Below are 56,178 nucleotides of genomic sequence, written 5' to 3'. Positions count from 1 at the left end.
GCCAGCCGCGCCGCATATCGCTGGCGCTCAAGCCCCACACCGGTGGGCTGGTCGGCGCCCCAGGCCAGGTCACCACGCTCGCGACCGGCCCCCAACACCACGATGGCATCGGCACGCTGGGCCAAGCCTGCCCATTCACTGCGCGCCAGCGGCGGCTCACGCTCCAGCGCCTTGGCGCTCCATTGCACCACCACCGGCAGGCTCATCAACCAGAACCCGCCCAGCCCCACGCCAAAACACAGGCGAGCCAGGCGCGGCCGGGAATGGCGCCACCACCAGGCAAGCGCCAGCAGCAGCAAAAGAATGCCGGGCGGTAATAAAAGTTGTTTGATGAAATAGCGAAACGGCATCGGGCATCTCCACAGATGCCCGAAGCCTAAGTGGGTTGGCGCAAAGCGACAACAAATTCGAAAACAACTCGATTCGAAAACAGCGACACGCGTGGACCCGGCCTTACTTGAATTGCAACGACCGGCGCTTGGCCGCTTTCTTATCGGATATCCGCTCGTTGAGCCAGACCACCTTGGCCGAACGGGGCGTATCGAGACGCTCGAGTATCGGGGCCCCGCTTGTGCGGGCTCGATGCCCGACCTGCTCAAGGTAAGCCTTGACCAGTTCGAACTCTGCGGGGCTCAAGCCGCGCAGTTCCAGCTCTGCCGGACGCTCATCACGCAAACGACCGGCGGTTCTTGCGGCGTCCAAGGCCATCCCGAGGCGATCGATCAGTTTTTCATACAACTCCGGTGTAGCGACTTTTCGTTGTGATTCAACCATCCCTCACCTCATTGAAGATAAGACTCACTCCCCATTGAGAAGCTTAGCTTCGCTGGGCAAACCGGCAGCTCGCCGCGACCAACGGCCCTGAACGCCGCCCGTCGGCAGATGTCGAGGATGACCACGACGCAATCAGGGTTTCCCTCGGTAGAGCGCGGTCATGTATGCTACGGCGCTTCCTGTAACTCCAATTCCAGCCTGGCTGGGCATCGAAAACGCCACGATCGGCGTCGTCTGCGTCCAACAGGGCCACGAAGAGGATTGGGCCACCCCATTCAGTACAAAAGTAGCCATGCACGAACACTACCAGCCCCGTGAAATCGAAGCCGCCGCCCAGTCGTTCTGGGACGAGCAAAAGTCCTTTGAAGTCAGCGAACAGCCAGGCAAGGAGACTTACTACTGCCTGTCGATGTTCCCTTACCCCAGCGGCAAGCTACACATGGGGCATGTGCGTAACTACACCATCGGCGACGTGATCTCCCGCTACCAGCGCATGCAAGGCAAGAACGTCCTGCAACCCATGGGTTGGGACGCCTTCGGCATGCCGGCGGAAAACGCCGCGATGAAGAACAACGTAGCGCCCGCCAAGTGGACCTACGAAAACATCGCCTACATGAAAAGCCAGCTGCGCAGCCTGGGCCTGGCGGTGGACTGGTCCCGCGAAGTGACCACCTGCAAGCCCGACTACTACCGCTGGGAACAGTGGCTGTTCACCCGCCTGTTCGAAAAAGGCGTGATCTACCGCAAGAACGGCACCGTGAACTGGGACCCGGTGGACCAGACCGTACTGGCCAACGAGCAGGTGATCGACGGTCGCGGCTGGCGCTCCGGCGCGCTGATCGAAAAGCGCGAGATCCCGATGTACTACTTCAAGATCACCGCCTACGCGGATGAACTGTTGGAGAGCCTCGACGAGCTGACCGGCTGGCCCGAGCAGGTCAAGACCATGCAGCGCAACTGGATCGGCAAGTCCCGGGGCATGGAAGTGCAGTTCCCCTACGACGTCGCCTCGATTGGCGAAGCCGGCGCCCTGAAGGTCTTCACCACCCGTCCGGACACGCTGATGGGGGCCACCTACGTGGCCGTGGCGGCCGAACACCCGCTGGCGACCCTGGCGGCCCGCGACAATCCGCAACTGCAAGCTTTCATCGCCGAATGCAAGGGCGGTAGCGTCGCCGAAGCCGATGTCGCCACGCAGGAAAAGAAAGGCCTGCCAACCTCGCTGTTCGTCGAACACCCGCTCACCGGCGAAAAACTCCCGGTCTGGGTCGCCAACTATGTGCTGATGCACTACGGCGACGGCGCGGTCATGGCCGTGCCAGCCCACGATGAACGCGATTTCGAGTTCGCTCACAAGTACAACCTGCCAGTCAAGACCGTGGTGCGCACCAGCGCCGGCGATCAGAATCCAGCGCCGTGGCAGGACGCCTACGGCGAACACGGCGAGCTGATCAACTCCGGCGAGTTCGACGGCCTGGACTTCGCTGGTGCATTCGATGCCATCGAAGTCGCCCTGATCAAGAAGAACCTCGGCGCCTCGCGCACCCAGTTCCGCCTGCGCGACTGGGGCATCAGCCGCCAGCGCTACTGGGGCTGCCCGATCCCGATCATCCATTGCGCTAACTGCGGCGACGTACCGGTGCCGGAAGACCAGTTGCCCGTGGTCCTGCCGGAAGACGTCGTACCCGACGGCGCCGGCTCGCCCCTGGCGCGCATGCCGGAATTCTACGAGTGCAACTGCCCGAAATGCGGTGCACCGGCCAAGCGTGAAACCGACACCATGGACACCTTCGTCGAGTCCTCGTGGTACTACGCCCGCTACGCCTCGCCCCGCTATGAAGGCGGCCTGGTGGAAAAATCCGCGGCCGACCACTGGTTGCCGGTGGATCAGTACATCGGCGGCATCGAACACGCCATTCTCCACCTGCTCTACGCGCGCTTCTTCCACAAGCTGATGCGCGACGAAGGCCTGGTGAGCTCCAACGAACCGTTCAAGAACCTGCTGACCCAAGGCATGGTGATCGCCGAAACGTACTATCGTCGCGAAGCCAACGGCGCCTACACCTGGTTCAACCCGAGCGACGTCGAACTCGAACGCGACAGCAAGGCCAAGGTCATCAGCGCCAAGCTGATCGCCGATGGCCTGCCGGTGGAAATCGGCGGCACCGAGAAGATGGCCAAGTCGAAGAACAACGGCGTCGACCCACAGTCGATGATCGACCAGTTCGGCGCGGACACCTGCCGCCTGTTCATGATGTTCGCCTCGCCACCCGACATGAGCGCGGAGTGGTCGGACTCGGGCGTCGAGGGCTCGCACCGCTTCCTCAAGCGCGTCTGGCGCCTGGCGCAAGCCCACGTCACCCAGGGCCTGCCGGGCAAACTGGACATCACCAGCCTGAGCGACGAGCAGAAAACCATTCGCCGCGCGATCCACCTGGCCATCAAGCAGGCCAGCCATGACGTCGGCCAGAACCACAAATTCAACACCGCCATCGCCCAAGTGATGACGCTGATGAACGTGCTGGAAAAAGCCGCGCAAGCCACCGAGCAGGATCGCGCACTGGTCCATGAAGGCCTGGAAGCCGTGACGCTGCTGTTGGCACCGATCACGCCGCACATCAGCCACGAGTTGTGGAACCGACTGGGTCACGCTGATCCGGTGATCGACGCCAGCTGGCCGGTGGTGGACGAAGCCGCACTGGTACAGGACAGCCTGACCCTGGTCATCCAGGTCAACGGCAAGCTGCGCGGCCAGATCGAAATGCCAGCCGCCGCCACACGCGAAGAAATCGAAGTCGCTGCGCGGGCCAATGAAAACGTACTGCGCTTCGTCGATGGCCTGACGATTCGCAAAGTGATCGTCGTGCCGGGCAAACTGGTCAACATCGTCGCAAGCTAATTGGACCGGGCGCCTGGCCAAGGGCCGGGCGCCGAATCTAATCTGTGGGGTCGCATGATCGACCCATGGGTTTCAAGGGGAGCAACAAGATGATCAAACGTAATCTGCTGGTAGTGGGCCTGGCGGTCCTGTTGAGCGCCTGCGGCTTCCAGTTGCGCGGCACCGGCACCACCGAGCTGGCCATCACCGAGCTGGACCTCAGCGCACGGGACGCCTACGGCGATACCGTGAAAATGCTGCGCGACACCTTGGAAAACAGCGGTGTGAAAGTCTACAGCGGTGCACCGTACAAGCTGGTATTGACCCGTGAACAGCAAACCCAGCGCAGCCTGAGCTATGCCGGTGCCGGTCGTTCGGCCGAGTACGAACTGAACAACGTGCTGAGCTATGAAATCCGCGGCCAGAACAACCTGGTGCTGCTGGACGACAAATTGCAGGTGCAGAAGGTCTACCTGCATGACGGCAACAACATTACCGGCTCCGACCAGGAGTCGACCGAAGTACGCGGCGAAATGCGTCGTGACCTTGTCCAGCGCATGATGCTGCGCCTGCAACAGCTGAGCCCGGCCCAGCTGGAACAGCTGCAACAGACCGCCGACGCCCGCGCCAAGGCCGAAGCCGATGCACTGGAAGCGGCACGCAAGGCTGAAGCGGAAACCCCGCAACAGTCGCCGATGCAGATCCCGGCTGAATAAGCCTTGCGGGGCGCTCCGGCGCCCCGCTCGCCTTCTCTTATGAAGCTTGCTCCCGCCCAACTCGGCAAACACCTGCAAGGTGCCCTCGCGCCGGTCTACATAGTCAGCGGCGATGACCCGTTGCTGTGCCAGGAAGCCGCCGACGCCATCCGTGCCGCCGCTCGCCAGCAAGGTTTCGACGAACGCCAGGTGTTCGCCGCCGACGCCAATTTCGATTGGGGCACGCTGCTGCAGGCCGGCGCGAGCATGTCATTGTTCGCCGAGAAGCGCCTGCTGGAGCTGCGTTTACCGTCCGGCAAGCCCGGCGACAAAGGCGCCGCCGCGTTGATCGAGTATTGCTCACGGCCAGCCGAAGACACGGTGCTGCTCATCAGCCTGCCGAAACTCGATGGCAGTGCGCAGAAAACCAAATGGGGCAAGGCCCTGGTCGACGGCCAACAGACCCAGTTCGTGCAGATCTGGCCGGTCGAAGTCAGCCAGTTGCCGAGCTGGATCCGCCAGCGCCTGTCCCAGGCCGGCCTATCGGCCAGCCAGGACGCGGTGGAGCTGATTGCCGCGCGGGTCGAAGGCAACCTGCTGGCCGCAGCCCAGGAAATCGAAAAGCTCAAGCTGATGGCCGAGGGTGGCCAAGTGACCGTGGAAACGGTCCAGGCCGCCGTGGCCGATAGCGCCCGCTTCGATGTCTTCGGGCTGACCGACGCAATCCTCAACGGCGAAGCCGCCCACGCCCTGCGCATGCTCGAAGGCCTGCGGGGCGAAGGCGTCGAACCGCCGGTGATCCTCTGGGCCCTGGCCCGGGAGCTGCGCCTGCTGGCCAACCTCTCGCTGCAATACAGCCAGGGTGTACCACTGGACAAAGCCTTCAGCCAGGCCCGTCCGCCGATCTGGGACAAGCGCAAGCCGCTGATGAGCAAGGCCCTGCAACGCTACTCGGCATCGCGCTGGGCACAACTGCTGCTCGAAGCCCAGCGCATCGATGCGCAGATCAAGGGCCAGGCCGCCGGCTCACCGTGGATGAGCCTGAGTCGATTGTCGCTGTTGATGGCCGGGCAGCGGTTGAGCTTGCCGGCTGAATAACCCATGTCTCTTCCCTCGCCACAAGAGCTCGCTGGTCGCAAACTCTGTACACATTCCACCGGCCTGCCGGGACTGGACAGCCCCCCAACTCTGCCCCATGATTCGCCCCGCAACCCCCACCGCTGGAGATACTCCACCATGAGCAAAAAGCCATCCAAACATGGCCCCAACAAAGCCAAGTCCATCATCGCCCAGCCCCTGTTCCGCAGCCGCCAGGAACGACCCACCAAGGGCAAGGGCAGCTACCGCCGCGAAGCCTTCCAGTCTGACAACTGGGAGGCTTCTTGCTTTCTGGCAGCCTGAAACACTCGGACAAGCCCTACGGCCCTTTCGCATGTTAAGGTCAGCACCTGATTTGTTTTTCTGGATCCGTGCATGCCCTTTTGTCTTTCCCGTCGTTGGCCCATGCGCCAATTGATTGCTGCCACAAGCGTCGCCCTGCTTGTCGCCTGCGCCGAAAAGCCTACCGCCGCCGACGCCCAACCGCTCCAGACCGTTCCAGCCCTGACCGCTCCGGCCACCGTGCCACCCGTGGTGCCAACCGGTGAGAACCTGGACATCGCACCGACCCAGACCTTCGCCGAATGGCAGGCTGGCTTTCGCAAGGAAGCCCTGGCCGCCGGGATCCGTGCCGACCTGTTCGACCGCGCCTTTATCGGCGTCAGCCCGGACATGAGCGTGATCAAGGCCGATCGCAGCCAGCCCGAATTCACCCGGCCCGTCTGGGAATACCTCGACGGCGCGCTGTCGCCCCTGCGGGTCAACAAAGGCAAGAGCCTGATCCAACAGAATGCCCAAGTCCTGCAAAGCATCGAACAGCGTTATGGCGTCGACCGCCAGGCCCTGGTGGCGGTGTGGGGCATGGAGAGCAACTTCGGCCAGTTCCAGGGCACCAAGTCGGTGATCAACTCGCTGGCGACCCTGGCCTATGAAGGACGGCGCCCGGGTTTCGCCCACGCGCAACTGATCGCCGCGCTGCAAATCCTGCAACAAGGCGACATCTCGCCGGAAAAAATGCTCGGTTCCTGGGCTGGCGCCATGGGCCAGACCCAGTTCATCCCCACCACGTACAACACCCACGCGGTGGATTTCGACGGCGACGGACGCCGTGACATCTGGGGCAGTTCCACCGATGCCCTGGCCTCGACCGCCCACTACCTGCAAAGCTCCGGCTGGCAACGCGGCCAGCCATGGGGATTCGAGGTGGAGCTCGCCGAGGGGTTCGATTACGCCCTGGCCGACGGCACGATCCGCAAACCCGTCTCCGAATGGATGAAACTGGGAGTTTCCACTTACGCCGGCATGCCGATTGCCCCGGGTGATCGACAGTTGTCCGCGGCCCTGTTGCTACCGGCCGGCTACCGTGGCCCGGCGTTCCTGGTGTTCGACAACTTCCGCGCCATCCTCAAGTACAACAACTCCTCGTCCTACGCCTTGGCGGTCGGGCTGTTGTCGGGACGCTTCGCGGGAGAAGGTCTGGTTTATGGCCAGTGGCCCAAGGACGACCTGCCGCTGAGCCGCAGCGAACGCATCGAATTGCAGACACTGCTCGGCCAGCACAACTACGACGCCGGCACCCCCGATGGCATCATCGGCGCCAACACCCGCAAGGCAATCCGCAGCGCCCAGCAGTCGTTCGGCTGGCCCGCGGACGGGTATCCGACGCACAAATTGCTGGAAGGTTTGCGTAACCGCTGATTCGTCCTATGACGGTTACCGCCATCGCGAGCAAGCTCGCGATGGCTGACTCACAAGTCCCTAGACCACCACATCCTGCTCCAGCGTCAAAGTCTGAGCCTCCGCATCCAGCCTGACCAACGCCCCCATCGGCAACGTCAGGTTCGGATCACAATGCCCGCTGCGCCAGCCAGACATCACCGGAATCCGCAGCGCCTCGAAGGTCTGCCTGAGCAACCGGTTCAAGGCCTCGACGTCCACCCCGGCAACATCGCCCACCAGTACACCCCGTAACTTCGCCAGGATGCCGGCCAGTCGTAGCTGGGTCAGCAGGCGATCGATGCGGTACAGCGGCTCGTTGATGTCTTCGATGAACAGGACCACGCCGTCGGCGTCGATCTGATAAGGCGTGCCCAGGGTCGCGGCAATCATCGACAGATTGCCCCCCAGCAGGCGCCCGTGGGCGATACCCGGCTCAACGGTGGTCAAGGGATACGTCGCAGGATGGCTCAGCACACTGCCGGCCTTCGACTGACCCTGCAACAGGCTGAAAAACGAGGTGACGGTTGGGGGTTGCTTGTCGCCCAAGAGATCGGCGTTGAGCAATGGTCCGTGGAACGTCACGAAGCCTGCGTAACGGCTGATGGCCAGGTGCAGGGCGGTGATGTCGCTGTAGCCTACGAAGGGCTTTGGATTGCGTCGTAGCAGGTCGTAATCGATGCGGTCCAGCAAGCGCGGCGTTCCGTAGCCGCCGCGCAGGCAGATGATCGCTTTGACTTCTGGGTCGGCGAAGGCGGCGTGCAGGTCGTTGAGGCGTACTTCGTCGCTGCCGGCCAGGTAGCCGTTTTTTTCGTAGACGCCGGGGAATATCCGTAGGCTGTGACCCCTTGCGTGCATCCATTGGATGGCTTTTTCGGTGTCCAGGGGGGCGGGGCCGGCGGGGGCGATCAGGGCGATCAGGCCTTTTGGGGGGAGGGCTGGGACGGGGGGATGAGGGTTTAGCGGGTGGACGTTCATCCGTGGAGCTCCCGGTTTTTTGGCTGATATGCGTGTGTATATCCGTTTCTGCGGTCACGGCCACTTATGGTTCCGCCCTTACGGCGGGTTACTTTTTTCAAACGCCAAAAAAGTAACCAAAAACGCTGTGCCCCACCACTCGGCACCTCGCCAAGGCGAGGTGTTCCCTCACTCCGGCATTGCTCCGTGGGCCCGCCGCGAAGGGCCATCCATGGCCCAGCGCGGCTAACCCGGCATCCATGCCGGGTTGCCCACTACGCAATGCCTGCGTTCGGCCAGCGTGGTTGATGGGGCGTTTAGATCAAAGTCAAAAGCAGAGCAAAGCAAAGCAAGGGCACGCTCAGCGTGTGTGTAGCTGATCCACCGCCATCGCGAGCAAGCTTTGCTCCCACAGCAGGCCACAGCGCTGTAAGGATGTAGAACCGCTCAAAACAGCGGCCACCAAGCCGCTCCGCTTTTGATCTTGATCTTGATCTTGATCTTGATCTTGCGCCCCATCAACCACGATGGCTGAACGAAGGTATTGCGCAGTGGGCACCTCGGCATGGATGCCGAGGTAGCCGCGCTGGGCCATGGATGGCCCTTCGCGGCGGGCCCGCGGAGCAATGCCTTCGTTCAGGCATGCCGAGCCTAGGCGAGGCACCGAGTGGTGGGGCGAAGACCTTTTGGTTACTTTTGGGGCGTTTGCCAAAAGTAACCCGCCGTAAGGGCGGAACCCTAGGTAGCCGTTACACAAAAAACGGATATACCCACCACCCCAAGAACCAACGCAAAAAAATCAGGCCCCAAGCAGCTCAGCCTTAACCAACTTCGCCTGCTCATCCGCATGATACGAAGACCGCACCAACGGCCCCGAAGCCACGTTCTTGAACCCCATCTTGTACCCCTCCTCGGCAAACCAGGCAAAGGTATCCGGGTGCACAAAACGCTGGACCGGCAGGTGGTTACGCGAAGGTTGCAAGTACTGCCCCAGGGTCAGCATGTCGATGTCATGCTCACGCATGCGCTGCATGACCTCGATCACTTCCTCATCGGTTTCACCCAGGCCCAGCATCAAACCGGACTTGGTCGGAATGTGCGGCATCATCTGCTTGAAACGCTGCAGCAAGGTCAGCGACCACTGGTAGTCCGAACCCGGGCGCGCGGCCTTGTACAGGCGTGGCACGGTTTCCAGGTTGTGGTTGAACACATCCGGCGGCTCGGCGGCGGTGATTTCCAGGGCGATGTCCATGCGACCACGGTAGTCCGGCACCAGGGTTTCGAGTTGCACGTTCGGCGACAGCTTGCGGATCTCGCGGATGCAATCGGCAAAGTGCTGGGCACCGCCGTCGCGCAGGTCGTCGCGGTCCACCGAAGTGATGACCACGTAGCGCAGCTTGAGGTCGGCGATGGCGACGGCCAGGTTTTCCGGCTCGCTGGTGTCCAGGGGCTTCGGACGGCCATGGCCGACGTCGCAGAACGGGCAGCGACGGGTGCAGATGTCACCCATGATCATGAAGGTGGCGGTGCCACCGGAGAAGCACTCGCCCAGGTTTGGGCAGGAGGCCTCTTCGCAGACGCTGTGCAGCTTGTGCTTGCGCAGCAGCGCCTTGATACGGTCGACTTCCGGGGAAACCGGGATGCGCACGCGGATCCAGTCAGGTTTCTTCGGCAGCTCGGTGGTCGGGATGATCTTGACCGGGATGCGTGCGACCTTTTCGGCGCCGCGAAGCTTCACGCCCGCCTCGACCTTGGTGCGCGGGGCCGGACGCTCGGTACCATCTTGCGTCGGAGTTACGGTTTGCACTGCATCATTAGTCATATCAATCGATTCCGCCCGTAAGGGTCGTCTGCTCAGCGTAGTCGAGGTGTTTGACGAGCTGCGCGCGCAGCCTGGCACTTACCTCGGCAAATTCAATCGTTCCTGCGTGATCGCGCAGCTGGGTCATCGCGAGCCCCGCGTAGCCACAGGGATTAATCCGTCGAAACGGGGCAAGGTCCATGTCCACGTTCAACGCCAGGCCATGAAACGAACAGCCGTGGCGGATCCGCAGACCCAGGGAGGCGATCTTCGCCCCGTCGACATAGACGCCTGGCGCGTCCGGCTTGGCCTGCGCACTGATGCCATAGCTGGCCAGCAGCTCGATCAGGCAGGTCTCCATGCGGGTCACCAGCTCGCGCACGCCGAAACCCAGCTTGCGCACGTCCAGCAACAGGTAGGCGACCAATTGGCCGGGGCCATGGTAAGTCACCTGCCCGCCCCGGTCGACCTTGACCACCGGGATATCTCCGGGCAACAACAGGTGCTCGGCCTTGCCGGCCTGGCCCTGGGTGAAGACCGGCGGGTGCTCCACCAGCCAGACCTCATCGTCGGCGGTGTTGCCGCGTTCATTGGTGAAGCGTTGCATGGCGTGCCAGACCGGTTCGTAAGCCATCCGGCCCAGCTCGCGAAAGCCCAGCGTACCCGGCATCACAACACCATGTGCACGAAACCGGTCGCCCGCAGCTCACTGTTGATGTCGTAAAGCTGTTCCTGGCCGGTGGCAATGATGTGCACCTGGATCGTGGTGTACTTGCCGTTGGTGCTCTGGCGCTCGGCCAGGGTCTTGAAGTCGATGGTGGCGTGCTTCTCGACAATGGCGACGATCTTGTCCTTGAAGCCCACCCCGGTGTCGCCAATTATCTTGATGGGATAATCCGCGCACGGAAATTCGATTTTCGGCGCCTTTACTTCGGAATCTGTCATGTCGTAGCGGCCTCGTAAGCCTTGGTAAACGAACATGGCCCCGGACCGGATAGGAACGGGGCCATGCAGCTCAACACTCGAATCAGTTGAACAAGCCGTAGAAGAATAGACGGATGCTATCCCACATGCGGCGCAAGATGCCACCTTCCTCGACGGTGTCCAACGCGATCAGGTCGGCGCTGTGGACCACCTTGTCTTCCAGCTTGACTTCGACTTTACCGATCACGTCGCCCTTGGCGATGGGGGCGGTCAGTTGCGGGTTCATGGTCATGCTGGCAGCGAGCTTCTTGAGCTGGCCCTTGGGCAGGGTCATGGTCAGGTCCTGGGCCAGGCCGGCCTTGACCTGGTTGCTGGTGCCCTTCCAGACCTGGGCCTGGGCCAGTTCGGTGCCCTTCTGGTAGAAGGTCTGGGTTTCGAAGAAGCGGAAGCCGTAGGTCAGCAGTTTTTGCGTCTCGGCGGCGCGGGCCACTTCGCTGCTGGTGCCGAACACCACGGCGATCAGGCGCATGCCATCACGCACGGCCGAGGACACCATGCAGTAGCCCGCTTCGTCGGTGTGGCCGGTCTTCAGGCCGTCGACAGTCTTGTCGCGCCACAGCAGCAGGTTGCGGTTAGGCTGCTTGATGCCGTTCCAGAAGAATTCCTTCTGGGAGTAGATGGCGTAGTGCGCCGGGTCCTCATGAATGATCGCCCGGGCCAGCAGCGCCATGTCGTGGGCCGAGGAATAGTGCTCGGGGTTCGGCAGGCCGGTCGGGTTCATGAAGTGGCTATTGGTCATGCCCAGGTCGCCGACGGTCTTGTTCATCATGTCGGCGAAGGCGTCTTCGCTGCCGGCGATGTGTTCGGCCAGGGCCACGCTGGCGTCGTTGCCGGACTGGATGATGATGCCGTGCAGCAGGTCGCTGACGGTCACTTGCGAACCGACCTTGATGAACATCCGCGAACCGCCGGTACGCCAGGCGTTTTCGCTGACGGTCACCGGATCGTTCTCGCCGATCTGGCCGCGACGGATTTCCAGGGTCGCGATGTAGGCGGTCATCAGCTTGGTCAGGCTGGCCGGTGGCAGACGCTGGTCACCGTTGTTCTCGACCAGCACGTTGCCGCTGCTGGCATCCATGAGTACATAGGCCTTGGCCGCCAGTTGTGGAGGCGAAGGCATCATCTCGACCGCGAACGCGGCAGGTGAGAGCAGCAGCGGGACTAGCAGGCAAAGGCGTTTGGCAAAGGTGGTGATGTTCATCCGTCTCTCGAAAATCGCTAATGGGACTGCCCGGAGGCAAAACTAACAGGCAACCTTCTAACGGGCTGCCGCGTATTAAGTTGCTCACTCACATCCCTTGCCGGGCTTTTTATTATGCGTGGAGCCAACAACCTGACCCGCTCGAACCACAAGCGGGTTTTTCAATCAAATCACTCGGCGGTGACCAGGCTCGGCGAACCGAGGTTGGCCAGGCGCACGCTGTTCTGCACTTGCTGGACCTCACCCGGCGAACCGATCGGCCCCAGGCGCACCCGATGCAGTGTCTGCTGGTTGCGCACGATCGAGCTGATGAACACCGGGGCGCTCACCATCGAGCTGAGCTTCGACCTCAGCAGTTCGGCAGCGTCCGGGTTGGCGAACGCGCCCACTTGCAGAAACTGGCCAGACGCTGTTGCAGAAGCGTTTTTTTTTGCATCGATCTGCACCGGCACGACGGCCGCGGCATGTTGCTGCGGCGGCGGGGTCCATTGCTCGACCGTACCGGTGGATGCCGTCACGGCCGGCGCGGCATTTTGCGCCACTTTCGGCTCGTTGAGCATTAAAGGCGCCGGACGGCCGCGCTGGGCCCACCACTCCTGCGGGTCGATGCCTTCGACCTTGACCCGCGCGGTGCCGATTTCAGCATAACCGAGTTTTTTTGCCGCCGCATACGACAGGTCGATGATGCGGTCGGAGTAGAACGGCCCACGGTCATTGACCCGCAGGATCACGCTCTTGTTGTTGTCCAGGTTGGTCACCCGCACATAGCTGGGCAGCGGCAAGGTCTTGTGCGCCGCGCTCATGCCATACAGGTCGTACACCTCGCCGTTGGCGGTGTTCTGGCCGTGGAACTTGGTGCCATACCAGGACGCCGTGCCCGACGCGACATAGGTCTTGGAGTCGGCCATCGGGAAATAGGTCTTGCCCAGCACCGTGTACGGGTTGGCCTTGTAGGGCCCGGTGTGCAGGGTCGGGGTTGCATCGGGAATCCGCGAAACGTCCACGTCCCACCACGGTGCGCCGTCCTTGTGGGCCCGGTTGATGTCCAGGCCCGGCATGCTGCGCACGGCGTTGGTATTTTTCTGGGTCGGGGCGCGACTGGTCGAACAACTGACGACCAGCAGCGACAGAGCAGCCAAGGCCACGAGTTTGAGGGGCCTGGCGTTCAGGGGAGGATGGGTAGGCAATGCCCGCATTATTTGACGCCCCGTGCTTTGACCAGCTCTTCAGACAGTTGATATACGGCCATGGCGTACATCACGCTGCGGTTATAACGCGTAATCGCGTAGAAATTCTTCAGGCCCATCCAATATTCGGGGCCCTGCTCGCCTTCCAGGCGCATCGCGGTGACCGCCATGTCATCACGCAGCGCATCATGACTCGACCAGCCCAACGCCCGCAACTCCCCGACGGTTTTCGTTGGCTCGAGGCCCTCGGTCAGGCCCTCGTCCACCCGCTCGCCGCGTACGTCGGCACGGCTGACCACCGGTTGGCCGGCCTCCCAGCCGTGGCGCTTGAAATAACTGGCCACGCTGCCGATGGCGTCGGTCGGGTTGTTCCAGATATTGATGTGGCCATCGCCGTCGAAGTCCACTGCGTAGGCGCGAAAACTGCTGGGCATGAATTGCGGCAACCCCATGGCTCCGGCGTAGGAGCCTTTGAGCGTCAGTGGATCGACCTGCTCTTCGCGGGCCAGCAACAGGAACTCACGCAGTTCCTTGCGGAAGAAATCGGCCCGGGGCGGGTAATCAAAGCCCAGGGTCGACAGGGCATCGATCACCCGGAAGTTGCCGGTATTGCGCCCGAAGAACGTCTCGACGCCAATGATGGACACAATGATCTGCGCCGGCACGCCGTAATCCTGTTCGGCGCGGGCCAGGGCGGCCTCGTGCTGGCGCCAGAAGTCCACGCCGCGGGCGATGCGCGCATCGGTGATGAACATCGGCCGGTACTCGCTCCACTGCTTGACACGCTCGGCGGGCCGGGAGATCGCATCGAGGATCGACTGCTTGCGCTCGGCCTCGCGGAACACATCCATCAGCTGCTCACCGGCAAACCCGTAGTCACGGGTCATCTCGCCGACGAACTCGGCCACCTGGGGCGAGCCTTCGTATTCGCCGGCCAACGCCGGCTGCGCGCCGCCGAGCAGGCCGAACAGGCCGATCCACGGCGCGTATCGCGTCGACCAGCCACGCATTGCTTGCATTGAACTCTTCACCTTATTCAAACCTGTGCGATCCACTTGCGGTGGGTATGGATCGACATCAAGACCCCAAACGCTGACAGTAGCGTCACCAGCGAAGTTCCTCCGTAGCTAATGAAGGGCAACGGCACCCCCACCACCGGCAACAGGCCACTGACCATACCGATGTTGACGAAAACATAAACGAAAAACGTCATGGTCAGGCTGCCCGCCAGCAACTTGCCGAACAGCGTCTGGGCCTGGGCGGTGATCACCAGTCCGCGGCCGATCAGCAGCAGGTAGATCAGCAGCAGGATGCAGATACCCACCAGGCCGAACTCCTCGCCCATCACCGCGATGATGAAGTCGGTGTGGCTTTCCGGCAAAAAGTCCAGGTGCGACTGGGTGCCCATCAGCCAGCCCTTGCCGAACACCCCGCCGGAACCGATGGCGGCCTTGGACTGGATGATGTTCCAGCCGGTGCCCAGCGGATCGCTCTCCGGGTCGAGGAAGGTCAGGATGCGTTGCTTCTGGTAGTCGTGCATGACGAAGTACCACATGGCCACCGACACCGGTACGGCGATGGCGATCACGCTGAGGATCCAGCGCCAGCGCAGCCCGCCCATGAACAACACGAAGGCGCCGCCGGCCAGGATCAGCAGCGACGTGCCGAGGTCCGGCTGGCGCACGATCAGGATGAACGGGATGCCGATCAGCAACAGGCTGATGCACACATGCTTGAGCTGCGGTGGAAGGGTGCGCTTGGACAGGTACCAGGCGATGGTCGCCGGCATGATGATCTTGAGGAATTCCGAAGGCTGGAAGCGGATCACCCCGGGGATGTTGATCCAGCGCGTGGCACCCATGGCGTTGTGGCCCATCACGTCCACCACCACCAGCAGGGCCACGCCCACCACATAGGCCAGCGGCACCCAGCGCGCCATGAACCGCGGCTCGAACTGGGCGATGACGATCATCGACACCAGGCCAATGCCGAACGAGGTGGCCTGCTTGGCCAGCAAGTCCCAGCTCTTGCCACTGGCCGAATACAGCACGAACAGGCTGCCGGCCGCGAGGATCAGCAGCAGGACCAGCAACGGACCGTCGATGTGCATGCGCTGCAACAACGTCGCCCGCCGGCGCATCACATCTTCGCTGGAGAGGATCCGGTCGAAATTACTCTTCACGGGCCGTAGCCTCCGCGGTGGTGGGGCTTGCGAATTCGGGCTTGAGCTGGCCGTGCTCATCCAGCAGCCAGGCGTCCATCACCTGGCGCACCACGGGCGCGGCCACGCCGGAACCGGACTCGCCGTTCTCGACCATCACCGACACGACAATCTTCGGGTTGTCGGCCGGCGCGAAGCCGACGAACAGGGCGTGGTCGCGGTGGCGTTCCTGGAGCTTGGAACGGTCATACTTTTCGCCCTGCTTGATGGCCACGACCTGGGCCGTACCACTCTTGCCGGCAATGCGGTATTGCGCGCCGATGGAGGCCTTGCGGGCGGTGCCCCGGGCACCGTGCATCACCTGCTGCATGCCGTTGTTGACCTTCTGCCAGTCCGACGGGTTGTGCAGGACGATGTCCGGCATCGGGTTCGGGTCCACCGGCTTCTGGCCCTCGATGGTCTTGGCCAGGTGCGGGCGGAACCATTTGCCCTTGTTCGCCACCAGGGCCGTGGCCTGGGCCAGTTGCAGGGGCGTGGCCTGCATATAGCCCTGGCCGATCCCCAGGATCAGCGTTTCACCCGGGAACCACGCCTGCCGGCGAGTCACCCGCTTCCATTCCCGGGAAGGCATCAGGCCCGGAGATTCTTCGAACATGTCCAGGGAGACTTTCTGGCCGATGCCGAACTTGCTCAGGTAGGACGACAGCCGATCGATCCCCAGCTTGTGGGCCAGGTCATAGAAGTAAGTGTCGTTGGACCGCATGATCGCCGTTTCCAGGTCCACGTAGCCGTCACCGGTACGGTTCCAGTTGCGGTACTTGTGGTCATAGTTGGGCAGCATGTAGTAACCAGGGTCGAAGACCCGGCTCGACGCGGTCACCACGCCGGCGTCCAGCCCGGCAATCGCCACGGCCGGCTTGATGGTCGAGCCCGGCGGATAGAGGCCGCGCAGCACCCGGTTGAACAATGGCCGGTCGATGGAATCGCGCAACTCGGCGTAAGCCTTGAAGCTGATGCCAGTGACGAACAGGTTCGGGTCGAAACTCGGCTGGCTGACCATCGCCAGCACCTCGCCGGTGTTCGGGTCTAGGGCCACCACCGCGCCACGTCGCCCGCCCAGCGCCGCTTCGGCGGCTTCCTGCAGCTTGATGTCCAGGCTCAGGACAATGTCCTTGCCAGGAATCGGGTCGGTGCGCTTGAGCACCCGCAATACCCGGCCACGGGCGTTGGTCTCGACTTCTTCATACCCCACCTGGCCGTGCAGCTCAGGCTCGTAGAAGCGCTCGATACCGGTCTTGCCGATGTGGTGGGTGCCGCTGTAGTTGACCGGATCGAGGGTCTTGAGCTCTTTCTCGTTGATCCGCCCCATGTAGCCAACCGAGTGGGCAAAGTGCGGCCCCTGGGGATAATGCCGTACCAGTTGCGCCACCACCTCGACGCCGGGCAGGCGGAACTGGTTCACGGCGATCAGGGCAATCTGTTCTTCGGTCAGCTCGAACAGAATCGGCACCGGCTCGAACGGACGCCGCCCCTGGCGCATGCGCTTCTCGAAGATCGCCCGGTCCTCGGGAGTCAGTTGCAGCACTTCGACGATCACGTCCAGCACATGCTGCCAATCGCCGGACCGCTCGCGGGTCATGCTCAGGCTGAAGCTGGGCCGGTTATCGGCCACCACCACGCCATTACGGTCGAAGATCAGGCCGCGAGTCGGCGGGATCGGTTGCACGTGCACCCGGTTGTTTTCCGACAGGGTCGAGTGGTACTCGTACTGGATCACCTGGAGGAAATACAGCCGCGCGATCAGCACGCCGATCAGCGTGACCACCGTAATGGCGCCGAACACGACGCGACTGCGCACCAGGCGGGCGTCTTTTTCGTGGTCCTTGATGCGGATCGGCTGAGGCATGGGGGCGGGATTACTTGTGGTAAGGGTGCCCGGACAGCACTGTCCAGGCACGATACAGCTGTTCGCCGATCAGGATCCGCACCAGTGGGTGCGGCAGCGTCAACGGCGACAACGACCAACGCTGGTCGGCTCGGGCACAGACTTCCGGCGCCAGCCCTTCCGGGCCGCCGACCATGAAATTGACCGTGCGCGAATCCAACCGCCAGCGATCGAGCTCCACCGCCAATTGCTCGGTGCTCCAGGGCTTGCCGTGGACTTCGAGGGTGACGATGCGCTCGTTCGGCCCGACCTTGGCCAGCATGGCTTCGCCTTCCTGGCGGATGAAACGCGCCACGTCGGCGTTCTTGCCACGGGTATTGAGCGGAATTTCCACCAGGTCCAGGGCCAGCTCGGAGGGAAGACGCTTGGCATATTCATGCCAGCCTTCTTCCACCCACTTGGGCACGCGAGAACCGACGGCGATCAGGCGCAGTCGCACAGCGATCCCTTATTGCTGGTCTTTGTTGAGCTTGGTGAAGTGCTCATGGGGGTTTTCCGGGCTGTGGTGGCGAGCATCCGCCGCACGACTCTGCTCGGCACCGGCCCACAGACGCTCCAGGTCGTAGAACTGGCGGGCCGAGGCGGTCATCATGTGCACGATGACGTCGTCCATATCCAGCAGGACCCAGTCGCTTTCGCCCTTGCCTTCTTCACCCAGCGGCTTGACGCCACGGGCCTTCACCACTTCGCGGACCTTCTCCAGCATCGCATTGATCTGGCGGTTGGACGTACCGGTGGCGATGATCATGAAGTCGGTGATGCTCTGCTTTTCACGAACGTCGATCACCTGGATGTCCTGGGCCTTGACGTCTTCCAGGGCCGCCACGGCCACCTTGACCAGCTCCTCGCCGGCCAGCACGACACCAGTCGGGGCCTCAGCGGGCAGCGGGGCGCTCTTGAACGTGCCCTTGCGCTTTACTTTGTTTACGTCTTTGTCAGTCATATAAAACTCGTTTTGCTCGTATGTTCGGGCGCTTCGCTACGCATTCACGTACCTTCAAGCGCGCCGTTTTCAGTTCGACGCACGGTACAGCCCGTGCGCATCGATGTAGGCCAGGACCGCGTCGGGCACCAGGAAACGTACCGACTTACCGCTGGCCAGCAGTTGACGGATCTGGGTGGCGGATACCGCGAGCGGCGTCTGCCAGACGAATGCAATCTGTCCGCTCGGCCCTTTCAGGGCCAGCGGGTCGCTCACCGAGCGGGCCGCCAGCAGGTTGCGCAAGGCATCCGGCGGCTCGCTGTCGGCATCCGGGCGTTGCAGCACCAGGATGTGGCAATGCTGGAGCAACTCTTCCCAGCGGTGCCAAGTGGGCAGGCCGCAAAATGCGTCCCAGCCCAGAAGCAGGAAAACCTGGGCATCCACGGCCAGTTCGGCGCGCATCAACTCCAGGGTGTCTATGCTGTAGGACGGTTTGTCCCGCTGCAATTCACGGGCGTCCACCAGCAACGGCGCCACACCGGCCACCGCGCACTCGACCATCGCCAGGCGGTCCTGCGCCGACACCTGCGGCGCATCCCGGTGCGGCGGCCGGGCGCTGGGCACCAGGCGCAGCTCATCGAGGGCCAGGGCGTCGGCGACTTCCAGCGCTCCGCGCAAATGGCCGATGTGCACCGGGTCGAACGTGCCGCCCAGGATACCGATGCGTCTTGGCGCGGTCGTCGTCACAGAGGGCGTCATCACGGGCGCCGGGTCGAGGTCGCCCAAGTCAGGCTGGCTCCTGTCCACGCAACTGGCCGTCACCGACCACGATGTACTTCTCGCAAGTCAGGCCTTCGAGGCCCACCGGGCCGCGGGCGTGCAGCTTATCAGTAGAAATGCCGATCTCGGCACCCAAACCGTATTCGAAACCGTCGGCAAAGCAGGTCGGGGTGTTGATCATCACCGAGGCCGAGTCCACCTCGGCCACGAAACGCCGGGTTTCGCCCTGGTGCTCACTGACGATGGCGTCGGTGTGATGGGAGCCATGGCGGTTGATGTGCTCGATGGCCTCGTCCAGCCCATCGACCACGCGAATCGACAAAATCGGCGCCAGGTATTCGGTGTCCCAGTCCGCTTCGCTCGCTTCCACGGCCTCGATGATCGCCCGGGTGCGCTCGCAACCGCGCAGCTCGACGCCTTTTTCGCGGAACTGGGCCGCCATCGCCGGCAAAAATTGCGCGGCAACAGCCTGGTCCACCAGCAGGGTTTCCATCGCGCCGCAGATGCCGTAACGGTAGGTCTTGGCGTTGAAGGCGATGCGCTGGGCCTTGGGCAGGTCGGCGTGGGCGCTGACGTAGACGTGACAGATGCCGTCCAGGTGCTTGATCACCGGTACACGGGCGTCGCGGCTGACCCGCTCGATCAGGCCCTTGCCACCGCGCGGCACGATGACATCGACGAACTCGGGCATGCTGATCAGTGCACCCACGGCGGCACGGTCAGTGGTTTCCACCACTTGCACCACGGCAGCCGGCAGACCGGCCTCGGCCAGGCCGCGCTGAATGCAGGCAGCGATGGCACGGTTGGAATGAATCGCCTCGGAACCGCCGCGCAGGATGGTTGCGTTGCCGGACTTCAGGCACAGGCTCGCGGCGTCGATGGTCACGTTGGGCCGCGACTCGTAGATGATCCCTACCACGCCCAGGGGCACGCGCATCTTGCCGACCTGGATGCCCGATGGCCGGTAGCTCATGTCGCGGATCGCCCCGACCGGGTCCGGCAGTGCCGCGACCTGGCGCAGGCCGACGATCATGCCGTCGATGCGGGCCGGGGTCAGCGCCAGGCGTTCGAGCATGGCCGGCTCGAGCCCGTTGACCCGGCCGGCGGCCAGGTCCAGCTCGTTGGCGGCGGACAGCTCGGCGCGAGCGGCGTCCAGCGCATTGGCGGCGGCCTGCAGGGCGCGGTTTTTCTGCGCGGTGCTGGCACGGCCGATGATGCGCGACGCTTCGCGGGCGGCGCGACCCAGGCGGGTCATGTAGTCAAGAACGGACTCAGTCATGGTCTGTGAGGTCTTGGCAGTGAGGAAAGCGGCAGATTATAGCTGTCGTCTCCCTCGACTAACAGCATGGACTCACAGCGGTGACCGGCGGAGGCGCAAAACCTACAGAAATATCCGATGTTCAGCGGCGATTAAGCAATCCATTGCTATCATCGCGCTTCCTTTGGCCTCACTCCGCCTATCGACCATGACTGATTCGCCCTGTCCGCCAAACGCCCTGCCCCATGCCTTTTTTGACCGCGACGCACAAGTGCTGGCCCAGGACCTGCTGGGCAAGGTCATCCGCCACAAGGTCAATGGCCTGTGGCTCAGCGCGCGGATCATCGAGACCGAAGCGTATTACTTCGCCGAAAAGGGCAGCCACGCCTCCCTGGGCTACACGGAAAAACGCAAGGCCTTGTTCCTCGACGGCGGCCACATCTATATGTACTACGCCCGTGGCGGCGATTCGCTGAACTTCAGCGCCCAAGGGCCGGGCAATGCCGTGCTGATCAAATCGGCCTACCCCTGGGTCGATACCCTAAGCGGCCCCCAGAGCCTGGCGCAGATGCTGCGGAACAACCCCGACGCCCAAGGCCGGCCACGCACGCCGCAAAAACTCTGTGCCGGCCAGACCCTGCTGTGCAAGGCCCTGGGGCTGAAAGTGCCAGAGTGGGACGCCAAGCGCTTCGACCCCGAACGCCTGTTGGTGGAGGACATGGGCGTACCGACAGTCAATGTGATCCAGACCACCCGCCTGGGCATTCCCCAGGGGCGCGACGAGCACCTGCCCTATCGCTTCGTCGACGCCGCCTACGCCCCCTGGTGCACCCGCAACCCCTTGCGCCGCGGACAGGTCGAAGGCCGTGATTATTTTTTGCTGCCCTGATGAAATACCGCGTCCCCCACAGCAAAGATTGCGTACCGCTCATTATTCAATGGAGTTGTCCTTATGGGCCCATGGCTCGATAGCATCACCGCCTGGCTGACCGTGAACCCGCAATGGCTGGCGATAGCCGTGTTTATCGTGGCCTGCACAGAATGCCTGGCCATCGTCGGCTTGATCGTGCCGGGCACCGTGTTGCTGTTTGCTGTGACGGTCATGGCCGGCAGCGGTGCGTTGCCCTTGGGCGAGACGCTGCTGCTGGGCCTGCTCGGCGGGTTGTTGGGGGACATGGCGTCGTACTTCCTGGGTCGGCATTTCCACCAGAACATTCGCCGCTTGCCGGGGTTGCGGCATCACCCGGAATGGATGAGCGCGGCGGAGAATTATTTCCAGCGCTACGGCATCGCCAGCCTGCTGGTGGGTCGCTTCATCGGCCCACTCAGACCGATGCTGCCGATGGTGGCCGGGATGTGCGACATGCCGTTCCCGCGCTTCGCCGCCGTCAGCCTGCTGGCCGCGACAGGCTGGAGCGTGGCCTACCTGCTGCCGGGTTGGGCCACCGGGGCGGCGTTTCGCCTGCCACTGCCCGAGGGTTTCTGGCCACAGGCCGGTGTGGTGATCGGCAGCATCGCGGTGATGATCGGCCTGAGCGTCAACAGCAGCCTGCGTCGCCATCGACACGCCACGGCGTTGATTGCCGGCCTGGGCCTGGTGATCCTGATCGGCCTGTTCAGCGGTTTTCGTTATTTGACGGCGTTCGACCAGGGCCTGATGGCGCTGGTCCAGGAGCACCGCAGCCCGGCACTGGATGAAATCGCCGTGACGTTCACGCTGATCGGCGAATTTCGCAACATGCTGGTGATCTGCGCACTGGTGACCGCGCTGCTGTTGCTGGCACGCCAGTGGCGCCCGGCGCTCTTCGCCGGCGGCACGATGCTGTTCACGGCCCTCGCCAACACCGCCAGCAAGCACTTCTTCGCCCGGGTGCGCCCGGAAATACTGACCGACCCGCTGAGCAGCTACAGCATGCCCAGCGGCCATGCCTCCGGCGCCTTCGCCCTGTTCCTGGCCCTCGCCGTGCTGGCCGGTCGCGGCCAACCACCGCGCCTGCGCCTGACCTGGCTGCTGCTGGGCTGCCTGCCGGCGCTGACCATCGCGTTGTCGCGGGTGTACCTGGGAGTGCATTGGCCCAGCGACGTCCTCGCCGGCGCCATGCTCGCCGCCAGCGTTTGCGCCGCCGCCCTGTGGCTGAGCCAACGCCAGGCACCGTTGCAGGCGATGTCGCCGAAAATCTGGTGGCTGATCCTGCCGGCGCTGGTGGCGACGTTCAGCTTCTTCGCACTGCGGCATTTGCCCCATGCGATGTTGCGGTATGCCTATTGAACGCCGTCCTGCCTCCACGGGGGCAGGGTTGTTCAGTGAGTATGAGTGGCGTCAGGCGAACAGTTCCCCTTGCAACTCATCGAGCAAGGCCTGGATCGCATCCAGGCGCTGCTGTGGATCGTCGAGTTGCAGCAGCTCGATCTTGTCCAGTTCCTTGAACGGCAGCAGATAGGCGAGTTGGTTGGCCAGTGATTGCTGGCCAGTCGCCTCGGTGCCCATGTTCAATGCCTCGACCATCGGATGCTCGGCCAAGGCCTGCAGCAGCGCCACCAAGTCCGCATCCTCATCCTGCAACGGTTGCTCCGGCTCCTCTTCCAGCCACTCCACCTCGGCGACCGTCAACTGGTCCGGCTGGACATGGCTGTCATGCACGATAAAGCGCCGGGCGCCCTGCACGCGGATCCCCAGCAGGCCATTGCCCTGCTGGGAGAAGTCGGTGATCAGCGCTTCACAGCCGACCCGGGCATAGCCGTCGGGCGCGAGGCCGACCTCCTCGCCCTCAAGGATGCACACCACGCCAAACCCTTCGCCCTTTTTCATGCAGCGTCCGATCATGTCGAGGTAACGCGCCTCGAAAATCTGCAGATCGAGGATGCAACCGGGGAACAGCACGGTGTTTAACGGGAAAAGCGGCAAGCTCATAAACACGTCCTTAAACCGTCATCGACACCACCAACGGCAATAGCACCGCCGTGGCCACACCCATCAGACTCATCGCCAGCGCCGCAAAGGCGCCCGTTTCCTCACTTTCCTGCAACGCCACGGATGTCCCCACGGCATGCGCGGTCAAGCCCAGGGCCATGCCCCGCGCCTCAGGGCTACGGACCCCGAGCTTCGTCAGGATGCTCGGGCCGAGGATCGCCCCGAGCACACCGGTAATCAACACGAACACCGCCGCCAGGGCCGCTACGCCGCCGATCTGCTCGGCTACCAACATGGCGATCGGCGAGGTCACCGACTTGGGCGCCATGGTCATCAGGATCATGTGATCGGCGCCAAGACTCCAGCCCAGCGCCACCGCAGAACCGGTGGCAAACACCCCAGCTATCACCAGCGTAGTAAAAATCGGCCAGAACAACTGCCGGATCCGCCGCAGGTTCAAATACAGCGGCACCGCCAGGGCCACCGTGGCCGGGCCCAGCAGAATGCTGAGGATCTCGGTGCTCTTGCGGTATTCGGCGTAGCCGATGCCGCACAACAGCAGCACGCCGATCAACAGCACCATCGACATCAGCACCGGTTGCAGGAACACCCAGCGAGTCTTTTCGAATGCCGCCAGCACCAGTTGATAGGCGCCCAGGGTAATGCCGATGCCGAACAGCGGATGATGGATCACCGAAGCCCAGGCGCCCTGCCAATCGAACATCATTGGCTGTCCTCCGGTGCGGCGTGACGCCGGGCCAGGCGCTGCATCAGCAACCCCGTCAATGCCACGGACAGGACCAGGGACAGTGTCAGCGCGCCAACGATGGCCCAGAAATCGGCGGCGATAGCCCGGGCATAGACCATCACCCCCACCGCCGGTGGCACCAGCAGCAACGGCAGGTAGCGCAACAGGCTGGCGGCGGCCTGGCTCAACGGCTCGCTCACCTCGCCGCGCATGATCAGGTAACCCAGCAACAGCAACAGGCCCACGATCGGCCCCGGCAACACCGGCAGGAACAAATGATTGATCGCAGTGCCAAGCAATTGAAACAGCACCAGCCAGGTCAGGCCCCGTAGCAACATTCGCGCTCTCCCCCGCAACAGCCCCCATGAATGCGCCAGCATTATAAGCATGCCCACGCTATGGGGCGGCATTCGTAAAAAGCATGGTCGGTGACCTTCTTCGCCCGCCATGTTGATCTACAGTGGATCTTTCGGGGCAAAGAACCCCGCACCCAAAAAAGACAGTACCGATGAACCAAGGAGAGTTTCGATGCCCTACGTTCCCGTTGCAGCGCTCAAAGATTATGTCGGCAAGGAACTTGGATGTTCCGACTGGCTCACCATCGATCAGGAGCGCATCAACCTGTTCGCCGAAGCCACGGGGGACTTTCAGTTCATCCACGTCGACCCGGTCAAGGCCGCGAAAACCCCGTTCGGCAGCACCATCGCCCACGGTTTCCTGTCGCTGTCGCTGATGCCCAAACTGATGGAAGACATCCTGATCCTGCCAGAGGGCGTGAAGATGGTCGTCAACTACGGCCTGGACAGCGTGCGCTTCATCCAGCCGGTGAAAGTCGATTCCAAGGTACGGCTCAAGGTCGAATTGGTGGATGTCACCGAAAAGAAACCCGGCCAATGGCTGCTCAAGGCTACCGCCACCCTGGAAATCGAAGGTTCGGACAAACCGGCCTACATCGCCGAGCCGTTGTCGCTCTGCTTCGTGTAAACCTTCGCGGTCGCGAAACCGCTCAGGCCGTTTCGCATCGCCTCTCTATATCCAGGGGGCATAGCTGCGGCATACTCGTGGCCTGATGACCTGGATCCCGTTATGCGCTTACTCGTTCCCCTGACCTTGATTGTGTTGCTGACCGCCTGCGGCGACGGCGAATCGTTCCTGCCACCCGACGCACGCCTGCCCGACGGTGGCCGCTATCGCGGCGACCTGGTCAATGGCCTGCTGCAAGGCCAGGGGCGCGTCGACTACCCCAACGGCAGTTGGTACGCCGGGCAGTTCGACCAGGGCCAGTGGCACGGCACCGGGGAATGGCGCGGCAGTAACGGCGAGATCTATCGCGGGCAATTCCAGCGCGGCCTGTTCGATGGCCAGGGTAGCCTCACCACACCGAACAGCAGCTACACCGGTGGCTTCAAGCAGGGCCGGCGGGACGGTGAAGGGACGCTCAAGGAAAACGGCATGACCTACCGGGGCGAGTTCAAGGCCGACCGGTACGCCGGCCTCGGTCGCCTGGAACTCGATGACGGCAGCCAATACCAGGGCCCCTTCGCCAACGGCAAGCCCAATGGCGAAGGCCAGCGCTTCGATGCCAGCGGCAACCAGTTCACCGGCCACTTCGTCGACGGGCAACTGCAGGGCAAGGGCACCTTCAACAGCACCGACGGCGACGTCTACATCGGTGGTTTCAAGGACAACCAGCTCAACGGTCGCGGCCGCTACGAAAATGCCGACGGCGATGTCTGGATCGGCCAGTTCAAGGAAGGCGCACTGACCGGCAAGGGCGAACTGATCGGCGCCGACGGCAGCCATTACCGGGGGCAATTCAACGAATGGCGCTTCACCGGCCAGGGCCGCCTGAACCTGCCCGATGGCAGCTTCTACATCGGCGAATTCGAAAACGACAGCTACCACGGCCACGGCACCCTGGCGCTGGCCGACGGCACGGTACAAAGCGGCACCTGGGCCAACGGCCAACGGGTGCGCGACGCCGACGGCAAGTTGCTGCCGGACGTGCTTGAACTGGGCCTGCTGGCCCAGGGTCGTCTGCTCGACGACGCCCTGGCCAATGTCCCGGCCTCCACGCCGGCCATCGAGCTGTACAGCCTGACCTTGGGTGGCGATGGCAAACAAAGCGTATTCCTGCGCGAGTCCGACTATGTCTCCAACATGCTCGCCAGCCGTTTCGGTGCGTTCGGCCAGATCCGCCTGGTGAACCACCGCGATCACCTCGGTGACCGGCCCATGGCCAGCCGCGAAACCCTGCGCCGCGCCGTCGCGACCCTGGCCGAGCGCAGCGGCCCGGAAGACCTGATCTTCATCTACCTGACCAGCCACGGCACCAGCGACCACGAACTGGTGCTCGACCAGCCGCGCATGGAACTGGCCGACTTGCCCGCCGACGAACTGGCCGCCGTGCTGGAGCCGCTGAAGAACCGTGACAAGATCGTGGTGATTTCAGCGTGCTATTCCGGTGGTTTCATCCCGATGCTCAAGGATGAACGCACGCTGGTCATGACCGCGTCGCGGGCCGACCGGGTGTCCTTCGGCTGCTCCGAGGAAGCCAACTTCACCTACTTTGGCGACGCCCTGTTCGCCCAGGCGCTGAACCAGACCGACGACCTGGAACAAGCCTTCAAACGGGCCAAGGGCATCGTGGCCGAGCGCGAACAAGCGGACAATTTCGAAGCCTCCGAACCCCAGATGTGGGCCCCCCGGACGGTGCTGTCCCATTGGCAGTTGCTGCGCAAGCAACAGGCGCGAAAAGCGTTGCAAAGTGCTGCATTGAACGACGAGGCGACAAAGAGCAACTAAGCTGAAGCGTATCAAGGGGGAAACACTATGTACTTGACGCCTCAGCATGTTTTGCTCGCCGGCGCCACCGGGCTGACCGGGGAACACCTACTGGACCGGCTGCTCAACGAGCCGACCATCACCCGGGTACTGGCGCCCTCTCGCCGGCCACTGGCCGAGCACCCACACCTGGAAAACCCCGTCGGCGAACCGGACCAGATCCTGCCTCGGCTCGGTGGCCAGGTGGACATCGCCTTCTGCTGCCTGGGCACGACCCTCAAGAAGGCCGGCTCCGAAGCGGCCTTCCGGGCGGTGGACCTGGATCTGGTCGTGGCCTTCGCCAAGCGCGCCCGGGAACTGGGTGCCCGGCACCTGATCGTGATCAGCGCGTTGGGGGCCGACCGGCGATCATCGGTCTTTTACAACCGGGTCAAAGGCGAAATGGAAGCGGCGCTCAAGGCCCAGGGCTGGCCACAACTGACCCTCTGCCGCCCTTCCCTGCTGCTGGGCGAACGCGTCGAACCGCGCCTGGCCGAGCAACTGGCCGGGCCGTTATCGAAGCTGATCCCGGGCAAATACCACGGCATCGAAGCCTGCCAACTGGCCCGAGCCATGTGGCGCCTGGCACTGGAAGAGCAGGATGGGGTGCGGGTGGTGGAGTCGGATGAGTTGCGTAAGTTGGGTAAGTGACTCTGTTGCTGCCGGAGCATTTTTTGGTTATTGGTGAGGGCTAACTGTGGGGACAAGACTTGTGTGGGAGCAAGGCTCGTGTGGGAGCAAGGCTTGCCCGCGATACAGCCAACGCGGTTCTGCCTTAGAACCGCGGCGACTGTATCGCGAGCAAGCTTTGCTCCCACAAGGAAATTCCCTCGCCACAGGGCTCTGCGGCATCACATCCCACCCGTCGCCTGAAACCCCACCCCCATCGCCGTAAACAACGACAACGGTAACAACAAGGTATCGAGCAACGCACTGCCGGGCAGATCGAGGCCGGGGTAGCTGGGTGCCTCGGCGCCGAAGCGGTCCTTGGCGCAGCAACCACCATTGAGCGCGTAGAGATCCAGGCGCGTGCCGGCGTACACCACCGGTGCGCCAGGCTTGGCGGCGTCGAGGGTGCGGGCGGTGGCGCAGCCGGTCAGTTGCAGCGCCAGCAACACCACCAGCAGCTTATTCATCGCTGCTCAAGTGATGCTCGCCCCAACGCGGCAACATGTCCTGGGGGATGTTCAGCAGATTGAGGATCCGCGCGACGACAAAATCGATCAGGTCATCGATGGTCTGCGGCTGGTGATAGAACCCCGGCGAAGCCGGCAGGATGGTCACGCCCATGTTCGACAGCTTGAGCATGTGCTCCAGGTGAATACTCGAATACGGCGCTTCACGCGGCACCAGGATCAACTGCCGGCGCTCCTTCAGCGTTACGTCCGCCGCTCGCTCGATCAGGTTGTTGCAGGCCCCGGTGGCAATTGCCGACAACGTCCCGGTGGAACACGGCACCACCACCATCGCCGCCGGCGCACCGGAGCCCGAGGCCACTGGCGACATCCAGTCTTCCTTGCCATACACCCGAATCTGCCCCGCCGCCGCCCCGGTGTACTCGGTGAGGAAGGCTTGCATCATCTGGGTCTTGGCCGGCAGGGTCACGTCGGTCTCGGTGGCCATTACCAATTGCGCGGCCTTGGAGATGAGGAAATGCACCTCGCGGTCTTCACGCACCAGGCAATCGAGCAGGCGCAAGCCATACTGGGCGCCGGACGCACCGGTCATCGCCAGCGTGATGCGTTCGGGACCATTGCTCTCCAGGCGAGCGTTCATTTCAGCGCCTCGGCGAGTTTGCCGTGCAGGCCGCCGAAGCCGCCGTTGCTCATGATCACCACGTGGGTGCCGGGCTGGGCCTGGCTCTTCACGCGCTCGATGATGCCTTCCAACGAATCGCTGACAATCGACGGCACCGTGCACAACGCGGCGGTAGCGCCCAAGTCCCAGCCGAGGTTGGCCGGCGAATACCAGATCACCTGATCGGCATCCACCACGCTTTCCGGCAGGCCATCACGGTGGGCACCGAGTTTCATGGAATTGGAGCGCGGCTCGATGATCGCGATCAGCGGCGCATCGCCAATCCGCTTGCGCAAGCCATCGAGGGTGGTGGCGATGGCCGTCGGATGGTGGGCGAAGTCGTCATAAATGGTGATGCCATTCACCTCGGCGACTTTTTCCATCCGCCGCTTCACGCTCTTGAACGCGCACAACGCGGCGATGCCCATGGATGGCACCACACCGACATGACGGGCCGCCGCCAGGGTCGCCAAAGCGTTGGCGACGTTGTGCTGGCCGGTCAATTCCCATTCCACCACACCCTGGGACTGGCCTTCGAACAGGACTTCGAACTGCGAAGCATCGTCCTTGAGCAACTTCACCTGCCATTGCCCACCCACGCCGGTGGTCTGCACCGGGGTCCAGCAGCCCATTTCAATCACGCGCTGCAAAGCCGGCTCGGTGGTCGGATGGATCACCAGGCCTTCACTCGGGATGGTGCGCACCAAATGGTGGAACTGCCGCTCGATGGCCGCCAGGTCCGGGAAGATGTCCGCGTGGTCGAACTCAAGGTTGTTGAGGATTGCGGTACGTGGACGGTAGTGGACGAATTTCGAGCGTTTGTCGAAAAACGCGCTGTCGTATTCATCGGCCTCGATCACGAAGAACGGCGTGCCACCCAGGCGCGCCGACACCGAGAAGTTCTGCGGCACGCCGCCGATCAGGAAGCCCGGGCTCATGCCCGCATGCTCCAGCACCCAGGCGAGCATGCTGCTGGTGGTGGTCTTGCCGTGGGTCCCCGCCACAGCCAGGACCCAACGGCCCTGCAACACGTGATCGGCCAGCCACTGCGGCCCGGACACATACGGTAGGCCTTTGTTGAGCACGTACTCCACCGCCGGGTTGCCACGGGACATGGCGTTGCCAATGACCACCAGGTCGGGTGCCGGGTCCAACTGCGCCGGGTCGTAGCCCTGGGTCAGCTCAATGCCCTGGGCCTCCAGCTGAGTGCTCATCGGCGGGTAGACGTTGGCGTCGGAACCGGTCACGTGATGACCCAGCTCCTTGGCCAGGACGGCCATCGAACCCATGAAAGTGCCGCAGATACCGAGAATATGGATGTGCATAGTCGACCTCGTAAAACATGGCCGCAGGTTAGCGTAGGGAGGGGGAAATCGCACCTGGTCTTTAAAGCACATGCACATCCCTGCAGGGCTTGTTCGCGATGGCGGTGGGCCAGCTTGCGGTTAGGTTGGATGTCCCATCGCTATCGCGTTCCAGCAGATCTGCGCGAGGGTCACGCAGTTTCCTGGTCTTGAAGATGGGAATAACTCGCAACGAAACGCTTGTATTTATGCTGCCCACAGGTATAGGAAGCATATTTCGCCGGACTCTCTTCAGTCACACAAGTTGGCACGGCTTCCACCATGGCATCGAAATCAAGATCGATGAAAAACGGTATGGAGTAACGCTCGACAAGACTGTTATTAATGACGCGATGCATCGTTGAGACATAACGATCATTGGTCAAGGTTTGCACCAAATCACCGATATTGACGATAAACGTGTCTTTTACCGGCGTAGCGCTGATCCATTCACCCGCCCTGTTACGCACCTGAAGACCGCCCACTTCATCCTGGGAAAGAATGGTCAGGAAACCGTAGTCCGTATGTGCACCGATACCAATTTCTTCTTGTCGGATATCGTGACCGGCTTGCGACGGATAATGCAAAAGCCTTTGTATAGTGATCGGTTTTCGTTGCAGCTTTTCAACATAATCGGCAGGCACTCCCAGACTCAGGGCAATAGCGCTGATTAACTTTCTAGCCAGGCTTAGCATCGCCGCATGGTAGTCATTGCAGGCTTGTGCAAATGCCGGAACTTCTGTCGGCATCTGGTTAGGGCCGAAGAAAGGCGAAACCTGATCTTCGTGAACCCCGAAGTCGAAACACTCTTTGAAATCCCTGGTATTGGTCGGATCGACGTTTTCGGCATACATGGGTATGTAGCCTCTCAACGTTTCGCCAGAGTTAACGACGTTCAGCTGATTTTTAGCCTCAAAAGGCAGAGCAAAGAATTTTTTCGCCTGCGCATAAATTTCTTCTACAAGCTGTTGGTCCACACCATGATTCTTGATATAGAAAAATCCTACCATCTCGCATGCCTTGCCTATTTGATCCGCAACGCTTTGCGGATCCGTTCCTTCAATCAATGGCGACACATCAATCAATGGGATTTCATCGAATGCGAGTTGCTTACTGGCCAAACGGATATCTTTAATTTCTTGCATTGCAACATTCCCAAAGAGTTTGACCCGGAGAATATTCATCCCATCCGCCAGTGACAAACTACTTTTTGGAAAGGCAGCATGACCTCAAGTTATCGCATCCAGGCCTATACAAGAAACGTTCATAACTTAGCTGCAAACACGTACCGCCTACCAGTTGGTTTTATTCCAACAGGTGGCGGCCACTCATGCGCGCATCAGTTGATGGCGTGCTTGCGCAGTTTTCGATAAAGGGTGTTGCGGCTGATGCCCAATTGTTCGGCGGTGTTGGTCATGTGCCACCGCGTCTGCTCCAGCGCGCTTAACAACGCCAGCCGTTCCGCATCCTCCAGCGGACGCTCAGAAGGAGACACTGTCTCCATCTGTGGCCGCCCCTGGCGAATCATCGCCGGCAAGTCCTCCAGCCCAATCCGCCCGCCATCGCACAATGCGGCGAGGGTACGCAACACGTTGCGCATCTGCCGCACGTTGCCCGGCCAGTCGAACCCCAGCAACGCCTGGCGCGCCGGCTCGTCGAGGGTGACCTGCTCGGCGCCGCTTTCTTCCGTCAGCAGAAAATCCAGCAACTGCGATTTGTCACTGCGCTCGCGCAAGGCCGGCAAAGGGATTTCCAGGCCGTTGAGGCGGTAATACAAATCCTCACGAAAACTGCCGTCCTGCACCCGTTCAAGCAGTTGCCGGTGGGTGGCGCTGATGACGCGCACGTTCACTGCCTCGGGTTCGCCGCCAATCGGCACCACTTGGCGATCTTCCAGCACCCGCAGCAAACGGGTCTGCAAGGCCAGGGGCATGTCGCCGATCTCGTCGAGGAACAAGGTGCCGCCGTCGGCCTGTTGCAGCTTGCCACGCATGCCTTCCTTGCGTGCGCCAGTGAAACTGCCGCCGCGATAACCGAACAACTCGCTTTCGATCAGGCTTTCCGGAATGGCCGCGCAGTTGAGGGCGACGAATTGCTTGCCGGCGCGCTGGCTGGCGTGGTGCACGGCCTTGGCGAACGCTTCCTTGCCGGAACCGGTTTCGCCGTGGATCAGCAACGGCACATCGCGCTCGAACACCCGCAGCGCCTTGCGGAAATGTTCCTGCAACGCCGTATCCCCCAGGCAGATACCTGGCACGCGTGCAGGTTCGAGGGTTTTAAGCGCAGGGACGACCGGCACCGGCACGCTGCGCGGCTGCCCACGCAAGACCGCGAACAAATGCCGACCGTCACGGGTGCGCAACGGCCAACTGGCGCTGGCCTGGGCACTGGCGCGGCCGAGCAATTCGTCCAGGGAACAATCGAAAAAGTCTTCCACCCGCTGGCCCAGCAAGCCGCCGCGCAGATGCCCCAGCAGGTTCAACGCGCTCTGGTTGACCGCACAAATCCGCCCTTCACCGTCGAATGCCAACAGCCCTTCGCTGAACAGCCCCACGGACTCGGCCTGCAAGTGGAAGCGCAGCAGCCATTGATTGTCGAAACAGCGCAGGAAATAGCAGCTCTCGATCATCTTCGCCGAGAGATTGACCAGCGCCATGGTGTGGAACTGGCTCTGGCGCGACACGTCCGGCCGGGCCGAGGACACGTCAAGCACCGCCAGCAGTTCGCCATGGGGGTCGAACACCGGGCTCGCCGAGCAGGTCAGGCCGGTGTGGCGACCGCGAAAATGTTCTTCTTGATGGATGGTCAGGGCCTGGCGCTCCACCAGGCAGGTGCCGATGCCGTTGGTGCCTTCGCAGGACTCACTCCAATCGGCCCCGAGCCAGAGGCCGGCCCGCTCGAAAATCTTCCGCTCGCTGGGGGCAGTGACGCAGTTGAGGATCACGCCGCGGGCGTCGGTGAGCAGCACCGCATGACCGGCGCCGGAGAGTTGCTGGTGCAGGCTGGTCATTTCCGTACCGGCGATGTGCAGCACCTGTTGCAAGCGCTCGCGGCTTTCCAGCACCCGGCCATGCTCGAGCACCGTCGGTGCGAGATTCTGCGCTGGGTCGAGGTGGTAATCCTCCAAGCAGCGCAGCCAGGAACGGGCAATCGACGGATCGCTGCCGGGGCCTTGCAGATGAGCCTTGCCCTGGGTGACCGTGAGGACTTGCTGGGCATGGCGACTCAAGTGGTTGCTGTGCATTTCTTATTATTCTCCCGAAGGACCTGCCTCACTGGAGCAACTGGAAAATATCTCACCCTGGGACAAGGGGATTTCTGTGGGAGCAAGGCTTGCCCGCGACGAACGATGACGCGAACTTCCTTTTGGACCGCGTCGAGGCCATCGCGGGCAAGCCTTGCTTCCACAGACCTTGCTTCCACAGACTCTGCTTCCACTGCCACTGTTTCCACAGGGCTGGCTTCCACAGAAATTATACTGGCTGCCAGCATCCTCCAGCCCAACGACCTTTGCAATGCTGGCGCGACCTGGCAGTCACGGACTGTCCCGCCGATGGCACAAAGTGTCACATCCACCGTATCGTAATCGTCACGACAAGCATCCGTTTGTCCGGCCAACTCCTCCTAAAGTCTTGATTTTCGGGCCCTGCAAGGCAATGGCCCAAGCTTTGCTCTACGCTTGATTACCGGCGCTCAATTTTGCGCGGCCTCCCGTATAAGCACAAAAGCCAAGGAGAACATCATGCGTTACGCTCACCCCGGTACCGAAGGCGCTATCGTTTCGTTCAAGAGCAAATACGGTAACTACATCGGCGGCGAATTCGTCGCGCCAGTCAAAGGTCAGTACTTCACCAATACTTCCCCGGTCAATGGCCAGCCCATTGCCGAATTCCCGCGTTCCACTGCCGAAGACATTGAAAAAGCCCTGGACGCCGCCCACGCTGCCGCCGATGCCTGGGGCGCGACCTCGGTCCAGGCCCGTTCGCTGATCCTGCTGAAAATCGCCGACCGCATCGAAGCCAACCTCGAAACCCTGGCGATCACCGAATCCTGGGACAACGGCAAGGCCGTGCGCGAAACCCTCAACGCCGACATCCCCCTGGCCGCCGACCACTTCCGCTACTTCGCCGGTTGCCTGCGGGCCCAGGAAGGTAGCGCCGCCGAGATCGACGGCAACACCGTCGCCTACCACATCCATGAACCGCTGGGCGTGGTTGGGCAGATCATCCCGTGGAACTTCCCCCTGCTGATGGCCGCGTGGAAACTCGCCCCGGCCCTGGCCGCCGGCAACTGCGTCGTGCTCAAGCCCGCCGAGCAAACTCCTCTGGGCATCAGCGTGCTGATGGAACTGATCGGCGATCTGCTGCCGCCAGGCGTATTGAACGTGGTGCAAGGCTTCGGCAAAGAAGCCGGCGAGGCCCTGGCCACCAGCAAACGCATCGCCAAGATTGCCTTCACCGGCTCGACGCCGGTCGGTTCGCATATCATGAAATGCGCTGCCGAAAACATCATCCCGTCCACCGTCGAACTGGGCGGCAAGTCGCCAAACATCTTCTTCGAAGACATCATGCAGGCCGAGCCGGCGTTCATCGAGAAAGCCGCCGAAGGCCTGGTGCTGGCGTTCTTCAACCAGGGCGAAGTCTGCACCTGCCCGTCTCGCGCCCTGGTGCAGGAGTCGATCTACGACGAATTCATGCAAGTGGTGATGAAGAAGATCCAGCAAATCAAGCGCGGCGACCCTCTGGACACCGACACCATGGTCGGCGCCCAGGCGTCCGAGCAGCAGTACGACAAGATCCTGTCCTACCTGGAAATCGCCAAGGGCGAAGGCGCGCAACTGCTGACTGGCGGCGCGGTGGAAAAACTCGAAGGCAACCTGGCCAGCGGTTATTACATCCAGCCGACCCTGCTCAAGGGCACCAACAAAATGCGCGTGTTCCAGGAAGAAATCTTCGGCCCGGTGGTGGGCATCACCACCTTCAAGGACGAAGCCGAAGCCCTGGCGATCGCCAACGACACCGAGTTCGGCCTCGGCGCCGGCCTGTGGACCCGCGACATCAACCGCGCCTACCGCATGGGCCGGGCGATCAAGGCCGGTCGCGTGTGGACCAACTGCTACCACCTGTACCCGGCCCACGCCGCGTTCGGTGGCTACAAGAAGTCCGGCGTCGGTCGTGAAACCCACAAGATGATGCTCGATCACTACCAGCAGACCAAGAACCTGCTGGTGAGCTACGACATCAACCCGCTGGGGTTCTTCTAAGGCCATTGGGGCCAGGCAGGTCGTTTGCCTGGCCCCTTTAGCTAGCCATCGTCGGATCGCCGCCGGAGCCTGCTGGCGATGGCGCCCTCATTCACACACGGAATCAATGCCCCAACGCTCTGGCATGAGCCTTGCGTGCCCGCTTCACAGCAACCCCGAAAGTCCAACAGATCAACAATAAAAAGACAGAGAGGACTTATGACTTCTACTACCCAACTCAAACCCACCCTCGGCACCCTCCATTTATGGGGCATTGCCGTCGGCCTGGTGATCTCCGGCGAGTATTTCGGCTGGAGCTACGGCTGGGGTACCGCAGGCACCCTGGGCTTCCTCGTCACCGCCCTCATGGTGGCGCTGATGTACACCTGCTTCATCTTCAGTTTCACCGAACTGACCACCGCGATTCCCCATGCCGGTGGGCCTTTCGCCTACAGCCGACGGGCATTCGGCGAGAAAGGTGGGTTGATCGCCGGGATCGCCACGCTGATCGAGTTCGTCTTTGCCCCACCGGCCATCGCCATGGCCATCGGCGCCTACCTCAACGTGCAATTCCCGGAACTGGACCCCAGGCTCGCCGCCGTCGGCGCCTACGTGGTGTTCATGACCCTGAACATCCTCGGCGTCAGCATCGCCGCGGCGTTCGAGCTGGTGGTCACGGTGCTGGCCGTCGCCGAACTGCTGGTGTTCATGGGCGTGGTCGCGCCGGGCTTCAGCTTCAGCAACTTCGTGCTCAATGGCTGGTCGGGCTCCAGCGAGTTCAGCCTCGCGTCGATCCCGGGCATTTTCGCGGCGATTCCCTTCGCGATCTGGTTTTTCCTCGCCATCGAAGGCGCGGCCATGGCCGCCGAAGAAGCCAAGGACCCGAAACGCACCATCCCGCGCGCCTACGTCAGCGGCATCCTGACCCTGGTGTTCTTGGCCATCGGCGTAATGATCATGGCCGGCGGCGTCGGTGACTGGCGGCAACTGTCGAACATCAACGACCCGCTGCCCCAGGCCATGAAGGCTGTGGTGGGCAACAACTCGACCTGGATGCACATGCTGGTGTGGATCGGCCTGTTCGGCCTGGTGGCGAGTTTCCACGGGATCATCCTCGGCTACTCGCGGCAGTTCTTCGCCCTGGCCCGGGCCGGCTACCTGCCACGCGGGCTGGCGAAGCTGTCGCGCTTCCAGACCCCGCACAGGGCCATCCTGGCCGGTGGTGTGATCGGCATCGCCGCCATCTACAGCGACGGCCTGGTGAACCTGCAAGGCATGAGCCTGACGGCGGCGATGATCACCATGTCGGTGTTCGGCGCTATCGTGATGTACATCATCAGCATGCTCAGCCTGTTCCGCTTGCGTAAGGTCGAACCGAACCTGGAACGCACCTTCCGCGCACCGGGCTACCCGATCGTGCCGGGCATTGCGCTGTTCCTGGCGGTGGTGTGCCTGGTGGCGATGGCCTGGTTCAACACCCTGATCGGCCTGGTGTTCCTGGGCTTCATGATTGTCGGCTACCTGTACTTCCAACTGACCGCCAAACAACGCTCCAGCGCTCCGGTGGACGCTATGCTCACAGGTATCTGAAAAGTGCACCGGCGCCGGGCCCGTTGCCCGGCGCCTGCCATATAGAAGTGCACTGGCGTATTCGAGTTATTCAGTGAATCAAGAGGACACCGCCCCATGGCCGCATTCGCCCATACCGTCGGCGCCCAGACCTATCGCTTCGACAGCCTCAAAGACCTGATGGCCAAGGCCAGCCCGGCGCGCTCAGGGGATTTCCTGGCCGGTGTCGCGGCACTCAACGATGGCGAGCGCGTGGCCGCGCAAATGGCCCTGGCCGACTTGCCCCTCAGCCATTTCCTGCAAGAAATGCTGATCCCTTACGAAGCCGACGAAGTCACTCGGCTGATCGTCGACACTCACGATAAAAACGCCTTCGCCACCGTCAGCCATCTCACCGTCGGCGGCTTTCGCGACTGGCTGCTCAGCGACGCCGCCGATGAACAGAGCCTGCGCGCCCTGGCCCCCGGCCTGACCCCGGAAATGGCCGCCGCAGTGTCGAAGATCATGCGTGTGCAGGACCTGGTGCTGGTCGCGCAGAAAATCCGCGTAGTGACCAGGTTCCGCGGCACCCTCGGCCTGCGCGGGCGCCTGTCCACGCGCCTGCAACCCAACCACCCTACAGATGAACCCGCCGGGATCGCCGCGAGCATCCTCGACGGCCTGCTCTACGGCAACGGCGACGCCATGATCGGCATCAACCCGGCCACCGACAGCACCGCCTCGATCTGCGCCATGCTGGAAATGCTCGACGCCATCATCCAGCGCTACGACATCCCGACCCAAGGCTGTGTGCTGACCCACGTCACCACCTCCATCGAAGCGGCCAACCGTGGCGTGCCCCTGGACCTGGTGTTCCAATCCATCGCCGGCACCGAAGCGGCCAACGCCAGTTTCGGCATCAACCTCAACGTGTTGCAAGAAGGCTACGACGCCGGGCTCAGCCTGAATCGCGGCACCCTCGGCAACAACCTGATGTATTTCGAAACCGGCCAGGGCAGCGCCCTGTCGGCCAACGCCCACCACGGCGTCGATCAACAGACCTGCGAAACCCGGGCCTACGCCGTGGCACGCCATTTCAAGCCGTTTTTGGTCAACACGGTTGTAGGATTCATCGGCCCGGAATACCTGTACAACGGCAAACAGATCATCCGCGCCGGCCTGGAAGACCACTTCTGCGGCAAGTTGCTGGGCGTGCCGATGGGTTGCGACATCTGCTACACCAACCACGCCGAAGCCGACCAGGACGACATGGACACCCTGCTGACCCTGCTGGGCGTGGCCGGGATCAACTTCATCATGGGCATCCCCGGTTCCGACGACATCATGCTCAACTACCAGACCACCTCGTTCCACGACGCCCTCTACGCCCGCCAGACCCTGGGCCTGAAGCCGGCGCCGGAGTTCGAACGGTGGCTGGCAAACATGGGCATCTTCACCCAGGCCGACGGCCGGGTGCAGTTCGGCGACAACCTGCCTCCGGCGTTCCGTCACGCCCTGGCACATTTGCGATGAGTGAATTAGCGATGGACAAGACCCCTGCCGATTCGTCAAACCCCTGGCTGGACCTGCGTCGCCTGACCCCGGCGCGCATCGCCCTGGGCCGCACCGGCACCAGCCTGCCGACCCAGGCCCAACTGGACTTCCAATACGCCCACGCCCAGGCCCGCGACGCCGTGCACCTGGCGTTCGACCACCCGGGCCTGCGCGCGCAATTGGCCGAGCGCGGCCGCGAAAGCCTGCTGCTGCACAGCGCGGCTGCCGACCGCCACAGCTACCTGCAACGCCCGGACCTGGGCCGACGCCTGGATGACGCCTCGGCGCAGGCGCTGGACAACTACGCAGCGGCCCATCCCGGCGGGGTGGACTTGGCCATGGTGGTGGCCGACGGCCTCTCGGCGCTGGCGGTGCATCGGCATACGTTGCCGTTCCTGGCGCGGCTGGAAGAACAGATCGCCGCCGAAGGCTGGTCGGTTTCGCCGGTCATCCTGGTGGAACAGGGCCGCGTCGCGGTGGCCGATGAAGTGGCCGAGCGCCTGGGCGCGAAAATGTCGGTGATCCTCATCGGCGAACGCCCCGGCCTCAGCTCGCCAGACAGCCTGGGGCTGTACTTCACCTATAACCCCAAGGTCGGCCTGACCGACGCCTATCGCAACTGCATTTCCAACGTCCGCCTCGAAGGTCTGAGCTACGGCATGGCGGCCCATCGCCTGGTCTACCTGATGCGCGAGGCCTGCCGCCGGCAGCTCTCGGGGGTCAATTTGAAGGACGAGGCCCAGGTTCACACTCTAGAGTCGGAAAACGGTGCCGATATGAAAGGTAATTTCCTACTGATGCCGCCCCAAAGCTGATCCGTTCATCCGATTGCGTTTTTGATCCGCTTTCAGGCAGCATCAAAAGCACGGCAGCGCGCCGTTGTTGTCAGACTCTGTGTCGACCTTTGCAAGCGAGACCTGCCATGCGGATTATTCAAGCAACCCTGGAACACCTGGACCTGCTGACCCCATTGTTCGTCAAATACCGGGAATTCTACGGCTCACTGCCCTACCCGGACTCGTCCCGGGCGTTCCTCGAAAAACGCCTGCGCCGCAAGGAATCGGTGATCTACCTGGCCTTGCCCGATGACGACGACCAGAAATTGCTGGGCTTCTGCCAGCTCTACCCGAGTTTCTCGTCGCTGTCGCTCAAGCGCGTGTGGATCCTCAACGACATCTACGTCGCCGAAGACGCCCGCCGCCAACTGGTGGCCGACCACCTGATCCGCACCGCGAAAAAAATGGCCAAGGAAACCAACGCCGTGCGCATGCGCGTCTCCACCAGCAGCAACAACGAAGTGGCGCAGAAAACCTACGAATCGATTGGTTTTAAAGAAGACACCGAGTTCAAGAACTACGTGTTGCCGATCAGCGAAGGGCTCTGAGCCAATTATTACGGACTGATCGTTCTGTGGGAGCAAAGCTTGCTCGCGATAGCGGTCCGTCAGGCGACATCAATACTGCCTGCCCCGCCGCCATCGCGGCAAGCAGGCATATCCACGGGAGATATATCTGTGGGAGATAGACCTGTGGGAGCAAAGCTTGCTCGCGACAGCGGTCTGTCAGCCCCTTCAATGTTGAATGAATAGCCACCATCGCGAGCAAGCTTTGCTCCCACAGGTATTTCACCCCAAGGCAACACACCGAAATCCCTCGCTACAAACTCAACACGCGCTTCACAATCCACCCCGTATAATGCCGCTCTCCCCGGCTTGTAAGAAAAGGCTACAGACGCTGTAGCCTCTTCAAGCCCGATCCACAAGCCTGCCGAGCCAGGCCGCCAGCACAGGTGCATTACATGGATTTCAACCCCCTCGACCTTATCCTGCATCTCGACGTGTACCTCGACATGCTGGTGACCAACTACGGCACCTGGATCTACGCCATCCTGTTCCTGGTGATCTTCTGCGAAACCGGCCTGGTGGTGACGCCGTTCCTGCCAGGCGACTCCCTGCTGTTCATCGCCGGCGCCGTCGCCGCCGGTGGCGCCATGGACCCGCTGCTGCTGGGCGGCCTGTTGATGCTCGCGGCCATCCTCGGCGACAGCACCAACTACCTCATCGGCCGCACCGCCGGTGAAAAACTGTTCAGCAACCCCAACTCGAAAATCTTCCGCCGCGACTACCTGCAGCAAACCCACGACTTCTACGACAAACACGGCGGCAAAACCGTGACCCTGGCGCGTTTCCTGCCAATCATCCGCACCTTCGCGCCCTTCGTCGCCGGCGTCGGCAAAATGCCCTACGTGCGCTTCTTCGGCTTCAGCGTCCTCGGCACCGTGCTGTGGGTCGGCGGCCTCGTCACCCTCGGCTACTTCTTCGGCAACGTACCGTTCATCAAGCAAAACCTGTCGCTGCTGGTGGTGGGCATCATCTTCGTGTCGCTGCTGCCGATGATCATCAGCCTGGTGCGCAGCCGCCTCGCCCGCTGCAACTCCAACGCCGAATCGCGCTGATCGCCCATGTGGTCACTCAGCAACTGGCGCCGTCGACGCACCCTCGCCAAACACCCCGTCGCCGACGACACCTGGCAGCGGGTGCGCCAGCACCTGAGCTTCCTCGACGGCCTAAGCGCCGCCGAGGATCAATGGCTGCGCGAAGCCTGTGTATTGTTCCTGCACGACAAACACCTCACCGCCCTGCCCGGCGTTGAACTGCACCAGGAACAACGCCTGCTGCTCGCCGCCCAGGCCCAATTGCCACTGATGCACCTGGATGACCTGAACTGGTACCAGGGCTTCCACGAAATCGTCCTCTACCCCGACGACTTCCTCAGCCCCCAACGCCATCGCGACGCCAGCGGCATCGAACACGAATGGGACGGCGAACACAGCGGCGAAGCCTGGCCCCAAGGCCCGATCATCCTGGCCTGGGACGGCGTGCTGGCCAGCGGCGGCTGGGACGGCTACAACCTGGTGATCCACGAACTGGCGCACAAACTCGACATGCTCAACGGCGACGCCAACGGCCTGCCACCGCTGCACACCGACATGCGCGTCAGCGACTGGGCCGAAGCCATGCAACAAGCCTTCGACGACCTCAACCGCCAACTGGACCAAGACCCAGACGCCGAAACGGCCATCGACCCCTACGCGGCGGAAAACCCGGCGGAATTCTTCGCCGTCACCAGCGAATACTTCTTCAGTGCCCCGGACCTGCTGCACCAGGCCTATCCCAAGGTCTATGAACAGCTCAAAGCGTTCTACCGCCAGGATCCGTTGGCCCGACTGCGGCAACTTCAAGCGCAGGATCCGGTCTATCAGGCGTCATACCAAAGTCTCTAAGACCCTGGATACGTGGCAACAGCGGCCGAATATGCCTATAATCGCCGCCACTTTTTGGTCAATCCGACCAGCCTTTTGGTCAACTAACGGGGGCACCGCCCAATGAGCTACAGCAAGATTCCGGCTGGCAAAGACCTGCCGAACGACATCTACGTTGCGATCGAAATCCCGGCCAACCACGCCCCGATCAAATACGAAATCGACAAGGACAGCGATTGCCTGTTCGTTGACCGTTTCATGGCCACCCCAATGTTCTACCCGGCCAACTACGGTTTCATCCCTAACACCCTGGCCGACGACGGCGACCCCCTCGACGTGCTGGTCGTCACCCCTTACCCGGTTGCCCCAGGCTCGGTCATCCGCGCCCGTCCGGTCGGCATCCTGAACATGACCGACGACGGCGGCGGCGACGCCAAAGTCATCGCCGTACCTCACGACAAACTGTCGCAACTGTACGTCGACGTGAAGGAATACACTGACCTGCCGAAACTGCTGATCCAGCAGATCGAACACTTCTTCGAGAACTACAAAGACCTCGAAAAAGGCAAGTGGGTCAAGATCGAAGGCTGGGCCGGCGCAGACGCCGCCCGCGAAGCGATCACCAAGTCGGTTGCCGCCTACAAAGGCTGAGACTGAATTGAAGAAGAACCCCGGTATACACCGGGGTTTTTTATGCCTAAATGAAAGTTAATACTAAAATGTATTAGCGATCGTTTAATCGCGTTTACCGCTCTCAATTCAAATCCCGCAAACGGAAAGATCATCTTATAAATTTGAACGACATGTTTATTGCCGAAAACACCGTCGCCCCTAAACTTTCCGTTTATGAAAAAGATCTCCAGTGGCGACCGCTTCAGAGCCCTTCTTAAAGAAGCCCATATCCGATCCGCCGACTTCGCGAAGTTGTACGGCGTGAAATCGCAGCACGTGAACAACTGGTTCAACCGTGGCATCCCTCCAGGACGCATCCACTCCATCGCCAGCCTGCTGACCGTCAGCCCGCAGTGGCTCGCCACCGGCGAAGGCCCGCAAACCCCACTGGGCTTCGGCCCCGGCACCACCTACGAAGCCGCCGAAGTCCAAGGCGTCTACAGCGTCCCGGAAACCACGGACATCGAACTGCCTTTCTACAAGGAAACCCCCATCACCCCCGGCGAACCCGAAACCCACATCATCGAAATCCCCGAACTCGCCATCCGCCTGCCCCGCAGCCACCTCGACACCCTGGAAATCGACCCCAGCGACGCCATCTGCACCACCATGGTCGGCGACAGCATGGCCGAACGCATCGAAGACGGCTCCACCCTCGCCATCGACCGCGGCCTGACCCACATCGTCGACGGCCAGATCTACGCCCTCGAACACGACGGCATGCTGCGCATCAAATACCTGCACCGCGTCCCCGGCAACCGCCTGCGCCTACGCAGCCACAACCACACCGCCTACCCCGACGAAGTCTTCAGTGCCGAACAGATTGATGCGCAGAATATCCGGGTGATCGGCTGGGTGTTCTGGTGGTCCACCCTGAACAAACAGAGACCGCCGCTATACGAATGACCAACCCAAGAGAAGGATCGGTGCCCAAAGCAGGATCTTAGGCAGGAACAAGATCTGTGGCAGAAGCAGGAATCTGTGGCAGAAGCTCTTGTGGCGAGGGAGCTTGCTCCCGCTGGGCTGCACAGCAGCCCCCTGCTTCCCCCCTGAATCACCGATAACCCAATGATTCCACACCACTTACCACTGGGCTTCCGAAGCAAACCCGCGTATCCTGCGCCCCACATTCGCGAGCCCACGCCTCGCACCGACAAGGCAGATCACTTTCTGACCAAGTCCCACAGCCGGCCGCAAGAGCCGGGTGTACGTTTTGAAGGCTGGTGAGGTTTGTCAAAAACGAACTGAGTCAGTCAACGAGAAGCCGGCCAAAAGCCGGCTTTTTAATGCCCAACTGAAATCTATTCTCATCTTCTGCCCCCCTCTCAAAACGCACATGTAAAGCCCTCGATCAAAGCAGGGCTTGTAATACATTCGAAAAGTCATATATTCGAAAAGCCACATATAAACCAAGTCCGTCACACGCCCCACAAGATCCAGGAGCGCATCAAGCTGTTCGTACTCCTGAAAACCAAACACTGAGAACCGCTATGACTGACTCGCTGACACCTACCAAAGTCTTCAAATGCCTCGCCGATGAGAACCGCATTCGGATGATGCTGATGATCGCTCGCGAGGAAGAGCTGTGCGTTTGTGAGTTGATCTGTGCCCTGGAAGAGAGTCAACCCAAGGTTTCCCGCCATCTCGCACAACTTCGTACCTACGGCCTGCTGGAAGACCGCCGACAAGGCCAATGGGTCTACTACCGGCTGCACCCAGAGCTACCCGCCTGGGTACGGGAAGTCCTGACGACGACGCTGGAAGCCAACCGCGAGTGGCTGGGCACCACCTCCAAGCGGCTGGACCTTATGGGCGACCGCCCCCAGCGCGTCGCCACCTGCTGCTGATCACTGCCGAGAACGATACCCTCTGACCGCTCGCTCACTGCAATTCGAGAACACCAACATGGCAATCAAAGTAGGCATTAATGGATTCGGACGTATCGGCCGACTGGTGCTGCGCGCGTCCTGGGACTGGCCAGAGTTTGAGTTCGTCCAGATCAATGATCCGGCCGGCGACCCCACGACGCACGCCCACCTGATCAACTTCGATTCGGTCCACGGGCGCTGGCACCGTGCGGCGAGCGCTGAAGGCGACTCGGTGGTGATCGAGGGCAAGCGCATCAAGGTCACCGCGAACAAGGCGATCGCTGACACTGACTGGTCGGGCTGTGACCTCGTCATCGAGGCCAGCGGCAAGATGAAGTCGGTAGCCGTGCTCCAGGCCTACCTCGATCAGGGCGTTAAACGCGTGGTGGTCTGCGCTCCGGTGAAGGAGAAAGGCGCGTTGAACGTAGTGATGGGCGTCAACCAGCACCTGTTCGATCCGGCTCAGCACCGCATCGTTACCGCCGCCTCCTGCACCACCAACTGCCTGGCTCCAGTGGTCAAGGTCATCCACGAGAACCTGGGTATCCGCCATGGTTCGATCACCACCATCCACGACCTGACCAACACCCAGAGCATCCTCGATACGCCCCACAAGGATCTGCGCCGCGCCCGTGCCTCAGGTATGAGCCTGATTCCAACCACCACCGGCTCGGCCACGGCAATCGCCGAGATCTTCCCCGAGCTGCGGGGCAAGTTGAACGGTCATGCCGTACGCGTACCTCTGGCCAACGCCTCGCTGACCGACTGCGTGTTCGAGGTTGAGCGTGCAACAACGGCTGAAGAGGTGAACTCGCTGCTGAAGGCGGCGGCCGAAGGCCCACTGAAATACATCCTGGGCTATGAAGAACGCCCACTGGTCTCCATCGACTACCGTACCGATCCACGGTCTTCGATCATCGATGCGCTGTCGACCTTGGTGGTCAGCGGTACCCAAGTGAAGATTTACGCCTGGTATGACAACGAATGGGGTTACGCCAACCGCGCCGCGGAGCTGGCTCGACTGGTCGGCATGGCGGAGTAAACGGCGACCATGAAAGCGTTGTCAGCCCTGTCTTCGGAAGTTCGTCAGTACCTGCTGGTGACCGGCAACTACTGGGCCTTCACCCTCACCGACGGTGCATTGCGCATGTTGGTGGTATTGCACTTCCATACTCTGGGCTACACGCCGCTGCAGATCGCAGTGCTGTTCCTGTTCTATGAGATTTTTGGCGTGATCACCAACCTGGTGGGCGGCTACCTCGGCGCCCGCCTGGGACTCAATCGCACCATGAACATCGGTTTGGGCATGCAGGTGCTGGCCTTGCTCATGCTCACGGTGCCGGCAGTCTGGCTCACGGTGCCGTGGGTCATGGCAGCCCAGGCGTTGTCTGGTATCGCCAAGGACCTGAACAAAATGAGCGCCAAGAGCTCGATCAAGCTCTTGGTGCCGGACAGCCAGCAAGGCACGCTGTACAAGTGGGTGGCCATCCTTACAGGCTCGAAAAACGCCCTCAAAGGGGTGGGGTTCTTTCTCGGTGGTGCTCTGCTCGCGCTGCTCGGCTTCACCTTGGCGGTGCTGGTCATGGCGGCAGTGCTGGCCTTGATCTGGATCGGCAGTTTGATTCTGCTGAAAAAAGACATGGGCAAGGCCAAGGCCAAACCGAAATTCCGCGACATGCTGTCCAAAAGCCGGGCGATCAACATTCTCTCGGCCGCACGACTGTTTCTTTTCGGTGCCCGTGATGTCTGGTTCGTTGTTGCGCTGCCGGTGTACCTGAGCACCGCGTTCGGCTGGGATTTCTGGCTGGTGGGTGGTTTCCTGGCCGCCTGGATCATTGGCTACGGCATCGTCCAATCGCTTGCCCCCCACATCACCGGCAAAAAGCGCGGCCGCGTACCCGACGGTCGAGCCGCATTCATCTGGGCGATCGCTCTGGCCGGGCTGCCCGCGCTGATCGCCCTCGGTCTGCAATCAGGCTGGTCGGCTCAAATCGTGTTGATTGGTGGGCTGACGCTGTTCGGTGTGCTGTTCGCGGTGAACTCATCGCTGCACAGCTATCTGATCGTCAGCTACGCCAAGGAAGATGGGGTATCGCTGGACGTGGGCTTCTACTACATGTCCAACGCACTGGGGCGTCTGGCAGGCACGCTGCTTTCAGGCTGGGTGTTCCAGGCCTATGGCTTGGAGGCGTGCTTGTGGGTCTCCAGTGCCTTTGTGCTGGCTGCCGCAGTCATTTCGATCGCGCTGCCCAGGCACGACGACTTTGTGCAGCAGGCTGGCTGATCACTGACGATATGGCGGAGACAATCAAGCTCCGCCCTCCCCAATACGGGAGTTCGTTCCCCTAAACGTGTATCCATCAAGAAGCCCACCAGGCACCAGAGCAGCTTTTTTGGGGGGGCTGCTTCCGACCCGGGCCGTAGATCCCTCACTACAGGCTCTGGCATAAAAAAGGTCTTGCCATGCAAGACCTTTTTTATGCCAGGAGGGCAGCCAACGCCCCGCCCTACCTCAGTTCAACAACATCCAAAACCCGATTAGCCAACAACTCACTCAACTCAACCACCTGCAAAATCCCCAGTACCACATGTCGTCGCGACCCTTCCAGATCAAACGCCAGATCACTGAGCATCGCATTCGCCGAAGCCAGGTTTTCACTGAGATTGACAAGCAGACACTCCGAATCAACATCAGGCGCAATACGAAAAATAGTGTCGGGCTTGTCAGACGTTTCTTTCTTCAGCGTAGGGTTCAGATAAAAATCCAACGCCCGGTTGGCAGCGTTATCCAGTTTCTTGTTGCGGGCAGACTGAACGCGGGATTCATGTTCGTCTGTAACGGGAGGGTTCGGTGTAATTTTGACCATAGCCTTAGCTCTCTTTGGTTGAGGCCACGACCCGATCGCGACTAAACGATGGGAGGCGGCTGTACGCAGGTTAGTCGACCGACGAGCTAAGAAATCGGCGCGCCCGAGGGCGCCCTGCGCACAGCCACCATCGAGTGCAGGGATGGGGATACCTGACTGATGGACGCCTAAGCGACTTAGCAACGACGGGCGACTAAACCCGATCACTGATGAGCAGTGACGGATTCAAACTACCGACGGGACCCAAGACGCACAAGCCGGCCGATTCTGGCGTAGTTGTAGGCAATGGCGCAAGGCGATGTCAGTCGCGCCTGGATCCCACACGCTCCAATAAACATCCGCCCCTCCATCAGGCGTAAGGCTTGAACTCGTTGTTATCCCGAGCCAACAACTGCATCAGTTTTGGGTGGATAAAGAGCTTTTCCTTGCCGACCTGCGCCTCCTGCAAAACGCCGATGTCGACGAGGTCTTTGAGGTAGCGAGAAGCAGCCTGGCGCCCGGCAATTCGTTTCTCGACGACGTTATGAATGCGGCAGTACGGTTGTTCGAAGATCACATCCACCAATTCACGGGAATAGATTTTCGGCAGTTGTTCACGCACGAATTGAGTGGTGTGTTCGGACAGGCTGCGCATGGCGGCGATTTTGGCGCAGGTCCAGCGGGCGGTTTCTTCCACGGCGCTGAGCATGTAGAGCAACCAGGGTTCCCAGGCCTGTTCGCGGGTGACGTCGAGCAGGAGACGGTAGTAGTCGGCTCGGTGGGCGATGATGTAACGGCTGAGGTAGAGGATCGGTAGATTCAACAACCCTTCCTGAATCAGGTACAGCGTATTAAGCACCCGCCCGGTACGGCCATTGCCGTCAGTGAACGGGTGAATCGCCTCGAACTGGTAGTGCCCGACGGCCATACGCACCAGCGGGTCGAGATCCGTTTCGTTGTGCAGGAAACGCTCCCAGTTGGCGAGCAGATCACGCAGATGATCTTCGCCGTCCGGTGGGGTGTAGATGATTTCGCCGGTCCGGTCGTTGGCCAACTGGGTGCCCGGTACGCGTCGAATGTCCATGTTCACGCCTTTGAGCGTGCGGCAGATTTCGACTGCCGTGCCTGTGGATAAAGGGCGCTCGGCCAGTGATAGATAGCCGTGGTGCAGGGCTTTGCGGTAGCGCAGGGCTTCCTTGGTCGCGGGATCGGCATGGCCGTCACCCTCTTGGGCATGCTGAAAGAGCAAGTCAGTGGTGGTGACGATGCTTTCGATTTCGGAGCTGTCCTTGGCTTCCAGCAAGGGGATGGTGTTGATCAGCACCGTTTGGTTGGGGATAAGTTCGGCTGCCTGCTTCAACTCAGCCAAGGCCGTGCGCGCCTCGATACAGCGCTTGAGCACTGCACGGGTTTCCAATTCGGCTGCCGGTGGCAGGGGCGGTAATTGGTTATGGGGCTTATCGGCCTGCCAGACATGAGGGGCTGCGGTCATGGGGGCAATCCTGGTCCTTTGGATTAAAGGGCAAGGGCGTTCAATCAGGCGCCCTCTCGTGTCGTCAGTGTAAACATGAGGGCATAACGTGTCGCTGTTTTTCAATTTCTGCGACACGTTCTGTCCTCATGTCGCTGCCGACGACATGAGGACAGAACGTGTCGTCGAAATGGCGTTTTAACGACATGACATGCTGCCGGCTGAGCCTCTGCCACAAGAAATCAAATCCGATGCCTTGCAGCGCAACGCCCCACGTGATCGATGACTTTGAGTCACCCTCGACACGGAATTAACGCTTACGTGGCGCCATTAGCTCAGAGCGACCGACCTGCACTCGATGTTGTTCCGGCGCTCGAGGCCCCGAGAAACCTGCCTCGGTAATGGCTGTATCCAGCCCCCGAAAATGCGGGGCTGATTTTGGGCTACGTAGCGTTTCCATACCCTCATTCCACGCGTGCACCATGTGTTTAGCCACATCCCGCCAAGCGGGCTCGTTCTTTGCTGCCTCGATAACTTTGTTACCGACGGCGACAGCGGATTCGCACAGTTGCTCGACCATCCCGGCGTACTGACGCGGAGGGATGTTTAAGCGGCCATTGAAAAACATCTCAAGCGTGCGGCCCGGCATCCAAGTTTGCCGACCGCCTACGGACAAACCAGGCGGGTTGGCGGCAAAACGCGGATAGGCCTGAGTAGTCACCAAGTCATAGACAGGCGTAAACGCTACGTCTGCTCGCGAGGTGTAATAAAGCGCAATATTTTTGGCGTGACAGTCGGCGTTACGTACCACGTAGTTCGTCAGCAGATGCCAACCGAAGTGCTCACGCTGTTCGCGCAACCGCTCTCCAGATACGTATGCCCGAGTGGCGCTCCACACTCGTTCCGTGGTGGTTGCGTATTTCTCGTGAGGCGGCAAGCCCAGAAGTCCGCATGCGTCCTCCAGCCCACAACGCGGCAGGCCGTTTTCATCGACATCAAAACGATTCACCACGAGAACTCGACCATCTTCTGACATACGACACGTTGCTACCGGTACGACCTGTAACCGCTCCAACACACGCATGGTGTAAAACTCGTTGAAGCCCAGGTAAGGCGTCGTCTCGTCCGAGCCTTTGATGATGTGAAACCCAGTGCGCAGAGTGGGCTTGCCTAAGGGTAACGCGTCGTGCTCGATATCCTGCGCGATGAACTTGGGTACGACGCCAGAGATGGCCGCACGAGCATAACGGCGTACCAGCGTCGCAAAATGCTCGGTTGTGTTTTCAGCAGTCAGCAGATGATCTATTTCCAAGGGCTCCATTTCGACGCCTGGCATGACGCCTTCCGGCGTTACCGTCACCCGCCCAACGCCTGCACCGCCGATTACGGCTAGCAGCGATAAATCCGTGCCATCGAGCAAGGCACCAAACTCTTCACGGATAACGCCCAACAAGTACCCTTCAGGCAGGTTCTGCCGAAAAAACGGGAATAGATCTCGGGGCCAGCGCCACGGTTCTTCACGCACAGGTAATGCCAAGCTGACAAAGTCCACCGCGGCGGTACCTGGAAGGTATTTCAGGACGTACTCATCACGCTCTCGGTAAAGTTTGGCGACCGTCTTGCCGCTGACGTGTACGTCTAAGATCATTATTCAGAAACTCCGGAACGTTGCTCGGCAAGGATGTCCTCAACTGTGCGCTCATGGCCAGCCTTCACCAATTTCAAGTCGTATCCGGCCGCTTCCAATAATCGGACAAGGGCCGAGACGCTCATGTCCCCCTTTGCCATTGTTTCCATACGTGCCACTGTTGAACGGGATACGCCAGCGCGAGTGGCCAAGGCATCCTGGCTCAAATCGGCCTCACCTCGAGCCTGTTTCAACATTTCAGCCACGTCAAACAAGGTGGTCATTTGTAGCCCCCGAGCATCAAAAATATGGATTCTGCTGATTAATGTAGCCCTGGAGACACAGCACCACAAGTTTCCTATTTGGCTGTCGTGCGGCACCCTGTTGCACAAATTCGAGCGGCGAATCTTCTGGCGCTCCCAAGCCTGACAAGCTCTCTATCAATCTCTCGACCATAAAAAAGGCCTTGCCATGCAAGACCTTTTTTCATACCTGGGGTAAGCGCAACCCCTTGTTACCTCACCTCAACAACATCCAAAACCCGATTAGCCAACAACTCACTCAACTCAACCACCTGCAAAATCCCCAGCACCACATGCCGTCGCGACCCTTCCAGATCAAACGCCAGATCACTGAGCATCGCATTCGCCGAAGCCAGGTTTTCACTGAGATTGACAAGCAGACACTCCGAATCAACATCAGGTGCGATACGGAAAATAGTGTCGGGCTTGTCAGACGTTTCGTTCTTCGGCGTAGGGTTCAGATAGAAATCCAAAGCCCGATTGGCAGCCTCATCCAGTTTCTTGTTGCGGGCAGATTGAACGCGGGATTCATGTTCGTCTGTAACGGGAGGGTTCGGTGTAATTTTGACCATTGCAAAGCTCCTAGAGTCTGTTGGAGCTGCCGCCGTTCGCTGCGAAACGAAGTAGGGTGGCAGCTGTACGCGGGTTCGCAGACCGGGACTCTAGGGACCGGCAGACCCAGGGGGTCTCCCACGCACAGCCACCTCTGACGAAATCACAGACATGGGAGATCTGCTTTCGAAGGTGACGTTGTGCGCTTATAGAGTCCGGGCTGCGAAACCCGATCACTGATGAGCAGTGACAGGACTCAAGCTACCGACCCTCCCCAAGACGCACAAGCCGGCCGATTCTGGCGTAGTTGTAGGCAATGGCGCAAGGCGGTGTCGGTCGTGGCTGGCCCCCAGGCGTCGCGATAAACAGCTGACCGGGATGGTGGGTTGTTATGTCGTCGAGAGTGGGCTAAGGGCATCGCGGGCAAGCCTTGCTCCCACGAGGGTTGGCATAACGTGTCGCTGTTTTTCAATTTCTGCGACACGTTCCACTCTCATGTCGCTGGCGACGACATGAGAACAGAACGTGTCGTCGAAATGGCGTTTTAGCGACATGACAGGTCTCTGCGCAATGGGGGTTTGTGCAAAAAAGCATCAGACAGGTGACCAAACCTGCCCGATGCCAACGACCTGACCTGTCACCCCAACGTATTCAAACAAACCACCTTCGGCTGGGTCATTTCCTCATACGCGAACCGCACCCCTTCCCTGCCCAGACTCCCGTACTTGGACCCGCCAAACGGCATCGCATCAAACCGGAAATCCGACGAGTCATTGATCATCACGCCCCCGGCCTCGATTCGCCGCGCAGCGCTCATGGCCGTGGACAAATCGTTGGTGAAAATCCCGGCGTGAAGCGCATATTCCGGTTCGTTAGCCAACGCAATGGCTTCGTCGAACGTCTCGAACGGTTGCAACACCACTACCGGGGCAAAGGCTTCGTTGCGCCAGAGGCGGCTGCCGTGGTCGACGTTCTCCAGGACGGTGGCGGCGTAGCAGTTGCCCTGACGGCGGTGGCCGCAGAGTAACGTGGCGCCTTGCTGCAACGCTTCGTTCACCACCTGCTCGGCGTTTTGCGCGGCGTGTTGGGTGATCATCGGGCCGATGTCGGTGCCTGCAAGCAACGGGTTGCCGACGACGAGGGCCTGGGCCTGGTTGACGAAGCGTTCGCGGAAGGCTTCGTAGATCGGTGCGTGGATGAGCAGGCGTTGGGTGCCGATGCAGTTTTGCCCGGCGGCCCAGAAGGCGCCGGAGACGCAGCTTTCGACGGCGGCGTCGAGGTCGCAGTCGCCCATGACGATGACCGGTGCGTTGCCGCCCAGGTCCATGGCGAGTTTTTTCAGGCCGGCGTTGCGGGCGATCTGTTCGCCGGTGACAAAGCCGCCGGTGAAGGAAATCATGCGCACGTCGCGGGCGGCGACCAGGGCTTTGCCCAGTTCGGCGCCGCCGGTGGCGACGGTGACCACGGTTTCGGGCAGGCCGGCGTCGACCAGGTACGAGACCAGTTTGAGGGCCGACAACGGCGCCAGTTCGGACGGTTTGAGGATCACCGCGTTGCCGCCGGCGATGGCCGGGCCGAGTTTGTGGGCGACCAGGTTGAGCGGGTCATTGTAGGGGGTGATGGCGACGATCAGGCCCAGGGGTTCGCGGGTGAACCAGCCCTGGCGCGACGCGGCGCCTTCGTAGGCGTCGAACGGTACGATTTCGCCGGCGTTGCGCTTGGCTTCTTCGGCGGAGAGCTTGAGGGTGTTGACGCAGCGTTTGACTTCTTTTTCGGCTTGTTTGAGGGTCTTGCCGGCTTCGTCGACGATCAGCCGAGCGAAGGCTTTGGCGTCGCGTTCGATGTTCAGCGCCGCTTGTTCGAGGATGCTCGCGCGGCGATGACGCGGCAGTGCCGCGCAGGTGCGTGCGCCGCTGCGGCCGGTTTCGAGCAAGTGTGGGACTTCGGATGCGCAGACATCCGCGACGGTGCCGACGACGGTGCCGTCAAATGGGTTGATGACTTCGATGTGCGGCTCGACGACCGCCAGGGCCAGGCGCGATACGTTCACAGGGTGTGCTCCTGTTTGCGGGTTGCCGATTGGTGGATTTGGATGATGTCCGACAGCAGTGCGAAGGCGGTTTCGGTGCGACCTGCGCCCGGGCCGGAGACGGTGACGGCGCCCAGCAGTTCGGAGGTGAACGACACGGCGTTGGTGGCGCCGCTGATGCTGGCAAGTGGGTGGTCGTTGTTCAGCAGGCGGGGTTCGACGCGGGCGCTGATGGAGCCGTCGGGCTGGCGTGCGGCGGCACCGATCAGCTTCCAGCGTGCGCCGTTTTGCCGGGCTTTTTCGATGTCGTCGAGGCTCAGGGCCGAGATGCCCTTGCAGGCGACGTCGCAGACGGTGAGTTTGGCGTCCAGCAGTTCGTTGGCGAGGATCACCACTTTGAGGCGCACGTCATGGCCTTCGACGTCTGCCGTTGGGTCGGCTTCGGCGTAACCCAGGGCTTGTGCCTGGCTGACGGCTTCGGCGAACCCGAGGCCACCTTCCATGCAGCTGAGGACGAAGTTGGAGGTGCCGTTGAGGATGCCTTCGAAACCTGCAATCGAGCTGCCGGCCAGGGATTGTTTGGCGAGGCGAATGACTGGGGTGCCGCTCATCACCGAACCTTCGTATTCGAAGGCGACGTTGTTGCGTTGGGCCAAGGCCTTGAGCTCGGCGCCGTGCAGGGCGATGGGGCCTTTGTTGGTGGTGACCACGTGCTTGCCGCGCTCCAGGGCCCAGCGGCAGAACGAGGTGGCGGGCTCGCCGTCCACCGGGTTGGTGAAGGTGGCTTCGGCGATGATGTCGGCGCCGCAGTCTTTGATCACGGCTTCGTTGAGGGCGTCGACGGTGCCGCCGGGCAGTTGGGCCATGGCGCCTTTGGTGGCGGGCAGTTTGGCCAGCGACGCGGCGTCGAGGCCGTGGCGGTCCATCACCGAACCGAGGAACAGGTCGGTCACGCCGACGATTTTCAGGGTGAAGCCCAGTTCGGTTTTCCACTGCTGGTTGCGCTCGGCAATCAGTTGAGCCAATGCCCGGTTCACACCGCCGAAGCCGACCAGCGCCAGTTTGTATTCAGTCATTTTTGTTATCTCCTTGATCCGGGGGATTGGGGTTGTAGTGGTTGTTGGGATCTAGGTTAGGGGGGTGGGCTGGGCAGTGAAATATGCCAATTTGCTCTATTTTCTGGGCGGTTTGACCAGGGGGTGGGCAAAGCGACAGACATGAAAAAAGCCAACATGGGTTGGCTTTGCAGGTTGGTTGGATGAGGTCCATTTGTGGCGAGGGGATTTATCCTCTAACCACGGGTCGGGCTTCAGACCACCGACGACAACACAAACGAAGTCACGGTGTTTTCCACCCCGGGCAAGGCGGCGATGTCTTTCCAGACTTTGTGCACCCGTTCCGGGTTGGCGGCGCCGACGCGGAGCATCAGGTCGAATTCGCCGCTCATCACGTCGCACTGTTGCACTTCCGGCATGGCCTGCAGGGCTTGCAGCACTTCGGCGCCGCGCATGCGGTCGTAGCGGTAGACGAAGATCACGGCGTTGATGCTCGACGAGGCGTGTGCGCCCTCTCCGGTGCGGACGGTGTAGCCCTGGATCGCACCGTCGCGTTCGAGGCGTTCGATGCGTTGGCGCACGGCGTTGCGGGAGAGGTTGACCTTCGCCGCCAGCTCGGCGTGGGCGGCGCGGGCGTTGAGGCGCAGTTCGGCGATGATGCACTCGTCGACGGGGTCGAGGATTCGCTTCATGTGAGCCTCCTGTTACAGGGCGCCGAGCAGTTGATGGAGGGCACGGAGGTCGTCCGGCTGGATACGCTGGATCGGCGCCGGGCCCTGCTCCGGAATCGATGGCTGTGGCGCTGCGATGCCGATCCCCAATTCACCGAGCAACTGCGCTGACTTGGCCGGTGAGATCTCGCCCAAGGTCACCATCGGTGCCACCAGGCTGCGCCGGTACAAGCGCGCCGCGAGCACGCCGGTGGCGGTGTGGGGGTCGATGACGTAGCCGGTGTCGCGGTACAGCGAGGTGATTTCGTCAAGCGTCTGCTCATCGCTGACCGCGTAGGAGTCGATGATCATCCGCGCCTGCAACCAGAACTCGTTGGCGATGGTCATTTCGCCGCTGGTTTCGAAGGTGTGCATCAGCGCACTCACCGCCTGGTCGTCGTGCCCGTAGAGCTCCCACAAGAACCGCTCCAGGTTGGAAAAGATCGACAGGTCCATGGCCGGCGACAGGGTCTTGCTGGCACGCAATCGCGAGTAATGGTTTTTCAAAAAGAATTGGTGCAGCGCGTCGTTCTGGTTGGTCGCCACGATCATCTGGGTGATCGGCAAGCCCATCTTCTGCGCGATGTAGCCGGTGTAGACCTCGGCAAAACTCGCCGCCGGCACACTGAAACCGATCGGCCGCTGCGCGCCGCCCAATTGCAGCACGGCGTGGAAATAAAACACCAGTTGGGCCATGACGCTGACCCAGTTGCTGGAATTGAAACTGATCGCCTCGTGCTGTCGGAATAGTTGAGTCACCAAGGTCTGGCACTCGTCGAAACTGCCCGCGACGGCCACTCGATGAACCCGCGGATGCGCCGTCGCTTGCAGTTCCTGGAGCTGTGGTTGCGGTACGCCGGCCTCAGGGTAGATCACCACGACATCGGTTTCTTCGCAGTGCTTGAAAGCCTCGATGGCCGCCAACCCGGTGTCGCCGTTGGTGACGCCGATCACCACCGCGCGCCGGGCGTTTTTGCGCAGGAAGTATTGCACCAGCCGCGCCTGCAACTGCGCGGCAAAATCCTTCGAGGAACGGGTCGGGCCGTGGAACAGTTCCAGGACCCATTCGTTGCGATCCACCTGGTGCAGGGGCGCCAGCGAGCGATGGCTGAACTGGCTACCCGCCTCCTTGAGGATGCGCTTGAAGTCGGCTTCGGGAATCGCCTCGCTCACGAACGGGCTCATCACGCGATAGGCCAGTTCGTCATAGGACAAGGTCGACCAGTTGGCCATTTCCTGGGGCTCGAACAGCGGCAGCTCGACCGGGACGAACAACCCGCCGTCCTCGGCGATGGCTGACAACACGACCTTTTCGAAATCGACCTGCACGGCCGAATTCCGGGTACTTACGTAGCGCATGGTTGGCTCCCGACACTCATAGAAAATCCATCATTTGAAACGGTGCGCCTGCTCGACCAGCCAGGTGGAAAACATCACCGCGTCTGGGTGCTGGTCGGCGCCC

The 56,178-nt window shown here is 61.6% G+C and carries 56 protein-coding genes (2 of these 56 cut by a window edge); 22 read left to right on the top strand and 34 right to left on the bottom strand.

The genetic code is table 11. The features are described 5' to 3' along the window. Both N4Q37_RS12105 and N4Q37_RS12100 read right to left on the bottom strand, forming a co-directional pair. A protein-coding gene (locus N4Q37_RS12105; RefSeq protein WP_260958229.1) for a YdcF family protein crosses the window boundary here: on the bottom strand, window positions 1-350 show its 5' end (the start). 412 nt of this gene lie to the left of the window's left edge; only the first 350 of its 762 coding nucleotides appear in the window; the start codon lies at window positions 348-350; its stop codon lies off the left edge, out of view. Between the two features lie 103 nt (window positions 351-453). Next, complete coding sequence (locus N4Q37_RS12100) at window positions 454-774, bottom strand: hypothetical protein (protein WP_260958227.1); 321 nt, start codon at window positions 772-774, stop codon at window positions 454-456. Between the two features lie 292 nt (window positions 775-1,066). On the opposite strand from N4Q37_RS12100, the gene leuS reads away from it, so the two are divergent. The 5 genes from leuS to N4Q37_RS12075 all read left to right on the top strand — a co-directional run bounded on the left by leuS (window position 1,067) and on the right by N4Q37_RS12075 (window position 7,143). After that, window positions 1,067-3,673, top strand: a complete 2,607-nt coding sequence (gene leuS / locus N4Q37_RS12095; RefSeq protein WP_260958225.1) for a leucine--tRNA ligase — start codon at window positions 1,067-1,069, stop codon at window positions 3,671-3,673. Window positions 3,674-3,762: 89 nt separating this feature from the next. Further along, on the top strand, window positions 3,763-4,368 hold the full coding sequence (locus N4Q37_RS12090; protein ID WP_260958222.1) for an LPS-assembly lipoprotein LptE: 606 nt from the start codon (window positions 3,763-3,765) through the stop codon (window positions 4,366-4,368). 39 nt (window positions 4,369-4,407) lie between these two features. Further along, a complete protein-coding gene (holA, locus tag N4Q37_RS12085; protein ID WP_260958221.1) occupies window positions 4,408-5,445 on the top strand; it encodes a DNA polymerase III subunit delta in 1,038 nt (345 codons plus the stop codon). Between the two features lie 138 nt (window positions 5,446-5,583). Next, the gene (gene arfA / locus N4Q37_RS12080) at window positions 5,584-5,748 is read left to right on the top strand and encodes an alternative ribosome rescue factor ArfA (protein ID WP_260958219.1); all 165 of its coding nucleotides are present in this window, start codon (window positions 5,584-5,586) and stop codon (window positions 5,746-5,748) included. Window positions 5,749-5,820: 72 nt separating this feature from the next. Beyond that, a complete protein-coding gene (locus tag N4Q37_RS12075; protein ID WP_260958216.1) occupies window positions 5,821-7,143 on the top strand; it encodes a lytic murein transglycosylase in 1,323 nt (440 codons plus the stop codon). 60 nt (window positions 7,144-7,203) lie between these two features. Here the strand turns inward: N4Q37_RS12075 and N4Q37_RS12070 are convergent, their stop codons facing one another. The 14 genes from N4Q37_RS12070 to N4Q37_RS12005 form a co-directional block, all read right to left on the bottom strand. Then, the gene (locus N4Q37_RS12070; RefSeq protein WP_260958214.1) at window positions 7,204-8,139 is read right to left on the bottom strand and encodes a S66 peptidase family protein; all 936 of its coding nucleotides are present in this window, start codon (window positions 8,137-8,139) and stop codon (window positions 7,204-7,206) included. A 340-nt stretch (window positions 8,140-8,479) separates the two neighbouring features. Further along, window positions 8,480-8,713, bottom strand: a complete 234-nt coding sequence (locus N4Q37_RS12065) for a hypothetical protein (RefSeq protein ID WP_260958213.1) — start codon at window positions 8,711-8,713, stop codon at window positions 8,480-8,482. A gap of 204 nt (window positions 8,714-8,917) precedes the next feature. Beyond that, on the bottom strand, window positions 8,918-9,940 hold the full coding sequence (gene lipA, locus N4Q37_RS12060) for a lipoyl synthase (protein ID WP_260958211.1): 1,023 nt from the start codon (window positions 9,938-9,940) through the stop codon (window positions 8,918-8,920). Between the two features lies 1 nt (window position 9,941). Next, on the bottom strand, window positions 9,942-10,589 hold the full coding sequence (gene lipB / locus N4Q37_RS12055; protein ID WP_260958209.1) for a lipoyl(octanoyl) transferase LipB: 648 nt from the start codon (window positions 10,587-10,589) through the stop codon (window positions 9,942-9,944). After that, a complete protein-coding gene (locus N4Q37_RS12050) occupies window positions 10,589-10,864 on the bottom strand; it encodes a DUF493 domain-containing protein (protein WP_260958207.1) in 276 nt (91 codons plus the stop codon). Before N4Q37_RS12050 ends, lipB begins: the two co-directional genes overlap by 1 nt. A gap of 82 nt (window positions 10,865-10,946) precedes the next feature. Further along, window positions 10,947-12,104: a D-alanyl-D-alanine carboxypeptidase family protein gene (locus N4Q37_RS12045; protein ID WP_260958205.1), complete on the bottom strand. Its 1,158-nt coding sequence runs from the start codon at window positions 12,102-12,104 to the stop codon at window positions 10,947-10,949. A gap of 170 nt (window positions 12,105-12,274) precedes the next feature. Beyond that, window positions 12,275-13,300 (bottom strand): septal ring lytic transglycosylase RlpA family protein, encoded by a 1,026-nt coding sequence (locus N4Q37_RS12040; protein WP_260958203.1) that lies wholly within the window; start codon window positions 13,298-13,300, stop codon window positions 12,275-12,277. Continuing rightward, window positions 13,300-14,310: a lytic murein transglycosylase B gene (gene mltB / locus N4Q37_RS12035; RefSeq protein ID WP_260958202.1), complete on the bottom strand. Its 1,011-nt coding sequence runs from the start codon at window positions 14,308-14,310 to the stop codon at window positions 13,300-13,302. Before mltB ends, N4Q37_RS12040 begins: the two co-directional genes overlap by 1 nt. Before the next feature lie 17 nt (window positions 14,311-14,327). Then, a complete protein-coding gene (rodA, locus tag N4Q37_RS12030; protein WP_260958291.1) occupies window positions 14,328-15,431 on the bottom strand; it encodes a rod shape-determining protein RodA in 1,104 nt (367 codons plus the stop codon). Window positions 15,432-15,462: 31 nt separating this feature from the next. Further along, a complete protein-coding gene (gene mrdA, locus N4Q37_RS12025) occupies window positions 15,463-17,358 on the bottom strand; it encodes a penicillin-binding protein 2 (RefSeq protein WP_260958200.1) in 1,896 nt (631 codons plus the stop codon). 10 nt (window positions 17,359-17,368) lie between these two features. Then, entirely contained in the window at window positions 17,369-17,836 is a 468-nt protein-coding gene (gene rlmH, locus N4Q37_RS12020; protein WP_260958199.1) for a 23S rRNA (pseudouridine(1915)-N(3))-methyltransferase RlmH, read from the bottom strand. Between the two features lie 9 nt (window positions 17,837-17,845). Next, complete coding sequence (rsfS, locus tag N4Q37_RS12015) at window positions 17,846-18,340, bottom strand: ribosome silencing factor (protein WP_260958198.1); 495 nt, start codon at window positions 18,338-18,340, stop codon at window positions 17,846-17,848. 69 nt (window positions 18,341-18,409) lie between these two features. Continuing rightward, on the bottom strand, window positions 18,410-19,078 hold the full coding sequence (gene nadD, locus N4Q37_RS12010; protein ID WP_260958290.1) for a nicotinate-nucleotide adenylyltransferase: 669 nt from the start codon (window positions 19,076-19,078) through the stop codon (window positions 18,410-18,412). Between the two features lie 28 nt (window positions 19,079-19,106). Next, complete coding sequence (locus N4Q37_RS12005) at window positions 19,107-20,378, bottom strand: glutamate-5-semialdehyde dehydrogenase (protein WP_260958197.1); 1,272 nt, start codon at window positions 20,376-20,378, stop codon at window positions 19,107-19,109. 187 nt (window positions 20,379-20,565) lie between these two features. Here N4Q37_RS12005 and N4Q37_RS12000 point away from each other — a divergent pair, with 187 nt between their 5' ends. Together N4Q37_RS12000 and N4Q37_RS11995 are read left to right on the top strand one after the other, a co-directional pair. Beyond that, complete coding sequence (locus tag N4Q37_RS12000) at window positions 20,566-21,246, top strand: DNA-3-methyladenine glycosylase (RefSeq protein ID WP_260958196.1); 681 nt, start codon at window positions 20,566-20,568, stop codon at window positions 21,244-21,246. Between the two features lie 63 nt (window positions 21,247-21,309). Continuing rightward, window positions 21,310-22,626, top strand: coding sequence for a bifunctional DedA family/phosphatase PAP2 family protein (locus tag N4Q37_RS11995; RefSeq protein WP_260958195.1), 1,317 nt, complete (start codon window positions 21,310-21,312; stop codon window positions 22,624-22,626). A gap of 51 nt (window positions 22,627-22,677) precedes the next feature. Here the strand turns inward: N4Q37_RS11995 and N4Q37_RS11990 are convergent, their stop codons facing one another. From N4Q37_RS11990 to N4Q37_RS11980, 3 genes are read right to left on the bottom strand one after another with little or no spacing between them, the layout of a single operon-like run. Beyond that, on the bottom strand, window positions 22,678-23,268 hold the full coding sequence (locus N4Q37_RS11990; protein ID WP_260958194.1) for an LON peptidase substrate-binding domain-containing protein: 591 nt from the start codon (window positions 23,266-23,268) through the stop codon (window positions 22,678-22,680). Between the two features lie 10 nt (window positions 23,269-23,278). Next, a complete protein-coding gene (locus tag N4Q37_RS11985) occupies window positions 23,279-23,995 on the bottom strand; it encodes an LrgB family protein (protein ID WP_260958193.1) in 717 nt (238 codons plus the stop codon). After that, on the bottom strand, window positions 23,992-24,354 hold the full coding sequence (locus N4Q37_RS11980; protein WP_260958192.1) for a CidA/LrgA family protein: 363 nt from the start codon (window positions 24,352-24,354) through the stop codon (window positions 23,992-23,994). Before N4Q37_RS11980 ends, N4Q37_RS11985 begins: the two co-directional genes overlap by 4 nt. 190 nt (window positions 24,355-24,544) lie before the next feature. Between N4Q37_RS11980 and N4Q37_RS11975 the strand changes: the two genes are divergently transcribed. The 3 genes from N4Q37_RS11975 (at window position 24,545) to N4Q37_RS11965 (ending at window position 27,490) form a co-directional block, all read left to right on the top strand. Continuing rightward, window positions 24,545-25,000, top strand: a complete 456-nt coding sequence (locus tag N4Q37_RS11975) for a MaoC family dehydratase (RefSeq protein WP_260958191.1) — start codon at window positions 24,545-24,547, stop codon at window positions 24,998-25,000. Window positions 25,001-25,102: 102 nt separating this feature from the next. After that, window positions 25,103-26,821 (top strand): C13 family peptidase, encoded by a 1,719-nt coding sequence (locus N4Q37_RS11970; RefSeq protein WP_260958189.1) that lies wholly within the window; start codon window positions 25,103-25,105, stop codon window positions 26,819-26,821. 27 nt (window positions 26,822-26,848) lie between these two features. After that, window positions 26,849-27,490, top strand: coding sequence for an oxidoreductase (locus N4Q37_RS11965; protein WP_260958187.1), 642 nt, complete (start codon window positions 26,849-26,851; stop codon window positions 27,488-27,490). A gap of 200 nt (window positions 27,491-27,690) precedes the next feature. Here N4Q37_RS11965 and N4Q37_RS11960 read toward each other — a convergent pair whose 3' ends face one another. From N4Q37_RS11960 to N4Q37_RS11940, 5 genes are all read right to left on the bottom strand, one after another. Continuing rightward, on the bottom strand, window positions 27,691-27,975 hold the full coding sequence (locus N4Q37_RS11960; RefSeq protein ID WP_260958185.1) for a YceK/YidQ family lipoprotein: 285 nt from the start codon (window positions 27,973-27,975) through the stop codon (window positions 27,691-27,693). Continuing rightward, a complete protein-coding gene (gene ubiX, locus N4Q37_RS11955; protein ID WP_260958184.1) occupies window positions 27,968-28,615 on the bottom strand; it encodes a flavin prenyltransferase UbiX in 648 nt (215 codons plus the stop codon). The genes N4Q37_RS11960 and ubiX overlap by 8 nt, the downstream gene beginning before the upstream one ends. Further along, complete coding sequence (gene mpl / locus N4Q37_RS11950; protein ID WP_260958183.1) at window positions 28,612-29,961, bottom strand: UDP-N-acetylmuramate:L-alanyl-gamma-D-glutamyl-meso-diaminopimelate ligase; 1,350 nt, start codon at window positions 29,959-29,961, stop codon at window positions 28,612-28,614. Before mpl ends, ubiX begins: the two co-directional genes overlap by 4 nt. 170 nt (window positions 29,962-30,131) lie before the next feature. Next, window positions 30,132-31,124: an isopenicillin N synthase family dioxygenase gene (locus tag N4Q37_RS11945; RefSeq protein ID WP_260958180.1), complete on the bottom strand. Its 993-nt coding sequence runs from the start codon at window positions 31,122-31,124 to the stop codon at window positions 30,132-30,134. A gap of 194 nt (window positions 31,125-31,318) precedes the next feature. Next, window positions 31,319-33,223 carry a sigma-54-dependent Fis family transcriptional regulator gene (locus tag N4Q37_RS11940; RefSeq protein WP_260958179.1) on the bottom strand — a complete coding sequence of 635 codons (1,905 nt, stop codon included), beginning with the start codon at window positions 33,221-33,223 and terminating at the stop codon, window positions 31,319-31,321. Window positions 33,224-33,721: 498 nt separating this feature from the next. Between N4Q37_RS11940 and exaC the strand changes: the two genes are divergently transcribed. The 12 genes from exaC to arsJ all read left to right on the top strand — a co-directional run bounded on the left by exaC (window position 33,722) and on the right by arsJ (window position 46,408). Then, a complete protein-coding gene (exaC, locus tag N4Q37_RS11935; protein ID WP_260958177.1) occupies window positions 33,722-35,242 on the top strand; it encodes an acetaldehyde dehydrogenase ExaC in 1,521 nt (506 codons plus the stop codon). A 198-nt stretch (window positions 35,243-35,440) separates the two neighbouring features. Beyond that, the gene (gene eat, locus N4Q37_RS11930) at window positions 35,441-36,811 is read left to right on the top strand and encodes an ethanolamine permease (protein ID WP_260958175.1); all 1,371 of its coding nucleotides are present in this window, start codon (window positions 35,441-35,443) and stop codon (window positions 36,809-36,811) included. 96 nt (window positions 36,812-36,907) lie between these two features. Continuing rightward, complete coding sequence (locus N4Q37_RS11925) at window positions 36,908-38,302, top strand: ethanolamine ammonia-lyase subunit EutB (protein WP_260958174.1); 1,395 nt, start codon at window positions 36,908-36,910, stop codon at window positions 38,300-38,302. A gap of 11 nt (window positions 38,303-38,313) precedes the next feature. Beyond that, entirely contained in the window at window positions 38,314-39,138 is an 825-nt protein-coding gene (eutC, locus tag N4Q37_RS11920) for an ethanolamine ammonia-lyase subunit EutC (protein WP_260958289.1), read from the top strand. A gap of 107 nt (window positions 39,139-39,245) precedes the next feature. Continuing rightward, window positions 39,246-39,707 (top strand): GNAT family N-acetyltransferase, encoded by a 462-nt coding sequence (locus N4Q37_RS11915; RefSeq protein WP_260958172.1) that lies wholly within the window; start codon window positions 39,246-39,248, stop codon window positions 39,705-39,707. Window positions 39,708-40,120: 413 nt separating this feature from the next. Further along, entirely contained in the window at window positions 40,121-40,777 is a 657-nt protein-coding gene (locus N4Q37_RS11910; protein WP_260958170.1) for a DedA family protein, read from the top strand. A 6-nt stretch (window positions 40,778-40,783) separates the two neighbouring features. After that, window positions 40,784-41,605, top strand: coding sequence for a M90 family metallopeptidase (locus tag N4Q37_RS11905; RefSeq protein ID WP_260958168.1), 822 nt, complete (start codon window positions 40,784-40,786; stop codon window positions 41,603-41,605). Window positions 41,606-41,707: 102 nt separating this feature from the next. Beyond that, a complete protein-coding gene (ppa, locus tag N4Q37_RS11900; RefSeq protein ID WP_260958165.1) occupies window positions 41,708-42,235 on the top strand; it encodes an inorganic diphosphatase in 528 nt (175 codons plus the stop codon). A gap of 195 nt (window positions 42,236-42,430) precedes the next feature. Next, complete coding sequence (locus N4Q37_RS11895; protein ID WP_260958164.1) at window positions 42,431-43,162, top strand: LexA family transcriptional regulator; 732 nt, start codon at window positions 42,431-42,433, stop codon at window positions 43,160-43,162. A gap of 584 nt (window positions 43,163-43,746) precedes the next feature. Further along, window positions 43,747-44,103 carry a metalloregulator ArsR/SmtB family transcription factor gene (locus N4Q37_RS11890; protein ID WP_260958162.1) on the top strand — a complete coding sequence of 119 codons (357 nt, stop codon included), beginning with the start codon at window positions 43,747-43,749 and terminating at the stop codon, window positions 44,101-44,103. 58 nt (window positions 44,104-44,161) lie between these two features. Continuing rightward, on the top strand, window positions 44,162-45,166 hold the full coding sequence (locus N4Q37_RS11885; RefSeq protein ID WP_260958161.1) for an ArsJ-associated glyceraldehyde-3-phosphate dehydrogenase: 1,005 nt from the start codon (window positions 44,162-44,164) through the stop codon (window positions 45,164-45,166). Between the two features lie 9 nt (window positions 45,167-45,175). Continuing rightward, window positions 45,176-46,408, top strand: a complete 1,233-nt coding sequence (arsJ, locus tag N4Q37_RS11880) for an organoarsenical effux MFS transporter ArsJ (protein ID WP_260958159.1) — start codon at window positions 45,176-45,178, stop codon at window positions 46,406-46,408. A gap of 223 nt (window positions 46,409-46,631) precedes the next feature. Here the strand turns inward: arsJ and N4Q37_RS11875 are convergent, their stop codons facing one another. The 10 genes from N4Q37_RS11875 to N4Q37_RS11830 form a co-directional block, all read right to left on the bottom strand. After that, complete coding sequence (locus N4Q37_RS11875) at window positions 46,632-46,991, bottom strand: DUF6124 family protein (RefSeq protein WP_260958157.1); 360 nt, start codon at window positions 46,989-46,991, stop codon at window positions 46,632-46,634. A gap of 349 nt (window positions 46,992-47,340) precedes the next feature. Beyond that, on the bottom strand, window positions 47,341-48,462 hold the full coding sequence (gene fic, locus N4Q37_RS11870; RefSeq protein ID WP_260958155.1) for a protein adenylyltransferase Fic: 1,122 nt from the start codon (window positions 48,460-48,462) through the stop codon (window positions 47,341-47,343). Window positions 48,463-48,751: 289 nt separating this feature from the next. After that, window positions 48,752-50,089 carry a type II toxin-antitoxin system HipA family toxin gene (locus tag N4Q37_RS11865; protein WP_260958153.1) on the bottom strand — a complete coding sequence of 446 codons (1,338 nt, stop codon included), beginning with the start codon at window positions 50,087-50,089 and terminating at the stop codon, window positions 48,752-48,754. Beyond that, window positions 50,089-50,352 (bottom strand): helix-turn-helix transcriptional regulator, encoded by a 264-nt coding sequence (locus N4Q37_RS11860; protein WP_249873191.1) that lies wholly within the window; start codon window positions 50,350-50,352, stop codon window positions 50,089-50,091. Before N4Q37_RS11860 ends, N4Q37_RS11865 begins: the two co-directional genes overlap by 1 nt. Before the next feature lie 230 nt (window positions 50,353-50,582). Next, entirely contained in the window at window positions 50,583-50,942 is a 360-nt protein-coding gene (locus tag N4Q37_RS11855; protein WP_260958148.1) for a DUF6124 family protein, read from the bottom strand. A 617-nt stretch (window positions 50,943-51,559) separates the two neighbouring features. After that, window positions 51,560-52,972, bottom strand: coding sequence for an aldehyde dehydrogenase family protein (locus N4Q37_RS11850; protein ID WP_260958146.1), 1,413 nt, complete (start codon window positions 52,970-52,972; stop codon window positions 51,560-51,562). Beyond that, window positions 52,969-54,027 carry a homoserine dehydrogenase gene (locus N4Q37_RS11845; protein WP_260958144.1) on the bottom strand — a complete coding sequence of 353 codons (1,059 nt, stop codon included), beginning with the start codon at window positions 54,025-54,027 and terminating at the stop codon, window positions 52,969-52,971. The genes N4Q37_RS11850 and N4Q37_RS11845 overlap by 4 nt, the downstream gene beginning before the upstream one ends. 233 nt (window positions 54,028-54,260) lie before the next feature. After that, the gene (locus N4Q37_RS11840; RefSeq protein ID WP_260958142.1) at window positions 54,261-54,698 is read right to left on the bottom strand and encodes an Lrp/AsnC family transcriptional regulator; all 438 of its coding nucleotides are present in this window, start codon (window positions 54,696-54,698) and stop codon (window positions 54,261-54,263) included. Between the two features lie 12 nt (window positions 54,699-54,710). Then, the gene (thrC, locus tag N4Q37_RS11835; protein ID WP_260958140.1) at window positions 54,711-56,075 is read right to left on the bottom strand and encodes a threonine synthase; all 1,365 of its coding nucleotides are present in this window, start codon (window positions 56,073-56,075) and stop codon (window positions 54,711-54,713) included. Between the two features lie 30 nt (window positions 56,076-56,105). After that, window positions 56,106-56,178, bottom strand: partial view of a LysR substrate-binding domain-containing protein gene (locus tag N4Q37_RS11830; protein ID WP_260958139.1) — the final stretch only. It continues 812 nt past the right edge of the window; the window shows 73 of its 885 coding nt (coding positions 813-885); its start codon lies beyond the right edge, outside the window; it ends in the stop codon at window positions 56,106-56,108.

This window comes from Pseudomonas citri (assembly GCF_025336485.1).
Lineage (GTDB): Bacteria > Pseudomonadota > Gammaproteobacteria > Pseudomonadales > Pseudomonadaceae > Aquipseudomonas > Aquipseudomonas citri.
This window is presented reverse-complemented; position numbering and strand designations above follow the sequence as displayed.

What these genes read in the sequence shown, in the direction of transcription:
- N4Q37_RS12100 (WP_260958227.1), bottom strand. Translation starts at nt 774, where the DNA reads ATGGTTGAATCACAACGAAAAGTCGCTACACCGGAGTTGTATGAAAAA.
- leuS (WP_260958225.1), top strand. Translation starts at nt 1,067, where the DNA reads ATGCACGAACACTACCAGCCCCGTGAAATCGAAGCCGCCGCCCAGTCG.
- N4Q37_RS12090 (WP_260958222.1), top strand. Translation starts at nt 3,763, where the DNA reads ATGATCAAACGTAATCTGCTGGTAGTGGGCCTGGCGGTCCTGTTGAGC.
- holA (WP_260958221.1), top strand. Translation starts at nt 4,408, where the DNA reads ATGAAGCTTGCTCCCGCCCAACTCGGCAAACACCTGCAAGGTGCCCTC.
- arfA (WP_260958219.1), top strand. Translation starts at nt 5,584, where the DNA reads ATGAGCAAAAAGCCATCCAAACATGGCCCCAACAAAGCCAAGTCCATC.
- N4Q37_RS12075 (WP_260958216.1), top strand. Translation starts at nt 5,821, where the DNA reads ATGCCCTTTTGTCTTTCCCGTCGTTGGCCCATGCGCCAATTGATTGCT.
- N4Q37_RS12070 (WP_260958214.1), bottom strand. Translation starts at nt 8,139, where the DNA reads ATGAACGTCCACCCGCTAAACCCTCATCCCCCCGTCCCAGCCCTCCCC.
- N4Q37_RS12065 (WP_260958213.1), bottom strand. Translation starts at nt 8,713, where the DNA reads ATGGCCCAGCGCGGCTACCTCGGCATCCATGCCGAGGTGCCCACTGCG.
- lipA (WP_260958211.1), bottom strand. Translation starts at nt 9,940, where the DNA reads ATGACTAATGATGCAGTGCAAACCGTAACTCCGACGCAAGATGGTACC.
- lipB (WP_260958209.1), bottom strand. Translation starts at nt 10,589, where the DNA reads ATGCCGGGTACGCTGGGCTTTCGCGAGCTGGGCCGGATGGCTTACGAA.
- N4Q37_RS12050 (WP_260958207.1), bottom strand. Translation starts at nt 10,864, where the DNA reads ATGACAGATTCCGAAGTAAAGGCGCCGAAAATCGAATTTCCGTGCGCG.
- N4Q37_RS12045 (WP_260958205.1), bottom strand. Translation starts at nt 12,104, where the DNA reads ATGAACATCACCACCTTTGCCAAACGCCTTTGCCTGCTAGTCCCGCTG.
- N4Q37_RS12040 (WP_260958203.1), bottom strand. Translation starts at nt 13,300, where the DNA reads ATGCGGGCATTGCCTACCCATCCTCCCCTGAACGCCAGGCCCCTCAAA.
- mltB (WP_260958202.1), bottom strand. Translation starts at nt 14,310, where the DNA reads ATGCAAGCAATGCGTGGCTGGTCGACGCGATACGCGCCGTGGATCGGC.
- rodA (WP_260958291.1), bottom strand. Translation starts at nt 15,431, where the DNA reads ATGCGCCGGCGGGCGACGTTGTTGCAGCGCATGCACATCGACGGTCCG.
- mrdA (WP_260958200.1), bottom strand. Translation starts at nt 17,358, where the DNA reads ATGCCTCAGCCGATCCGCATCAAGGACCACGAAAAAGACGCCCGCCTG.
- rsfS (WP_260958198.1), bottom strand. Translation starts at nt 18,340, where the DNA reads ATGACTGACAAAGACGTAAACAAAGTAAAGCGCAAGGGCACGTTCAAG.
- nadD (WP_260958290.1), bottom strand. Translation starts at nt 19,078, where the DNA reads ATGACGCCCTCTGTGACGACGACCGCGCCAAGACGCATCGGTATCCTG.
- N4Q37_RS12005 (WP_260958197.1), bottom strand. Translation starts at nt 20,378, where the DNA reads ATGACTGAGTCCGTTCTTGACTACATGACCCGCCTGGGTCGCGCCGCC.
- N4Q37_RS12000 (WP_260958196.1), top strand. Translation starts at nt 20,566, where the DNA reads ATGACTGATTCGCCCTGTCCGCCAAACGCCCTGCCCCATGCCTTTTTT.
- N4Q37_RS11995 (WP_260958195.1), top strand. Translation starts at nt 21,310, where the DNA reads ATGGGCCCATGGCTCGATAGCATCACCGCCTGGCTGACCGTGAACCCG.
- N4Q37_RS11990 (WP_260958194.1), bottom strand. Translation starts at nt 23,268, where the DNA reads ATGAGCTTGCCGCTTTTCCCGTTAAACACCGTGCTGTTCCCCGGTTGC.
- N4Q37_RS11985 (WP_260958193.1), bottom strand. Translation starts at nt 23,995, where the DNA reads ATGATGTTCGATTGGCAGGGCGCCTGGGCTTCGGTGATCCATCATCCG.
- N4Q37_RS11980 (WP_260958192.1), bottom strand. Translation starts at nt 24,354, where the DNA reads ATGTTGCTACGGGGCCTGACCTGGCTGGTGCTGTTTCAATTGCTTGGC.
- N4Q37_RS11975 (WP_260958191.1), top strand. Translation starts at nt 24,545, where the DNA reads ATGCCCTACGTTCCCGTTGCAGCGCTCAAAGATTATGTCGGCAAGGAA.
- N4Q37_RS11970 (WP_260958189.1), top strand. Translation starts at nt 25,103, where the DNA reads ATGCGCTTACTCGTTCCCCTGACCTTGATTGTGTTGCTGACCGCCTGC.
- N4Q37_RS11965 (WP_260958187.1), top strand. Translation starts at nt 26,849, where the DNA reads ATGTACTTGACGCCTCAGCATGTTTTGCTCGCCGGCGCCACCGGGCTG.
- N4Q37_RS11960 (WP_260958185.1), bottom strand. Translation starts at nt 27,975, where the DNA reads ATGAATAAGCTGCTGGTGGTGTTGCTGGCGCTGCAACTGACCGGCTGC.
- ubiX (WP_260958184.1), bottom strand. Translation starts at nt 28,615, where the DNA reads ATGAACGCTCGCCTGGAGAGCAATGGTCCCGAACGCATCACGCTGGCG.
- mpl (WP_260958183.1), bottom strand. Translation starts at nt 29,961, where the DNA reads ATGCACATCCATATTCTCGGTATCTGCGGCACTTTCATGGGTTCGATG.
- N4Q37_RS11945 (WP_260958180.1), bottom strand. Translation starts at nt 31,124, where the DNA reads ATGCAAGAAATTAAAGATATCCGTTTGGCCAGTAAGCAACTCGCATTC.
- N4Q37_RS11940 (WP_260958179.1), bottom strand. Translation starts at nt 33,223, where the DNA reads ATGCACAGCAACCACTTGAGTCGCCATGCCCAGCAAGTCCTCACGGTC.
- exaC (WP_260958177.1), top strand. Translation starts at nt 33,722, where the DNA reads ATGCGTTACGCTCACCCCGGTACCGAAGGCGCTATCGTTTCGTTCAAG.
- eat (WP_260958175.1), top strand. Translation starts at nt 35,441, where the DNA reads ATGACTTCTACTACCCAACTCAAACCCACCCTCGGCACCCTCCATTTA.
- N4Q37_RS11925 (WP_260958174.1), top strand. Translation starts at nt 36,908, where the DNA reads ATGGCCGCATTCGCCCATACCGTCGGCGCCCAGACCTATCGCTTCGAC.
- eutC (WP_260958289.1), top strand. Translation starts at nt 38,314, where the DNA reads ATGGACAAGACCCCTGCCGATTCGTCAAACCCCTGGCTGGACCTGCGT.
- N4Q37_RS11915 (WP_260958172.1), top strand. Translation starts at nt 39,246, where the DNA reads ATGCGGATTATTCAAGCAACCCTGGAACACCTGGACCTGCTGACCCCA.
- N4Q37_RS11910 (WP_260958170.1), top strand. Translation starts at nt 40,121, where the DNA reads ATGGATTTCAACCCCCTCGACCTTATCCTGCATCTCGACGTGTACCTC.
- N4Q37_RS11905 (WP_260958168.1), top strand. Translation starts at nt 40,784, where the DNA reads ATGTGGTCACTCAGCAACTGGCGCCGTCGACGCACCCTCGCCAAACAC.
- ppa (WP_260958165.1), top strand. Translation starts at nt 41,708, where the DNA reads ATGAGCTACAGCAAGATTCCGGCTGGCAAAGACCTGCCGAACGACATC.
- N4Q37_RS11895 (WP_260958164.1), top strand. Translation starts at nt 42,431, where the DNA reads ATGAAAAAGATCTCCAGTGGCGACCGCTTCAGAGCCCTTCTTAAAGAA.
- N4Q37_RS11890 (WP_260958162.1), top strand. Translation starts at nt 43,747, where the DNA reads ATGACTGACTCGCTGACACCTACCAAAGTCTTCAAATGCCTCGCCGAT.
- N4Q37_RS11885 (WP_260958161.1), top strand. Translation starts at nt 44,162, where the DNA reads ATGGCAATCAAAGTAGGCATTAATGGATTCGGACGTATCGGCCGACTG.
- arsJ (WP_260958159.1), top strand. Translation starts at nt 45,176, where the DNA reads ATGAAAGCGTTGTCAGCCCTGTCTTCGGAAGTTCGTCAGTACCTGCTG.
- N4Q37_RS11875 (WP_260958157.1), bottom strand. Translation starts at nt 46,991, where the DNA reads ATGGTCAAAATTACACCGAACCCTCCCGTTACAGACGAACATGAATCC.
- fic (WP_260958155.1), bottom strand. Translation starts at nt 48,462, where the DNA reads ATGACCGCAGCCCCTCATGTCTGGCAGGCCGATAAGCCCCATAACCAA.
- N4Q37_RS11865 (WP_260958153.1), bottom strand. Translation starts at nt 50,089, where the DNA reads ATGATCTTAGACGTACACGTCAGCGGCAAGACGGTCGCCAAACTTTAC.
- N4Q37_RS11860 (WP_249873191.1), bottom strand. Translation starts at nt 50,352, where the DNA reads ATGACCACCTTGTTTGACGTGGCTGAAATGTTGAAACAGGCTCGAGGT.
- N4Q37_RS11855 (WP_260958148.1), bottom strand. Translation starts at nt 50,942, where the DNA reads ATGGTCAAAATTACACCGAACCCTCCCGTTACAGACGAACATGAATCC.
- N4Q37_RS11845 (WP_260958144.1), bottom strand. Translation starts at nt 54,027, where the DNA reads ATGACTGAATACAAACTGGCGCTGGTCGGCTTCGGCGGTGTGAACCGG.
- N4Q37_RS11840 (WP_260958142.1), bottom strand. Translation starts at nt 54,698, where the DNA reads ATGAAGCGAATCCTCGACCCCGTCGACGAGTGCATCATCGCCGAACTG.
- thrC (WP_260958140.1), bottom strand. Translation starts at nt 56,075, where the DNA reads ATGCGCTACGTAAGTACCCGGAATTCGGCCGTGCAGGTCGATTTCGAA.